Genomic DNA, 54,383 nt, shown 5'->3' on the forward strand with positions numbered 1-54,383 from the left:
TGTAGTTTTGCGTTTGGGATTTTGGACAAGGCGGGGCACCAGTTTTGTTGCCGGCAGCAAAAAGGTGTAAGGTCCCGGAATCAGGCGACGCATGAGGCGATAAGCGGAATCGCTGACATAGGCATACTGGGCAATATTGGAGAGGGAAGAGCACAAGAAGGTGACAGGTTTATCGTTGGAGAGCCGCTTGAGTTGGCGTACCCGTTGTACCGCCCCTTTGTGGTTCATGTCGCAGCCAATGGCATAGACTGTATCCGTGGGGTAGAGCATGATTGCCCCTTCTTTGAGAGCCTCCACAATTTGGGCGATCGTGGGGGGTGGGGGGTTAACAGGATGAAGTTCAAAAATCGCTGCCATTAAAAAATCCGCGAGGGCACTGCTGCCATAACGTAGTTTTAGTTTAACGGGAATAACATGGGCGAATGCACTTTATCTAATGTGTATCTAATATCTAATGTGTATCTAATGTGTGGAGCTAAGTGTCGGTTGCAGGGAGCCAATTCTGAGTCAAAACCATCTCTGGGGAATAAGGACAGGTTTCAGGAAAGGTGCTCAGTGGTAAACCCGTTTGCTCTGCTGCTTGGCGGCGAGCGCGTTCATAGCTTGTGGAAAGTTGGCTGGCTGGATAATCCCGCAAGCTAGGACTATCAGCTATGGTTAACTCAATTTGAGTGCGGGCATCCGTGATCGAATCCAACCAACTATCGGAGCGGCGTTGGGGTTGATATTGCCACTTTAAGAGGTGTAGCAGCAGACGAGTTAACTGGCTATTGATGGCACGCCGTTCACTTTTGCCCAAGTCCTCTACCTCAGCAATGAGATGGGGCAGATCCAACTCTTGCCATCGTCCTTCTCGCAATAATGCCACTGTTTCTGCAATCCACGCACTGTAATCTTGGTCGTACTGCTGCTTCATTGGTGCTAGATAAGGCGTGCCAACATTCACTCATTTTAGATTCAATTTTCAGAATAACGGAACTACAAGACGTTTCTCAGGGTCTTTAGCTCTGGTACTGTGTGGAATGCAGTACACTATACTGGGTTAAATTGGGTTGGTGGATGGTTCTCGATGAAAAACTCCTTGCGCTATCTCCTGTTTAGCTTGGGTGTGGGGCTGGCGATCGCCCTTGTGCCGCGTTTGTCCATCTTTCAATCTCCCGATATGGTCATGGCGCAGGGAACCAGTCAGACCATTTCCCCGCAACGGTTGGCAAACCACCTGAAGAAAATCAATGCCAAGATGTACGGTGCCTACTGGTGTCCCGCTTGTATGAAGCAAAAAGAACTCTTTGGCAGTGCGTTTAAGACCATCAACTATATTGAGTGCGATGCGCGTGGTACCAATGGCCAGCCAGAACTGTGCAAACAGGCCAATATCCGTGCCTACCCTACATGGGAAATCAAGGGTAAACGCTATGAGGGGGTCTATCCCCTAGAGGGCTTAGCTCAGCTTGCGGGGTATCAGGGGCGCTAATGCTCGCGAACCCTAAAGACCCTTTTGAGGAGAGAACTGAGCACCAATTTTTATCGTCGGTTCCCAATTGATTGTTCTGTTGTTTATCATCAGAAAGTAGTAGGGCGTTTGCGCTAGTCAGCGATCAAAGGTAGGGAAGTTCTTTTTGTGATTAGGATCACGCAAAAAACGTGGTTTCGATCACAAGTTGGCGATATGTGGCCTTTTATGATGTAGGTATGTTAGAAGCTCTCAGTTCAGTTGTGCCCCTGAATTCCAGCACGGTCGGTAGCAGCGTGGCTCAAGAGCGCCTCACCCCCTATGAAAACTTGGATCACAGCAAACGACTACCAGCTCATTTACGACCACTTGCTGGAATGTGTGCAGCAGGAGAGTCCGCAGCAAGTCATTGAGCGGTTTCGTGCCCTTTTTCTCATGGGCTATACCTATCCCGATCGCCAGATTCAGGAGGCCATGGATCGCATTGTGACGGGGGCACGGGCAGCAGATCATTTTCGTCCTTTCATGAACCGCTGCTGTCACATTTTGATTAACCGCTGGCAGTCACGTCCCTTGCTCCAAGGCGCTGTTTCTGAATTTTTGGCCATGCTGCAAACGCCGGTGGCGATGCCGGCGGGGGGGCTAAGCCGGGCACCGATTGTGCGCAAGCTGCGGCTGCTTGTCAAGGACTACTTAGAAAGTGAGGCTTTTCAAAAGCTCCAGCGGCTCGTTCAGTTCTTTCAAGAGGACGCTCAAGATCCTGTACAAATTCAGCAAAATGGCGATCGCCCCCTTGCAACCCTGATTCGCCGCTATCCCTACCTGTACAACCACTGCCTTGTGGGAGAGGATACGGCACCTGAAGAACTGCGCTATATTCAAGAGTTTCAGCAAAAAGCAACGCAACAATTTGAAATGAATCTGAGTCAATACCTCACCAGTGAGTTTCGCCGTGCTCAGGGGCATCACAACATCTCAGCGGTGAAAAATCCCACCTTGCTCTCTGACGAAGAAGTGAAAACCTCGATTCAACATTTTGTCGGTAAAGTGGATGGCCGCCACACCTATCGCGACTTGGCCAGTCAATTTCAGCAGCGGCTGCAACGCCTGAAATCCACCCGCGACTTTCGGGATGCCTTCTTCCACTACTTGACGGACACCACAGCGGACGTGGGGCGGGGTCGGTTTCGCCAGCGCTTTTATCAGTATTTGGAGACGCTACCCCTCTTCCAGCAGCCACAACCTCTGAATGAGTTTACCATTGTGCGCACCTGTAGCCAGACCCTCAATTACTTAGTGGTGGAGAGTGCCCAAAATCCTAATCATCTGGTTTTTGTTGACTTACTCAACAATATCGGTACGGTGGCAACAATTGGTCTATTGCTCAAGATTATTCTCCTGAGCAAGAAAGTGAAGCCCTATCTTGAAAAACGCTTTGCCATCTTGTTTAACCACTATCAATCCTTTAGTCGGGGCAAGGTGCGCTGGCTGGTAAATTGCCTAGAGCATTTCAATATCGCCCATGTCACCCACTTTGGCAAGTTGGACTTCTCCTTTTTTGCCCGCTGCTAAAGCAGTCTATTCCAAGTCTTCAGCCAAGACTTTGGCGATCGCCACCTGAGATTGCTGCCGAAATTGACTCACATCCACTTGTTTCAACAGGAAGACGGCCGCCAGCATTCCCAGGATTGGCAGACAAAAGACAAAGCCATAGGCAAGGAGCGGCACACCAAACAGTTGGCGACCAATATCGAGGGCCGTGCCGCCGACAACGGTAGCTGATCCCCGCGCAATGGCCTGCGCTAAGCCCCAAGCGCCAATAAATGTCCCTGCCGTTTCTGCCGCCGTTAAGTCCAGCATGAGACTCAGGGCACCCGTCGTCGTTACTCCAGCGGCAATACCAAAGAGAAAGAGTTGCAACTGAAAGAGCCACACCTGCTGCGTGACACCTGAAATGATCAGCAGCAAGAACATCCAGGCCACCCCCCAACAGCCGTAGATAGTGGTGCGAATCTTGCCGAGGCGCGGCACAATTAAAAATCCTGTGAAACTGAGACCCACAAGCGTACCCATGCCCCAGTAGGCATTCAAGCGCGTGGTTTCGGCGATCGTCATGCCAAACACTTCCCCACCAAAGGGTTCGAGAATGGGTTCCTGAATAAATAAACTCAAGGTCATCAGGACTAGGAAGAGAAAAAAGCGCCACGTTTGGGAGTTGGCCGTGAGAATCTTCAGGGCGCGACCAAGGGTAATGTTTTCAGGGTTGTCGCAGGCACGACTGCGCACATGGTAGCGGGAATACTTGGCCTCAACCCCCCAAGTGCTAGCGATCGCGAGGGCCAAGACCACCGTCAAAACCACTAAAAAGAGACGATTGACACTTTGTTGTAGGAGTTCAATCGGGGTGTCTAGCTCCAACTGCCGCAGCAGCACACTGCTAAGAATGGCACCGACCACAATGCCCACGGTCAACATAGACCAGACAATCCCCACCAATTTGCCTCGATCTTCCTCTTCGGAGACATCCACCAGCAGAGCCGCAAAGGGGGTGGAGCTACTACTGACACAAATGCCGTAGGCGGCAAAGAGCAATCCCAATAGGCCAATCCAGCCTTGGGTAACCAAACTCCAGCCCGCTTGATCTAAACTTTGCCCCACCTGCCAGATCACCTGCACAATGGCGTAGGTAACCAAGGTAAAGGCCAGCGCCCCACCCCAGATATAGCCTGTGCGATGATAGCCCCCAAGGGGATGGGCATCGGAGAGCTGACCAAACCACACCCGCACCGGTGAGACAAACTGATGCATGGCGATCGTCAGGGTGACCAGCGTGGCCGGTACTGCCAATTCTTTGATCAAAATACGGTTGAGCACCCCCAACACCAGAATTGACATCATCCCCAGCCCCATCTGAAAGAGACCCAAGCGAAACATGACCCACAGGGGCAGCGGCGGGGGTGCAGCGGCAGAATGACTAGCCATACCTCAGTAACTCACATCACTGATAGAGGATAATAAATGAATTTCAGGACAAATTTAGATTGCCATCAAGAAGGAAATCGTCAAGGATACAACTAGGGCAATGAATGTCAAAAAGAGCGATCGCTTCAACGATTCCATATAAGCAGACATGGGTTGCATCACCTCATCCGTAGGGTGTTTTGTGTTGTGTTCCATCAATGGAAAAAGGACTGTATTGTGTTAAATTGTAGTCTTTTATTGTACTGCCTTTTTCCGGGGGTCAAAACCCGATAGGTCAGGCATCCATTACATGGGGACGTATCAGATCAATGGGGATAAACTTGCGCTCACCATTATTCATTGTTCTGCTCACAATTGTCATCGACCGCTTGGGTGAGAGTCTCATTTTCCCCATTTTGCCCTTCTTTGTGGAGCGATTTAACTTTGATGCGTTGAGCTTAACCCTGCTATTTTCTGCCTTTGCCGCTGCCCAATTCATGGCTGCTCCCCTCCTGGGTGCCCTTTCCGATTGCTGGGGACGTCGCCCGGTGTTGCTGATTTGTATTGCCGGCACTGCGCTCTCCTACATCCTTTTTGCTGTGGCGACGGTACCTTGGCTGCTTTTTGTTTCGCGAATTATTGATGGCCTCACGGGGGGCGTGGTTTCAACGGCTCAGGCCTATATTGCCGACACCTCTGCCCCAGCTGATCGGGCCAAGAACTTTGGTTTAACGGGAGCAGCGTTTGGCATTGGCTTCATCTTTGGGCCGGCGATTGGGGGCAGCTTAGCAGCGATTGACCTCAAGTTACCAATTTGGTTTGCCGCCGCCTTGGCCCTAGCCAATGTAGTTTTGGCTTATTTCATCTTGCCGGAGTCATTGCCCGCCACCCAGCGATCGCCCCTGACCCCCAAGAGCTTTGCTTTGCAACAGCAGTGGTTGGCGCTATTCAATCAACGTACACTTCAAGCCTTGCTGATGGCCTTTTTTATCTTTAACTTTGCCTTTGCGGGGTTTACTAGTATTTTTGTCCTCTTTTTGAAGCGGCAATTGAGCTGGGGACCTGCCCAAGCGGGAATCATTTTTGTGATAATTGGCGTGGTGAGTACGATTGTGCAGGCAGGCTTGATTCGCTCGTTGATCCCTCGGTTTGGCGAGCAGCGCTTGAGCTGGGGGGGACTTCTCCTCGTGGCCTTGGCCTTGTTGGGCATTGCCGCCGTTCCCAGTGTGGGTAGCTTCAGTGTGCCGCTGCTGTATGGTTGTGTCGTCGGCTTGGCCTTTGGCGTAGGGATCATGTTGCCCTCCCTGCGGGGGGTGATCTCCAATCGCGTGCGGGATCAGGATCAGGGGAAAATTATTGGCGCTAGCCAATCGCTGCAAAGTGTGGCCGGCATTGCTGGCCCGGCATGGGCAGGATGGGTCTTTGATCGCTGGGGTGGGGTGGCGCCTGCTTGGCAAAGCAGTGTGATGATGGCGATCGCCCTTGGCTTTTTGGCGCTGGGATTGGGCAAGCCCAAGGATGCGACCCCTAGCACTCTCTAAGCAAAATATGTCAAACTGCTAAGCAAAGACCTTCATTCGCCCATTTTTCCAACCTTTGGACACTCTCGAAGCTCACCTATGATGCGGTTGTCTTTCCCTCAGCCCTCTCGACAGCCCCGTTGGCTCCATGCTTGGCGACGATCGCTCCGCTATCACTATTTGCGCCTAATGCGCTCCCACAGTAGTACCGAGAGTATTGCCCGTGGTCTCGGGGCAGGGGTCTTTGCGGGGATGCTTCCCCTCTTTGGGGGTCAGATGCTCATTGCCGTCACGGTAGCGCTCCTCGTGCGCGGAAATAAACCCTTGGCTGCCCTTGCCACTTGGGTGAGCAATCCCTTTACCTATGTGCCCCTCTATTGGTTTAACTTTCAGGTGGGCTGGTGGCTGATGGGGCAGCCGTCTCTGTCCTTTGGTGAGTGGCAATCTTGGGAAAAGCTTCTCGAACAGGGGGGGCAAATGGCCATGATTCTCATTTTTGGCAGTGTTTGGGTGGGCGTGATTGCCGGACTCCTCACTTACGCTCTGTGCTTGCGGCTGCTACCCACCCTGCGGCAACGCTTTCGGCGGCGTTCTGCTATGGCTGCTGTAAGTTTTCTAAACCGGCCACAACCTTAGCGGATTGCAGGCGATCGCCCTGCTGGATTGTGTCCACCACATCCATGCCATCGGTGACATAGCCAAAGACAGCATAATTGCCATCGAGGAAATCCAGTTGATCAAGGGCAATGTAAAACTGGGCGGAGGCCGAATCGGGGAGTTGCGATCGCGCCATGGCCACTGCACCGCGCGTATGAGTCAAGACGGGTAAGACTTTGCCTGCCTGGCTATAGGTGGGAGTATCACTACCCTGCCCCAAAATTTCTAGGGGAATGTAGCGGGGGCGATTCGTTGCTGGATCAATAAATGAACCGGTGCCGTAGCGTTGCGGTGGCACGCTGGGGTCTTTGGTTTGGGGATCCCCCCCTTGAACCACAAAGGGTCGCGGTTCACGCACCACGCGGTGAAAAATGGTGCCATCATAGACGCCGCGATTGACTAAATCCACAAAATTGCCGGCAGTAATCGGTGCTGCGTTTCCTTTTACTTGGATTGTAATGGGGCGATCGTTGACCGTCAGCACGACCGTTGCATCGCCATTCAGTCGAGGTAAATTGGCCATAGGGGTTGGGCTTTGTGCTCCTGGAATTGAACTAGTGTCAGCCACCGACGAGAGTGACGCGCAACTCACCAGCAGAAGGACACTGAGCACCATCACCAACCGTGGCAGAAACTGGGGCAATCTCGTGCCGAACTTCAGGGATTTCATTGACTAGCCACTCCAAGCTAACCTCTCTATTATGCTGTGCCCTTGCCCCTTAATTGCCGCGCGGAAGGAGTTGCTGTGTCGGTTGCTGCCGCAGTTGCACTAAGGGTTCATCGGGGTTCACCAGATCAATGAAGACGATTTGCCGAGGATCCAAGTACTGAGGCAACTGCTTGAGACTGGCCAAGGCACTAAGTTGTTTCTTGAAGGTGGCACTATTCCACTGCACTAGCCCAAAGTGAACGGGCGCAAGAGGGGTTTGGACAATTAGATTCTCTTTGTTGCGCCAATCTAAGCCCGTAATGGGTAAATCCTGCTGCTGGAGAATTTGGTGAATCTGCTGCCACTGCTGCTGGCGATCGCCATCCACGGCCAATGTCTGTGGACGCGGCGGATCCTTGACGGGGACAAAATACCCCTGTAACTGGAGGGTGGGCAGCGATTTCAGGGCACTGGCCCGATAGCTACCCAAGGGGGCAACAAAGCCGAGACTATCCACCAACCAGCGACTGGCAGGCCCTTGAAGCTGCCCCGTTGCACTCATGACCCAGCATTGATTGCAGGTGGCAACTGCCACTGGTTTGCGCTCTTGGACTTCAACAATCAGGGTCGGCGGAAAGAGTTGGCGGGCGATTGTTACCCGTTGTAGCGGCAGCGTGGTTTCTAGGGCATGAATGATCTCCTGTGGCCGCAAACGCAGCAGCGACTCCGGATACTCAAGGGGCAGTTGTGCCTGCAACGCTTCCGTCTTCAGCAGTTGATTGCCACGAATCACCACTTGATCAGGGTGGCGGATGATCCAGTCCGGCAGCGTTAGTCCCCAGACCAGCCCCCCTGTTAAAGCCAAAAGAACACTGGTACGCCAAAGCCCTGCCAGTTGCCGCCAGCGGCGCTTACTTTGCAATTGGCGGCGCCGTTCCCGAATGGCATCATGGGCAGTTGTCCCCTGAGGGGTGGGATTTACCATAGCCACAACCTCAGTGGGGAGGAAAATTGGAACTTATGATCCTGCACGGGCTGTCATTACTTGGTGGTACTTGGTGGTAAGATACGCCATGTTATTTGTCCGCTTGACTGCCTCTATCTTAGTAAAGGCTTCGCACCATGCCCCTGAATACATTTGCTCACTGGTCAAGATCATCCCTGATCCTTGGGGTATTCCTGCTGGGGGTACTCCCGCGGGCAGTGTTTGCTCAAAATCAGTCTGCTAGCCCCAATGTCCAGATTGTCAATCCCACCCCTCCACCCAGCTCTTCCATTTATACCCTTGAAGGGGGCAAGCGCTTGATGGATGAGGCTGCTGCTGCAGTTAATAGCCAAAATTATGCTGTCGCCGCTCGCAAGCTATTGGAAGCTCGTACGGTGATGAACCAACTCTCGAACTTTTACCAGTCCCTGAACTCTAGTTTTTTGGGCATTGATACTGCGGCTGCCGATAGCCACCGTCGCCGCGCCCTAGAGGCAGCACAACTGCGAGATCAAGCGACTTTTCAACTGGCCTTGGTCTATCGCGCCAATAATCAACCCGAACTGGCAGTGCCCCTTTTGGTGGAAATTATCCGCAGCCAAAACCCCACCCGTGAACTGGGGCAAAAGGCCTATCAGCAATTGCTAGAATTAGGTTTTGTGGATGTGCCCTTTCCGCGTACGGGGGCAATTCCTTCCGCAACGCCTGCACCGAGTCCACCGCCAGCCACCTCTGCCAATCCCCAACCTCGTCAGTAACTTTGTATGAATGACTCTCTCCTCAGTAATGGCCATGCGCCTCTATTGCGCCAAGCTACCGTTGATCGCCAGACCAAAGAAACCCAAGTTCACGTTGCCCTCACCCTTGACGGTTGTGGCCTAGCCGACAATCACACGGGGATTCCCTTTCTCGATCACATGCTGGATCAGCTTTGTGCCCACGGTCTTGTGGATTTGCGAGTGCAGGCCAGCGGCGATACCCATATTGACGACCACCACACCAATGAGGATGTGGGCATTACCTTGGGGATGGCCTTGGACCAGGCTTTGGGCGATCGCCGTGGGATTCATCGTTTTGGTCACTGCGTTGCACCCCTCGATGAAAGCCTTGTGGAAGTGGCCCTAGACATTTCGGGACGCTCCCACCTCAGCTATGGATTACAGATTCCCACGCAACGGGTGGGTACCTATGATACGCAACTAGTGCGGGAGTTTTTTGTTGCCCTAGTGAACCATAGCCGCATGACACTACACATTCGCCAATTGGACGGCCTTAACTCCCACCACATTATTGAGGCCACCTTCAAAGCCTTTGCCCGTGCCCTCCGCATGGCGATCACCCTTGACCCGCGCCGCAGTCAGCAGGTGCCCAGCTCCAAGGGAGTAATTCAAGCCTAGACATGGACATGGCCATCCGGCATAATGGCGCCCGTGAGGCGGGCTCCCGTCAATTTAACCAGTAGGCGATTCCCTTGGCTCATCTTGGCTCCGCGGAGATCGGCACCCCGCAGATCCGCACCACTCAAGTCAGCCCCAATCAAATTGGCCTCCTGCAGGTCAGCATAACTGAGATCTGCTTGCAGCAAATTGGCACGAAAGAGATTGGCATGGCGTAGGTTGGCACGGTGGAGAATCACCCGATGCAAAAAGGCATCACTGAGATCGGCATAGCTGAGATTGGCATGGCTGAGGTTGCGCCCTTCAAAGTCCTTTTCGCTCAGGTTGGCCCCCTGTAAATTGACCCCTGACATATCCTTATGGGGCGGCGTCGTGCGCGGTGGCTCTGGGGGCGGTGGGGCAGCCGTACGTTGGCGTTGATAGCTGCCGTAGGCGGGGTTGTGATGTTGGCCATAGGTATGCCCGCTGGTTTGCTGCTGCTCACGGGGCGCATGATAGCTGCGATAGGTATAGGAATTGGATTGATAGCGTGGGGGCGGGGGTGAGGAACGATAGGTTTGCTGCTGGCTCGTTGCCCGCTGGGAGGTTTGGCTGCCGTGTCGGGTAATATGCTGCCGCAGTTGATCCCGCGCTTCATTAAATTGCTTAATTTTCTCTTGGGCCTTCTCGATCAGCCTTGTGTTGTCTTTGGGAATGCGATCGGGATGCCAAATAAACACCAAATCCCGATAAGCGCGGTTCACTTCCTCTAGGGTGGCTCCCGGCTCCAACTCTAGTATCCGGTAGCAGGTGTCCAAATCGAGCATTTTCTGATGGCTTATCATGGATATTGACGATCTTAACCACGGGACTGCGCCCCTAGGGTTGCGAAAGAATGCGTTAGTATGAACTTATGTAAAGACTTTTCACGTTTCCTAGCGGAGGATGGCGATCGGTGAATAAACAATGGCGAAATGCAGGCTTATACGTTCTTCTAGCAATTGTGGTGCTGGCCTTGGCCACGGCCTTCTTTGATCGCCAACCCACGACGAAGCAAACCTGGCCCTACAGTGAGTTCATCCAACAGGTCGAAAGTAAGCAAATCACCAAAGTCAGTCTCACCCCAGACCGCTCGCAAGCTCAAGCCATTACCCAAGATGGCACGCGGGTACTGGTCAACCTGCCCAATGACCCTGAACTCCTCGACATTCTCATCAACAATAACGTTGACATCGCTGTTTTGCCCCAAAGCAATGATGGCTTCTGGTTCCGTGCCCTGAGCAGCCTAGTGGTTCCCATTGGTCTGTTAGTCCTACTCTTTTTCCTACTGCGGCGTGCGCAAGCGGGTCCCGGCAACCAAGCCATGAATTTCGGCAAGTCACGGGCACGGGTACAGATGGAACCCCAAACCCAAGTGACCTTTAATGATGTGGCGGGAATTGATCAGGCCAAGCTAGAGCTGGGGGAAGTGGTGGAATTCCTTAAGTATGCCGATCGCTTTACCGAAGTGGGCGCCAAAATTCCCAAGGGGGTTCTCCTTGTGGGGCCTCCCGGCACGGGTAAAACCTTGCTTGCGCGGGCCGTAGCGGGGGAAGCCGGCGTTCCCTTCTTTTCCATTTCCGGTTCCGAGTTTGTGGAGATGTTTGTGGGGGTCGGCGCTTCACGGGTGCGGGATCTCTTTGAGCAAGCCAAAGCCAATGCCCCCTGTATTGTTTTCATTGATGAGATTGACGCCGTCGGTCGCCAGCGTGGTGCCGGTCTGGGGGGTGGCAACGATGAACGGGAGCAAACCCTCAACCAACTCTTGACGGAAATGGATGGCTTTGAGGGCAATACCGGCATCATTATTATTGCCGCGACGAACCGTCCAGATGTGTTGGATGCGGCCCTGTTGCGTCCTGGCCGTTTTGACCGTCAAGTGGTGGTGGATCGCCCAGACTATAAGGGTCGCCTCGACATTCTCAAAGTCCATGCACGTGGCAAAACCCTTGCTAAGGATGTAGATCTCGATAAAATTGCACGCCGTACCCCCGGCTTTACGGGTGCGGATCTCGCGAACCTGCTCAATGAAGCGGCCATTCTCGCAGCTCGCCGCAATCTCACCGAAATCTCCATGGATGAGATTAACGATGCGATTGATCGCGTCCTCGCTGGCCCTGAGAAAAAAGACCGTGTCATGAGCGATCGCCGCAAGAAATTGGTGGCCTACCATGAGGCGGGTCATGCCCTTGTGGGTGCCCTGATGCCCGACTATGATCCCGTCCAAAAAGTGAGCATCATTCCCCGTGGACGGGCGGGTGGTCTCACGTGGTTTACCCCCAATGAAGATCAGATGGATTCGGGTCTTTATAGCCGGGCCTATCTGCAGAACCAAATGGCGGTTGCCCTTGGTGGTCGCATTGCTGAGGAACTTGTCTTTGGCGAAGATGAGGTGACCACAGGGGCTTCAAATGATCTGCAACAGGTGGCACGGGTGGCACGGCAAATGGTTACTCGCTTTGGCATGAGCGATCGCTTGGGGCCTGTGGCCTTGGGGCGGCAGACGGGCAATATCTTCCTTGGCCGCGACATTATGGCGGAGCGGGACTTTTCTGAGGAAACGGCAGCCACCATTGATGACGAAGTGCGCAATCTTGTCGAGCAAGCCTATCGCCGCGCCAAAGAGGTACTGGTGAACAACCGCCATGTCCTTGACCAAATTGCCCAAGTGCTGATTGAAAAAGAAACGATTGATGCTGAGGAACTCCAAAGCATCCTAGATCGCAATGATGTGAAGATGGCAACTCTTCCCTAAGCTTGTCCTTTGCGATCGCCCCAAGGTCGTGCTAATCTAGTAATCCTTGGGAATGCGGGCATAGTTTAATGGTAAAACCTTAGCCTTCCAAGCTAAAGTTGTCGGTTCGATTCCGACTGCCCGCTTCAAACCTAAGCCTGTTCAGGTTGCCTGTAAAGTTTCCCTGCGGCAGGTGTGTCATACTGGTTAGTCCCCCCTAGGCTGACTCTAATTTTCAAGATTGGCGCATTGATGGATGATTCTCACTAAAAATCTGAATGTCCTCTGGGCCAGTGTGCTGTTTGAAACCCTCTACCGCCTTGGGCTACGGACGGTGGTTGTCTGTCCAGGATCGCGTTCTGGACCGCTGGCGATCGCAGCGGCTGCCCATCCCCATCTTGAAGCTGTGCCGATTCTTGACGAGCGCTCGGCAGCCTTCTTTGCCCTTGGCCTTGTCCAACAACAGGGACGACCCGTTGCCCTTGTCTGTACTTCCGGCACTGCGGCTGCCAATTTCCACCCTGCCATTATTGAGGCCAGCCTCAGTCATTTGCCGTTAATTGTGCTGACTGCCGATCGCCCGCCGGAACTGCGCTTTTGCCAAGCGGGGCAGGCCATTGATCAGGTGCATCTCTATGGTCATGCGGTGCGCCAGTATCGCGAGTTAAGCCTGCCGCAACTTGCTTTGCTTCCCTACCTGCGGCAAACCCTCTGCCATAGTTGGCAAGCTTCCCTCTGGCCGGATCCGGGACCGGTGCATTTGAATCTTCCCCTGCGAGATCCCCTCGACCTGCGTTCTGAGGCAAATTTTCATGGGACACTTCCTGAAAACTTCTTTGAGCAGGTGCAGCCCTTTGTGCCGCCTCGTGGGGTTCTGCCTCTTCCTTGGCAGCAATGGCAACAAATCCAACGGGGGCTGATTATTGCAGGGCCTAGTCATGGGGTAGATGCACAGGCGGAAGCTGCTGCAATTGATCGCCTGAGTCACTTTCTGCAGTGGCCGGTGCTTGCCGATGCCCTTTCCGCGGCGCGGGGGCTGCCCAACAGTATTGCCCACTACGATCTGCTGCTGCGAGATGCCCCCCTGCAGAAATACCTGCGCCCTCAAGCCGTGATTCAACTTGGCCCCTTGCCCACAAGTAAAGCCCTGCGGGAGTGGCTAAGTGCCTGCAATCCCCTGATTTGGTGCCTTGAGCCTACGGGTGATAACAACAATCCCCTCCATGGCCGCTGTCAGACGCTGGCGATCGCCCCCCAAGCAATAGACTGCCCCGCCGACCCCCTGCCCCCCAACCCCTACCTCAAGGACTGGCAAAACTATGATCAACGGCTCCATGCGCAACTGAAGCAGACCTTTGAGACGATTGACTGGTTCTGCGAGGCGAAACTGATTTACCATCTGCCGCAGTGGCTGCCGCCGCAAACCGCGATTTTCGTGGCCAGTAGTCTGCCCGTGCGGGATGTCGAGAGTGTGTGGCACCCTAGCGATCGCCCCCATCGCTTTTACTTTAATCGCGGTGCCAACGGCATTGATGGAACCCTCTCCAGCGCCCTAGGGGTGGCGCATCGCGGTCAACCAACCCTTTTGATTACTGGCGATCTCGCCTGCTTGCACGATACCAATGGCTGGCTGATTACGCCCCAGTTCCAAGGCTGTCTTACCGTCCTGCTAATCAATAACCAGGGGGGCGGTATTTTTGAGCATTTACCGATTCGCCAGTTTGATCCTCCCTTTGAGGCCTTCTTTGCCACGCCGCAGCAGGTGGAGTTTCGTTATCTTGCCGCGGCCTACGGCATTCCCTATCACTGTTTTAAGGACTGGGCTGATGTCGAGGCACAGCTTCGCCAGACCCCTTGGCCCAAGATACGCCTTTTAGAATTTAGGAGCGATCGCCACCAAAATGCCCAATGGCGACAGCAGGTTCTTGCTCGTCTGGGAGCTAAGCTTTAGGCCTTCAGTGGCTATGGCTATGGTGGGAAAGCAACCGCTCCTCAAGGGCCGCAATCTGGTTATAGGCGGCGGTGAGCTGAGCTGTCAGCCGTTGAATTTGAATCTCTGGACTCAGGGGGCGATCGCCACTGAGGTTGCGCACCTGACTATAATCATCATCCAAAAGAATATCCTTGTGCTCTGGGGCACTCACCAAAGGACGAGGTGTTGGCAGAGGATTTTGTTCGGCAGGGGTTGCCGGCAGAGGCTTGAGCCGCCCTTCCTCCAAGGCCTTAGAAACCTTTTGGTTGAGTTGTTCAACGATCTGGTATAGGGCATCAATTTTGTTACTCAGAACCAGAATCTGCTTGTGTAATAAGTCCACGGGTTTAATCCTCTCGCGGTGAAATGCTGTAGTTGTCGACTCAACTGCCTTTGGGCAAGATAATAGTGTCAGACATTATCAACCCTCGGCACCAAAGGTACGCTTGAATAAAGTACGCACTTCCCCCAACCTTAAGCTACCCAGTTTCAAGAGCCTACACTAATGAATTCAGCTTGGCTAATTGGTTGATACCGACTCAGGAAACAGGGAGATGGCTATAACTCCAGACTAAAAAAAGTCATTGGTCAATGGCCACTTTTTCAACAAGACTTAAGCCCGAGTAAATTTTTGTAAAAGCAGAAGGCATTCTTGGAGAGAGGGCGTGGAAATTCAGCGACTGACTCTAAAAAACTTTAAGATTCATCGGGAGCGTACCTTTGAGTTTCTGCCCGGGGTCAACGTCATCTGCGGTGAAAATGGTGCTGGCAAAACTAGTATTTTTGAGGCCATTGCTTGGGTGCTTTTCGATGCCACATCGGGCTATGGCAGCGGGTTTAATAGAGCCATTATTCGCAAGGGAAGTCAGTATGCCGAAGCGAGTGTCCAGTTTATTTCGGCAATGGATGGTCGCTCCTATATAGTGCGGCGCAATACCCAAAGCGGTTACTCAATCTATGATCCCCAACTGGGTAATCTCGGTCTTTCCTTGCGGGAAGATGTTCAAGCTTGGTTACGCGAGCATCTGGGTCTGCGCAGTGCTTTGCCCCTCAAGGAGGTTTTTGAGCAAATTATCGGCATTCCCCAAGGAATGATCACGGCAGATTTTCTCAGGCCACCCGCGCAGCGGCGCCAAATCTTCGAACCAATTTTGCAGGTAAGCGATTACCGTCAAGCCTTTGACAATGCCCTGAGCTTGCTAAATTTTAGCTACGAGCAGGTGACGGCACTGGAGCAGCGGTTGGCGCTGCAAGAACAGGAACTGGCAACGCGAGTTCAGTACGCGGAACAGGCGACAGCCCTAGCAGCAGAACTAGAGCGCGATCGCCAGCAGTGTGAGGCATTACAACAACAATGTCAGGCCTTGGCCGCTGAAAAACAGCAATACGAAGCTGCCGTTGAAACACTAAACTATCTTGCGCAAACCTGCCAACGGCTTGCAGCCCAACTGCGGCAGCAGGAGGAATTGTGTCGCGATCGCCAACGCCAGTTGAGCGCTGCCCGCCAAAGTCAAGCCCAGTGTCAGCGACTACAAGCGGATTATGATGCCTACCGCCAACAGGAGGCTCGCTATCAAGACCTAGAGCAGCAACTGCGGCGCTGCAGTGCCCTTGAACAAGAAATTCAAAGACTAGAGCAGCAGCAACAGCAAATCGCCACCCAACTGGCCAGGATTGAAAGCCAACGCCAAGCGATCGCCACCATTGCCAGCCAACTCGCAGCCCTTGAACCCCAAATTGCCGCCGCTGATGCCCTCGATGCCCAAATTGCCCCCCTTGAGGCGCGCTACCAGCAAGCCCAGCAGGCGGATCAAGAACTGCGCCACCTCAAGGAACAGGCAGCAGCCCTGCAAGCCCGCTTAGAGGAAATTGCTCAACAGGTGCAAGCCCTAGAGCAACAGCGTCCCTTGGCTGCCACCTTGAGTGCCAAACAGGCAGAACGCGAGCGCCTGCAAGCCCAACTCAGCCACGCCACCGCCGCCCATGCCTTTGCCGCCACCCTTGATCCCATTCTCCACACGGCGCAAACTCAAGCGGCGGAAACCGATGCCCTCGTCACAGTGGCTCTAGCGGATCTGAGGGCTGCTCAGCAATTTTCCTTGGTGGCCATGGCGATTGAACGGGGGCTAGGGGCACTTCAGCAGTTGCAGGACAACTACCACTGGCTTTTGGACCAACTCATGGCGCTGCGCCAAACCCTTAGCGATCCTGCAGCCATTCCTGCCCTTAGTCGCACCTTGGAACAGTTAGAAGCCGATATTGCCTTAGCTGCCGCCGCAGAGCGATCCCTCTTGCAAGCTCACGCCCTTGAGAAGGAACGCGACCGTCTAGAAGTAGAGCTGAGGCAGTTGGGCGATCGCCAGCAAGCCTTAGAACCCCTCAGCCAAGAACTGACGACTCTCGAACGCCGCCTGCAAAAATTACGTCAAGAACGAGCCGACCTTGGTCAACCCCATGCCCAACGGCAACTGTTACTGGAACAGCAGGCGGCAGCCCCCCAATTGGAAGCGGACTACGCGCGCTTGTCTAGCGAACAGGCCAGCCTAGAAGCTCGCCTTACCCCTCTGTATGAACAGCGCCAACACTACACCACCCTCGAAGAACAGCGGCAACAGCTTAGCGATGAACTCGCTCGCCTACGCCCCAGCTATGACACCTATCTCCAACACCAACAGCAGGCCGCCCAAGTAGAGAGCTACGAAGCTGCCCTGCGAACGGCGACCCAAGACGCCCAAAAGTTGCAAGCTGACCTGGCCAAAGCCCAAGCAGAGTACAAAGCCCAAGAGCAGGGGGTGGATTTAGCTGCTCTGAAAGCCCTGCGCGATCGCTACGAAAGCCTAGACCGCGAGTATCAGCGACTGCTGGGGGCAATTCCCGAAAAGGAAAGGCAGTATCAACACTGCCTTGCCACCCTTCAGCGCCTTGATGAAGTGGCTGTTGAAAAGGACAAGACCCTGCAGCAGCTCAAAGCAGCTCGAAAACGCGCTTCTCTGATTGAGACTGCCCGCAACATTTTCAGAAACAGTGGTCCGCGCGTCAGTGAAGTCTATCTACACACTATTTCCGCTGAAGCCGATTGCCTGCTGCGGGAACTCCTCAACCGACCCGATGTTGCCCTGCAATGGACATCCGATTACGAGATCAAGGTGAATGAAGGCGGCTACTGGCGGCCCTTCAAAAGCCTTTCTGGCGGGGAGCAAATGTGTGCTGCCCTTGCGGTGCGCCTTGCCCTACTGCGGGTCCTCGTGAACACCGACATTGCCTTTTTTGATGAGCCGACCACCAATATGGATCAGATGCGCCGCCAACAACTGGCTGAGAGCCTGAGCAACCTCAGAAGTTTTCATCAACTCTTTGTCATTAGCCACGATGAAACCTTTGAAGCCCTCACCGAGCACACGATCCATCTGGAGCGATCGCGCCCTTAGGCGTAGGCCGTGTGAAGTGCCCACCAAATCAACGCTGCAATGAAGCCAAGAATCAAAACGGCAGAAATCGCGATCATTGCGGGGCTATCAGCATCATCAAACTTCATAATGCCGCGATTAAACTCCGTGGCCATAGGAATCAACTCCAAGCACCATTGAATCCACAGTAACCAAATTAATTTTAGGCTGCTTTTCTGGCGGCAGGGTTAAGGATAACGACTTGTTACGATTTGTAGCAGCTCCTAAAAACTAAAAAGCCCCTTAAATGTGATCAATATCACAGCAACCTCAAAGAAAACAGGCAAAGGTAGAAGTAAGCACACAACCTAGACCACTTGTTGAAGTGTCACGTTTTGTAACGTTGCTCCTGCCCTAACTCAAGATGAAGGCAGGCAGCATTCAGATTGGCAGAGGGGATGATTTCGTGAGGGCTGTTGAAACACGGGGGATAGACATAATGAATAGCCTGCAACAGGAACGTCACGTCTTGATTTTGAATACCGTTGGTGGACGGCGGGCGATCGCCCTTGAGGCAGCGGCCTATTCCCTTGGGCGCGATGAGAGTAATGCCATTGTTATTGATTTTGAAACGGTTTCCCGCCAGCACGCCATTCTCCTGCGGGTACCTGTCCCCGGCACCACCAGCTACCGCTACCGCCTTGTGGATGGCAATGCCAATGGTAAGCCCAGCACCAACGGCACCTTTGTCAATGGCAAGCGCATCAGTAGCCATGAACTGCAGCACGGCGATGTGATTCTCTTTGGTCGTAAAGCCAAGGCTTCCTACCTCATGCTCTCAATGGCGGATACCGAGTTTAGCCAATATTTACAATCCATTGCTTTCCAAAGCATCAAATCCGATCTGCGGGGTGCCAAGGAAACCCTTGTGGGCATGGAGATGAGCGGTGAACTGCGGCGAACCCCTGAGCGTGAATTGGTGGTAGCGGGCGTCACCCAGTTACACCCTGAATCCGAACCAGCAAAAGATACCTTGGCTGGTGAGCGCGACAGCAAGCCGCAGGGGAACAACAAAGAAACAGTTCATGAAAAAGAGAGCCAAGGCTCAAAACCTAGTCTCGTGGGTCTAGGGGCGATCGCCCTTGTGGTTGTTGCCATTATCGCAGGAGCCGTCTGGCGATCGGGTTTCTCCCCCAGTCAACCCCGGGGTACGCCACCTGCCACCCAAACCCGCAACTAGCTCAACCGAGATCCTTCATCGCTTTAATAAATAGTTTCAAAGTATAAACAATCCCGTATAACAGTTGCTCCCCTGCGTCCCTTTGCTAAAATAAAATCAACGATGGAATGCGTTCTACAACTGCCTGTGGCGTTGCGATCGCTCTAAAGTGATCAGTTAAGCAGACAAACATACAAGCATTTCAAAAGCAAGTTTTAGGAGAACTTGAATGACAAAGCGGGATCATAGCAAAGTTTATAATGTAACACTCGTTAACGAAGCAAAAGGGCTGAATAAAACCATTCGCGTTCATGCCGACGAGTACATTCTTGATGCTGCCGAAGCCCAAGGCATCGCTCTGCCCTATTCCTGCCGAGCGGGTGCCTGCGTCAACTGTGCCGGTCGGATCATCAAAGGCACGGTGGATCAGTCGGATCACTCCTTTTTGAAACCCAAGGAGTTGGAAGCTGGATTTGTGCTGCTGTGTGCGGCCTATCCCACATCCGATTGTGTGATCTCAACCCACGAAGAAGATAACCTACTAAATTTGACTTAATCTTTTAGTTATAGCTATTCCAATAAAGAATGAGACATTATCCAGCACAACAGTTGCGAATCACCTCATCAATCGAACTGGTTGACCCTGCATACATCCGCGCTTGCTTCAGCGCACTAAAGTCGTGCTCAATCAGATTCAAATCAGGAGAGTAACACCTCGTAACCCGCTGCTTTGACCACTGCCTGAATCGCTCCTTTCGGATGAATTGGTGCATTATCTATAATCAACAATGCACGTTTCTCTAACCCCGGCAAACAGTATTGACTCAGCCAGCGATGGATAGTGGCGCGACTGACGTGAAAGAGTTGAGTCGCTTCACTGATTTTGCCCCCTTGCCAACCCGCTCTCGTCAGTCCAATAAGAGTAAGAACATCAGGAAAAAGATGCAGAGAAACTCTGCTATCGCTGACGAATAAAAATGTCAGCTTACAGGTTTATGAGTCGCAAATCAATGAAGATGGTTCTGGGGGTTGTGGGGTTTGGCCTCCTTAGTGTCCTGCCTTTTGTGGTGCTGCCACAAGCAACTGCCGAAACTATACAGATTGCCCAGATCCAACCCCAGACTAAAAAACGAATTGCGGTGTTGGATTTTGAGTTCGCCAGTACAGGGCTGACAGGTTTGTGGCTCTATGGTGAGGCTGGCCCCGCCAAGGGAGTGAGTGAGTTGCTGACGAATCGCCTTGCTCAAACAGGAAGATTGACATTGGTCGAGCATTGGTCGAGCGCAGTCGAATCAACCAAATTCTCGCTGAGCAAAACCTTGGAGCTTCGGGACGGATTGATCCTTCAACGGCAGCACAAATTGGCCGACTGCTGGGAGCGGATGCGGTGATTATTGGCTCAATTACTCAGTTCAATTTGGAGCGATCAGGATCGGACGTCAACGTTGGCTTTTTGGCATTAGTGTTGACAATCGCCGCCAGAAAGCCAATGTACAGTTGACCGCTCGGATTGTGAACACTACCACTGGCGAAATTTTAGCGGCTACTGAAGGACGAGGAAGCGCGGAGAAGAAGATCGGTGGTGCGAGTGTTTTGGGAACGGGGGCAAGCAGTTTTGGTGAGGCGGCTGATCCACTCCTATCAGCAGCGGCTGAGCAAGCGGTGAACGAACTGGTTGAGGGAATTGTTCGGCTAGAACCTACCTTGGCTGCCCTTGCACCGGTGCTTCCCAATGTTGTGGCTGTGGTGGCCGATGTCTCCGCAGGACGAGTGATCCTGAATAAAGGGAGTAGAGATGGCTTGCGGCCGGGGATGTTCTTCTCGATTGAACGGGTGCTCAAGGAGATCAAAGCTCCAACGACTGGTAGGACGTTGCGCTTGGATACTCAGCCCATCGGTCGAGTTCAAATCACAGAAGTGGATGATGTTTCTGCGGTTGGTCGGGTCTTGAGTGGTCAAGGTCTCAAGGTGGGCGATCGCGCAAAACCTGTATCAAACTAGCTACAAACCCCGAATTAGCCCCGAGAACAGTGGGTTGCAATCCACTCAGAGAGAAACTATATGGATACTCCTCTTGCTTTAAGGAAGTAGAATTAAACAATATACAATCAAGCGAAGCGCAATCTGAGGCAGTCGGTCATGAGTCTAAACGTGGTTCATCTAGTGGGTCGTGTCGGCAGTGATCCCGAGGTGCGTTATTTTGAGTCGGGGAGTGTAAAGTGTCGGCTGACGTTGGCAGTGAATCGTCCGACTAAGGATGATCAACCCGATTGGTTTAACTTGGAAATTTGGGGCAAAACGGCTCAGGTGGCTGCTGATTATGTGCGCAAAGGGGCGCTGTTGGGTATCAAGGGCAGTCTGAAGTTTGATCGCTGGCAAGACCGCAACACGGGCGTCGATCGCTCCTCACCAGTCATTTTGGTTGAGCGCATGGATATCCTTAGTTCCAAGCGGGATACGGATCCGAGTGCCGTGCCAGCGGGCTATGTGCCAGAAATGTAGGGATACAATCTGGTTACCAGTGCGTCCAATACCATTGTCCCTATCGCTGCTGCCATGCCCAATCCTGCCCGAGATTTTTGGCAGTCTATGACTCAGACCGTCACCCAAGCGGTGCAAACGGTCCACTCCCGTTTTGATTGGCAGCAGGTTTCCCTCAAGGAAAATGCTCGCACGCCCGAACTATGGGTGGAGATCAAAGGCCAACGTCAAGTCTTTCCCTTGGTTGGCGATCGCTATATTCTTGGTCGTAGTCAGAGTCGCGCCGATATTCTTATTGACACAGAGATTGTCAGTGGCACCCACGCCCGCCTAAAACGGCTCACCCCCACAGGCGTCTTTCAAATCCAAGACTTAGACTCCACCAATGGTATCTATCGCAAGCGGCGGCGCCTCCAGACCAGTGAACTGCACCACGGCGATGTGATTACCCTTGGTCCGCCAGAGGTCAAAGGCGCCGTTACCCTCCGCTTCCACAATCCACCCCCCCCTTGGGTTCAGGCTCTCACCTACGTCCTTTGGGGGGCGATCGGCCTCAGTGGCCTTGTCATAGGATTAATTACTGCCGAAGCTAGCAAAGTGGCGGTGCGTCCCCTGCCGCCGATTGAGCAAGGGCCGATTATTCTCCTCGATCGCCAAGGGGAATTGATCAATCCAGTGGAAGATCGCCCCCACCAAGAACTGCAAAGTCTCAAGGACTTTTCCCCTTACCTAGTGCATGGGGTGGTGGCCTCTGAGGATGCGCGCTACTACTGGCACTTCGGGGTTGATCCTCTGGGCATGGTGCGAGCGGTAGTGACCAACTTACTAACCCGCCAAACACGCGAAGGGGCGAGTACCCTCTCCCAACAACTCGCACGTACCCTCTTTCGTTCCCATGTGGGGATGGATGAGAGCCTAGGCCGCAAGTGGCGCGAAATGGCGGTTGCCCTTAAGTTGGAATTTTTCTACAGCAAAGATGAGTTGCTCTTGGCCTACCTCAACCGTGTCTATTTGGGCATGGGGAATCGCGGTTTTGAGGACGCGGCTCAGTTCTACTTTGATAAACCTGCCAAAGACCTAACCCTCAATGAGGCGGCGACACTGGTGGGGATTCTGCCTGCGCCCAACCGTTTTAATCCGGTGCGCGACTACGATGCGGCGGTGGATTATCGCAATCGGGTCATTTTGCGCATGGTGCAGCAGGGCTACATCAGCAAAGAAGAGGGCGATCGCGCCCGCCGCTCCCGCATTGAAATTAGTCCCAAGGCGCGGGAATTGCTCACTTCGCAGCGCTTTTCCTACTACACAGATCATGTCTATCAAGAATTGGCTCAACTTCTCGGTGAGGGTCTTGCTCAAGAGGGCAACCTGATTGTGGAAACAGGCCTAGACCCCCGTTGGCAAGAACTGGCGGAAGCAAGCCTACGCAATTTCATCAGCAGCACCGGCAGCAGCTATGGGGTTAGTCAAGGGGCATTGATTACCCTCCAGCCCAGTAGTGGTTTGATTCTGGCCCTCGTGGGGGGGGTGGACTACCAAAAAAGCCAGTTTAATCGTGCTACCCTTGCACTCCGCCAACCGGGGTCTACCTTTAAGGTGTTTGTCTATACTGAAGCCCTCTTGAAAGGCCACACAGCCGGTGAAACCTTCTCCTGTGAACCAGTTTTCTGGCAAGGGCAACAATTCGCGGGCTGTCGTGGGGGGAGTGGTGCCATGGATTTGGCCACAGCGTTAGCCCTTTCTGAAAACCCCATTGCTTTGCGCCTCGCCCAAACCGTTGGTTTAGAAGCCACGATTCAATTGGCAAGAGCGATGGGAATTACTACCCCTCTACAAGCGGTACCCGGCCTTGTTCTCGGTCAGAGTGAGGTCACGCTCCTTGAGATGAGTGGCGCCTTTGCTGTGCTCGCCAATGAGGGGAAGCGCCTTCCTCCCCATGCCATTCTCTCTGTGCGCGATGGCGGTGATTGTAAAAGTGCAAACGACTGGCAGACCTGTCGCCTTATCTATGCAGCAAGTGAGGAAAGGCCGCAACAGGTTCTCGACCCTGCGATCGCCAATGAAATGACCCATCTCCTCACCGCTGTTGTCAGCCGGGGAACGGGTCGTGCCGCGGCTATTGGCCGTGCAGTCGCGGGTAAGACCGGCACTACAAATGATGGTCGCGATCTTTGGTTTATTGGCTATGTGCCCACTGCCGATGTCCTGACCGGTATTTGGCTTGGTAATGACGACAATAGCCCTACCCAAGGCAGTAGTGGTCTGGCTGCTGCCCTTTGGGGTGAGTATATGGGGCGTGCCCTAGATTAGTTTTCTTTTGGGAAAAAGCGCACCGCTTCAGCCGCCACCTTCACAGCAGTACCAATGGGGATATCCACCGCGAGGGGCTGACGGGCATGGAGTTCCTTGCCACAGGGCAATTGAATACAGTAGCGATACTCCCGACCGAGAAACTGGCGATCGCGAATCACAAAGCAACTGGTGGCTTCTGTGTCTGGCTGCAACTGGAGATCCTCTTCGCGGATCATTACTTCCCCTTCCCCTCTAGCTGAAGCTTCCAACAGGGGAAACGTGCCAACATCCGTGCGCACCTGAGCCCCTTCCGCACAGGCCGGCAAAAAGTTGGCTTGGGTAATAAACTCCGCCACAAATCGCGAGGCTGGCTGGCAATAAATTTCTTGGGGGGTACCCACCTGCTCAATTTTGCCTTGGCGCATGACTGCTAGGCGATCCGACAGACTTAGGGCTTCCTCCTGATCATGAGTGACAAAAATTGCTGTTGTCTGTGTACCCTTAAGAATCGTGCGTAATTCCTCCCGCAGTTGTAAGCGCACTTGGGCATCGAGATTACTCAGGGGTTCATCAAGGAGAATTACGGCGGGTTGAGGGGCGATCGCCCGTGCTAGGGCTACCCGCTGCTGCTGCCCTCCCGACAACTCATGGGGATAACGCTTTTGCATTCCCTCTAGGTGCACCAAGGCCAAAACTGCTGCCACTCGCTCCTGAATTTGCTGCTTGCTGAGGCGTTGTTGTTGCAAGCCAAAGGCAATATTCTCGGCCACTGTCAAATGGGGAAACAAAGCAAAGTCCTGAAAGACCATGCCCAAAGACCGCTGCTCAGGGGGCACAAAAACATTTGCTGCTGCCACACAGCGATCGCCGACCCTAATTTCGCCAGCATCTGGCGTGTCTAGACCCGCAATTAAGCGCAGTAATGTTGTCTTACCGCAACCCGAAGGCCCCAACAGCCCCAGAATTTCCCCCTCATGGACACAGAGGCTAACATCACGAATCGCAGCAAAGCGACCAAAGAATTTACGTAAGTGCTCAACCCGAACGGCTGTTTTGAGCGTTGGCATCAGGGAAAGTGTGGTCATGATCACCCAGAAAGCGAATCGTCTGCAATCAATAAAGCAGAGGAGCACTCACTGCATTGGGAATTATTTGCAGTAATTAGTGCTCCTCATATTCTGGCACAAAAGTTCTCGCTTGTTGCAGAGATTTTGCAATTGCTACAATCGCTTCCTAGGTTGCCCTCCTCACTTAGCTGGCATTGAGAATTCGCTGCACAATTTGCAGACCCGTCACTGCTTGCCAGCCAAAAAGGATCACCAAAAACAGATTCAGGGTCATGTGCAGGGCACGGGCGGCCTCGCTTCCCTTTTGCATAAAGGGGGTCAAGCTGGCAGAAATCGCAATTAAGGCCGTCATCGTTAGCCCAACAATCAAGTGCGGCCCGACAAAGAGCTTGCCATTATTGATGTAGGTGACCGCCATCCCGCCAATCGTACCCATGACCATCAAAGCCAATAGGATGGCGCCAACTTGGTGGTGTTTGATATTGACCTTGGATTGGATCAGTGCCTTTTTTTCCTCGCCGCTGAGGGAGCGTAGGCGACGGGTTTGAATCCCTAAATACATGGCATAGAGCGTGAGCGCAAAAAGAATCCACATCAGCACCGGGTGGGCAAAGGTGATCACCGGCTTAAGAGGCTCAGGAATTTCAATCATTGTTTTCGTGAACAGAACTCGGCAGGCAAAGCATTGATCGAAAGTTTGCTTTTCATATCGTAATACAGCCGTTTTCTAAAATATGGCCTACACCAAGGGGGCGGGAGCCTCTCGCATTTGACAGTTGCCAGCGTGTTCCATCCCTGCGAAAAGGGCTGTAGGGTTTCCCCATCTGTTCTAAAAATGACAAAACGTTAGACTGAGAGCAGGACATTTCCTTCGGTGTGTCAATCCTTGGGAACACAATTTATGATGAAAACGTTTTGGCAACGTCTCAAATCTGTTACAGCAATTGTAGCCGTGGGGGTATTGATGGCCCATCTTGTCCTTGACAGTGGCGCTGCATGGGCAGCCCGCAGTGGTGGACGTATTGGAGGTGGCTCCTTTAGTCGTCCGGCGCCCACCCGTGCCTACCCTGCCCCCCGCAGTAATTACGGCGGCTATGCTCAGCCGGTTCCCGTCTATGGGGGTGGCTTTGGCTTTCCCTTCCTCATTCCCTTCTTTGGTTTTGGCGGTGGCTTTGGTGGTCTCTTCACGATCCTGATGATCGGTGTGCTGGCCAACATTTTAATCTCCACCTTCCGCAACTTCCGCAATAGCGGCGATGACTCAGAACTTTATGACGATAACCCTGTGGTCTCGCTGCATACGCTGCAGGTGGGGCTGCTAGCTCAGGCGCGGGAACTTCAAGAGGCACTGAATCAACTGGCGCTCACCGCCGATACCCAAAGTCCCGAAGGCCTGAGTAAAGTGCTGCAAGAGGCAACCCTTGCCCTGCTGCGCCATCCCCAATACTGGGTCTATGCCCACGCCAGCAGCCAAGAAACCAAACTGCTGCAAGCGGAAACTGCCTTTAATCAACTGGCTCTTGCGGAGCGCAGCAAACTCAGCGCGGAAACCCTCTCTAACTACCGTCGTGAGATTAAACAGACGGCGATCGCCCCCCTAGTGAGCAATGAAGTGGGTGAGTACATTGTGGTCACCTTTGTGGTAGCGGCCACGGGACGCTTAAAACTGCCAGCGGTGAATAATGATTTAGAGCTGCGCCAAGCGCTACAACAGTTGGGGAGTCTTGGGAGCGATCGCCTGCTGGCGGTTGAAGTGCTCTGGCAACCTCAGGAAATTGGTGACACCCTCACTGCCGATGAGTTGCTAATGGCCTATCCCCAACTGAAGCATCTCTAACCCCCTAGACCCCCTGAGCGGCCAAATGGACGGCACCCCGCAATCCCACTTCAGGATTGGTAATCACCGCAACGTACAACTGCGCCATCAGGGGGCGAAAGCGTCCTTTATTCAAAAAGGCCTGAAGAAAGGTGCCGTCGGTCATTTTGGGTAGGATTTTGGGGGCAATCCCTCCCGCAATCAGTACCCCCCCCAAGGGCAAGCTTTTTAGAGCAAGGTTACCCGCCTCTGCCCCATAGGCCTCCACAAACATCCGCAAGGCTTCTGCACAAAGAGGATCTCCCGCCAAGCCATACTGGCTGATCACAGCGGCGCGATCCTCCTCCTTTACCATTGCTGCTGCCACGACGGCTGATTCGGGAGCAAAGTGAACACTCTTAAGATAGTCGTAAATCGCCACCAGCCCTGCACCAGAGACCACCCGCTCCACAGAGACGTGTTCGTAGGTTTGCCACAGATAGCGCAATAGACCCACTTCCTGTTCATTGCGCGCTGGAAAGTCAGTGTGGCCGCCCTCTAGGGGCATTACTTGGTAGCGATCGCCCTGCCAAATCATCAGCGCTTCTCCTAATCCAGTACCCGCTCCCAAAAGGGCAATAGGGGCTTGGGGACGCCGCGGCCGCTCCTGAAGAATCACAAAATCCGTCGGCGCTAACACCAACGCACCATAGGCCACGGCGGCAAAATCATTCAGCAGCGTCACGCAAGGGATCTGCAATGCTACCTCTAATTCGGCACCACTGACCCGCCAGCCTAAATTGGTGACCTGAGCCACCTGGTCAATCACAGGTCCTGGAATCCCCAAACAAGCCCGCTGGGGATGGGCAGAACTCTCCTTGAGGAAGGTTTGCAAAAGAGCTGTCAAGTCAGGGAAATCGCGGCTGGCGTATTTAGCCCTGTGGAGCAAATGCCAATCACTGCCCACCACATCCCACAACTCGACGAGCGTTTTTGTGCCACCCACATCGGCGCCGAGAATCACAGTCATTGCCTGCCTCTTGCTAACACTCGCTGCATCACGAGGGCATAGGCATCTTCGATGCCTCCCAAATCTTGGCGAAAACGATCTTTATCGAGAATGCGCTTCTCAGGATCACTTTCATCTTGATTCCAGAGGCGGCAACTGTCGGGGCTAATTTCATCTGCCAAGAGAATCTCCCCACTGCGACTGCGGCCAAACTCCAGCTTAAAGTCCACAAGGGTAATGCCACACTCGGCAAAAAAACGACTGAGATGGGTATTGACAGCCAAGGCCATTTCCCTGATCTTTGTGACTTCCTCATCCGTGGCAATTTGCAATAGGCGCAGGCGATCCCCTGTGAGCAGCGGATCACTAAGATCATCATTCTTGAGGTAAAACTCCACTAGGGGGGGATTAAGTTCTAATCCCAAAGGCAAGCCCGTCTGCCGACAGAGGCTTCCCGCCGCCCGATTACGCACCACCACCTCAAGGGGAATAATCTCTACTCGTCGAATGTGCATCGTGTTTGGCGCCACTTGGGCAATAAAATGGTTGGGGATGCCCTGAGCTGCCAGATACTGAAACAAATGGCTGGCGATCGCACAGTTCATCACTCCCTTGTTTTGGATCGAGCCGCGCTTTTGAGCATTAAAGGCGGTGGCATCATCCTTGAACTCCGCCAGCAAGATGTCTGGATCCGCTGTGGCATAAATAATCTTTGCCTTGCCTTCGTACAAGGGAGAAAACTGAGTCATAAAGAAAAGGTATGTCTAAAAACCAAATCTAGCCTAGCAAAGGCAGTCCCCCAATCCACAGCAGCTTGCTATAGGATAATCCCAATGGCTAAACCCTTCTTCGGCAAATTGGCACAGACGGACGGCAGGAGATAGATAGTGATGCCTCACCTCAGTGATCAACAGGCAGAAAAACTAGCAGAGATTGGTGCCTTCCTGCGCGACAAGCGACTCGAACTCGGTCTGAGTCTTGAAGAGTTAGCCGCCAAAACGTTCGTGCGCCAGTCCATCCTTGCAGCCATTGAGAACGCCAGCCTAGAGGAGTTGCCCGAACCGGTCTATACCCAAGGATTTATTCGCCGTTTTGCCGATGCCCTTGGTCTTGATGGCAAAAGTATTGCTGCCAATTTTCCCACGGTGGTTGAGCCTGCGGAGCGCCCCGATAAACCTAGTGTCTCTAGGGGCGGTATGGGTTGGCAGTTGCGTCCGGTTCACCTGTACTTGATGTACTTTGCCCTTGTCGCAGCAGCAGTGGCTGCGTTGGCCTATCTCTTTCGGCCCCAACCCCAAAGCATTACTGATTTACCCCCCGCACCTACCCCTACAGCATCCCCCAGCCCGACACCCACCCCTACCGTAGCGGCAACACCGACACCCAGTCCCACTATCCCTGAAACGGTTGAGGTCAAATTGTCCCTCTCCGATGCTGTGTGGCTAGAGGTGGAGGCCGATGGTCGAGTTGTCTATGCCGGCATTCTGGAGTCAGGGACAGAGCGCCGTTGGCAAGCTAAGGAACGCTTGATTGTCCGCACGGGCAATGCGGGCGCTGTCAAAGTGAGTGTCAATAATGGCCCGTCCCAACCCATGGGGCAACCCGGCGAAGTCACAGAAAAAGAATTTCTTGCCAGTCAGGCCACTTCCGAGACCACAAGCACGTTAACAGTCCCTGAGCGTACCGTCTCCAACTAGGTTGTCCTCAATGGATGAAGCAATCATCTATCAAGTGGGGGGCAGTTTACCCACCACATCGGCAGTCTATGTCCGACGGCAAGCGGATGCCGATCTCTTGGCTGCCCTCACTGCTGGCGAGTTTTGCTATATTCTCAATTCGCGGCAAATGGGCAAATCTAGCTTGCGGGTGCAGGTGACGCAGCAATTGATGACCATGGGGTATCGCTGTGCTGCCCTCGACATTACCAAAATTGGCAGCCAAAATATTCACCCCGAGCAGTGGTATGCCAGCTTTGTTGGTGCCCTCATTCAGGGATTTCAGTTAACTGATGTGGTCTCGTTGCGCTCTTGGTGGCGCGATCGCCAGCTGGTGTCACCCATTCAACGCCTCAGTGAATTTGTAGAAACGGTGCTCCTTGCCTACACCCGTGAACCCCTTGTGATTTTCATTGATGAAATTGATAGTTTGTTGAGTTTGCCCTTTTCCACCGACGATTTTTTTGCTTGGATCCGCGCTTGTTACAACCAACGGGCAGATCGTCCGGAATATCAGCGCTTAACCTTTGCCCTCTTTGGCGTGGCCACCCCCGATCAACTGATTCAAGATAAGCAGCGCACTCCCTTTAACATTGGTCGTGCCATTGACCTACAGGGATTTACCCTGGCGGAAGCCACCCCCCTCCTCAAGGGCATTGCCCATCTCAGCGACAACCCTAATCAACTCTTGGCGGAAATTCTCCACTGGACAGGCGGCCAACCCTTCTTGACCCAGAAACTCTGTCGCCTGCTGCAACAGCATGGGTCATTCATGCCAGCCTCAATGCTCTCCCAGCAGTTATCCCAGTTTGTCCAAGCGCATATCCTTCAAGATTGGGAACGCCAAGATGAACCCGAACACTTGAAAACCATCCGCAATCGCTTGCTGGCGGATGAACAGCGCATTGGTCGTCTCTTGGGTCTCTATCAGCGCGTTTTAGAAACGGGGGGTATTCCCCTTGATGGCAGTAGTGAGCAGCGTGCCCTCGCTTTGACGGGATTGGTGTGCCAGCGTCAAGGGAAGTTACAGGTCTTTAACCCCATCTATGCCCAAGTTTTTAATCCCCAGTGGGTTGAGCAACAGTTGGCACAACTGCGCCCTTACAGTGAAGAATTCCAAGCATGGTTACGCTCTGGGGGGAGTGATAGCTCCCGGCTCCTGCGGGGACAGGCGCTTGAGGAAGCGCTACTCTGGGCGAGTGGCAAAAGTCTCAGTGATCTGGACTACCAGTACCTCTCTGCGAGTCAAGAGGCAAACCAAAAGGCAATTCAAGATACTCTCCTCTTAGAACGCCAAGAAAAAGAAGCCATCAGCGCGGCCAATCGAATTCTGGAGGCAGCTCGTCGCAAAGCCAGTCGTCTAACTCAGCGGGCACTGATGGCACTGGGTGTTGTTTCTGTAATTTCCTTGGGGGTAGCTGCGATTTTGGCAAAGACCTATGCTGATTTGCAGGCCAGCCAAGCCAGTTTAGCCCTTGAGCAAACCAGTAATGATCTCCTAGAGCAGTTTCAAAGCCAAGAGTTGCCTGCTCTTTTGGCAGGTATTCAGGCAGGACGTGACTTAAAACGCTTGGTGGGCGATCGCCCCTTGAGTCAATACCCCACCACCCGCCCTCTCTTCGTGCTCAATTTCTTCCTCGATCACATCCAAGCCCGCAACCAATGGCAGAGTGAAAATACTCCCCTGATGGCGGCCTTTTTGAGTGCCGACGGTCAGCAACTCAGCATTAGTGAAAGCGGCCTTGTGGAGTTTTGGCAAGTGAACGGCGAGCGACTGAGTGCCCAGTCTTTGGGGATTGGCAAGGTTACGCTGGCGCGGCTCAGCCCTGCTGGCGATCGCGTGGGTTTGCTCAATGACAGAGGTGAAATTTCCCTGTGGCGTGTCGAGTCACAAAAACTTGTCCTTGAGCGGCGCTTGCCTCCCCTACCCATCAACAACTTTCGCTTTAGTCCAGAGGGGCAGGAGTTGACGGCCACCACAACGACGGGGGATATGCTGCGTTGGAGCCTTGAGGGGGAATTACTGGCCACTATTCGCACCCCCAGCCAGAGTATCAATAGCTTGAGCTATGCCATCAGGGGCGATCGCTTAGCCACTGCCGATGAAGAAGGCTGGATTCGAGTTTGGTCGCGTCAGGGGGAACTGCTCCAAGCATGGCAAGTTCAAGCCGATCTTCCCGTTCCTCAAACCAGTTTGACCTATCTCAGTAATGGCCAACTGGCCACGGTAGGCAAAGATGGTACTCTTCGCCTTTGGAACGCTAAGGGGCAGCAAATCAATCAATGGCGTGTCAGTGCTGCTCCCGTTTATTTTGTGGGTACGTCTCCTGTGGGCTATCGGCTATTGACCCTGAGCACCGATAACACTATGCGTCTGTGGCAACCAACGGGTGAGCTGATTGCTGAGTTAAGGGGTCATGAACGCCTGATCAATACAGTGAGTTTTAATGCAACGGGATCAGTGCTTCTCAGTAGCGATCGCGGGGGGCAGATGACGTTGTGGTACCTCGATCATCACCGCACAGAACACTGGCTTGCCAATCAGGAAAGTGTTTGGACAGTAGCCCTCGATCCCCAAGCTGCCACATTGGTAACAGGGGGCAAAGATGGTCGCGTCAAGCACTGGCGACGGGATGGTACGCTCTTGGCCACAACCCCAGTGCTCGATCCCCAAGGCATCAACCAAGTACTCTTTAGTCCAAGGGCTGACAGGGTGGCGATCGCCACCAAAGGGGGCAAACTCGTCCTCTGGAATCTTTGGGATCAGTCCCAACAAACATGGCAACTCCCCATTGAAGCGCCTCTATACGCCGTGGCCATGGATCCACAACAGCGGTACCTGGCCGCCGGGGATGAAAAAGGCACGATTTATCTCGTTGATCTTCAGCGACCAGAGAAAATTCAAAAACGCAAAACGGAAGGGGAAATTTGGAGCCTCAGCTTCCATCCGAAACTCCCCCTCCTCGCGAGTACGGGGTCTGCGGGCACAATTGAGGTCTGGAATTTTGAGGGCGATCGCCCTGCCTACCGCTTAAATCCAGATGCAGGATGGCTGACCAGTCTTGAATTTAGTGCCAATGGCCAATTCTTAGCGGCGGCTGGCGAAAGTGGTTCCGTCTATTTGTGGTCAATTCACAGCAAAAATGCCCCCAGTAATCCCCGTCTGTTTCGTGCTCACCAGCGGAGTATTGTCAGTCTGGGTCTTAGCCCGAATGGTGAAATGATTGCCACCGCCTCTCCCGATCGCAGTGTGCGGGTTTGGAACCAAAAAGGCCAGCTCATTACACTCATTGATCGCATTTCTGCCATTCCCTACAGCGTTGACGTGAGTGGCCAAGAGGAACTTTATGTGGCGATCGGTACCGAGGATGACGAAGTCTTGATTAGCCCGCTGGCTACCCTAGCACAGTTACTAACCAGCGCCTGTGACTGGCTCAAAGACTACCGTCAACAAAATCCCGCTGTTGCTCAAGCCTGTCCCTAAACGCTCGCAAGGGAAGCAAGCGGATTGGGAACCTCCTCGCTGGTGAATTGCCCCATTAGCACATACTCCAAGCGCAGCTTCAGCCACTGGATAAATTGCGGGTTGGTGGAGATAATGGCTGCGGCAGGCTGTGGACAACGCGCCTTCTGTTCAGCAAACTGGGGCTGCTCTAAAAAGGCAGGTTCTGGCACCAGCCAAAAATCAATCTCTTTACCTTGCTCTCGATAATGACGCTGTCGCTCGCGAAACACTTCTTCAAGGGGTTCTTCCTCAGTCAAAAACTTTTTGCTTGCGAGAATGTAATAGTACGTCGCCATAGGGATCTATGCAAAACCACAACATATTCTATACAGTCCTCAGCTTACCATAGGGGGACCCCCTGCCTCCATAACGCTCTAGTTGTAAACTACCCGACGCTGAGCTAAGCTACAGCGCGGGCTTTCAGTAGCCCTGCAGTTATCTGGCAAGACAACCAGGGACCTCTAGGACGGTTTACGCTCGCCCCCATAGCTGCAATATTTTTTGCACCGTTGAAATCCGCATCCCCCTGCCAACCCCAATGCCCGCACTTAAACTGCTTGCCGCTCCGATAGGACTGATCCGGGTCGGGGTGGATGTGCAGGCATGGGTGACAGGTCTGGCTCGTATAGGCCGGGTTCACCAAAATCACCTTCACCCTAGCCCTCAAGGCTTTGTAGCCGATAAACAGTCTCAGTTGGTAAAACGCCCAACTGTTGCTGCGTCTGCGTTCCGTTAATGACATTGAAGAACGGATTCGTCAGCTCTCTGCTGATCAAATCGAAGCGTTGGCAGAAGCACGCCTAGACTTCACTGATCTAGAGGAAGTGTCTGCGTGGCTCGATCGCTCCACCTAAGAATACTGCCTTGATCGTTGATCTATTCGGATGACATGCCCTAGCACCAAGAGGGGTAACATCCACTGTTAAAATTTGTGATGGATTATCCATACGCGCAGCATTTTTGCCCTTAGGAGAGAACTAATTTGAGCGAAGCAGCCGTTGCCATTGTCACTGGTGCCTCACGCGGGATTGGTCGGGCGATCGCCCTCGAACTGGCCAAAAAAGGAGCCACTGTGGTTGTCAACTACGCCCGTTCTGCTGAGGCTGCCCTTGAAGTGGTACAGATGATTGAACAGCAAGGGGGAACAGCGATCGCGATCGCTGCCGATGTGTCTATCCCTGAGCAGGTGGAGACCCTCGTGGCCAAAACCGTGGAAACCTATGGCCGTGTGGATGTCTTGGTCAACAATGCCGGTATTACCCGCGACACGCTGCTGCTGCGTATGAGCCTCGAGGACTGGCAAGCAGTGATTAACCTGAACCTTACCGGGGTTTTCCTGTGTACTCGGGCTGTGAGTAAACTGATGCTCAAGCAAAAACGGGGGCGGATTATTAACATTGCCTCGGTGGCCGGACAAATGGGCAACCCCGGCCAAGCCAACTATAGTGCCGCCAAAGCAGGGGTGATTGGCTTTACCAAAACGGTGGCCAAGGAACTGGCCAGTCGAGGCATTACCGTGAATGCCGTGGCTCCCGGCTTTATTGCCACTGAGATGACCGCTGGACTCAAGGCAGAGGACATTCTTAAATTCATTCCCCTAGGGCGGTATGGCGACCCCACAGAAGTGGCAGGAATGGTGCGCTTTTTGGCCTTGGATCCGGCAGCCGCCTACATTACGGGGCAAGTCTTCAATGTGGATGGTGGTATGGTGATGGCCTAGGCGCCTTGGAGTAGTACAGCAACCCATGACCGACGCGATTACGCTCCCTAGTCAATACGATCCCAAGCAAACGGAGGCCAAGTGGCAACAGCTTTGGGAAAGCAGTGGTGTCTTTCACGCTGACCCCAACCACCCCGGCAAACCCTATTGCATTGTCATTCCGCCGCCGAATGTCACCGGCAGTTTGCACATGGGGCACGCCTTTGAGCACGCCCTGATTGATGTGCTGATTCGCTATCACCGCATGATTGGCCGCAACGTTCTCTGGCTGCCGGGCACAGACCATGCCAGTATTGCCGTTAGCACGATTTTGGATCAACAGTTGCAGGCAGAGGGCACCAACCGCTTTGCCTTGGGACGAGACGCCTATCTCCAGCGGGCTTGGGCGTGGAAAGAGTCCTCGGGCAATACGATTGTTAGCCAAATTCGTCGCTTGGGACTGTCGGTGGATTGGTCGCGGGAACGCTTCACAATGGACGAGGGGCTGTCGCGGGCGGTGCTGACCGCTTTTAATCGCCTCTATGAAGCAGGGCTAATCTATCGCGGCAAGTATTTGGTGAACTGGTGCCCCGCCAGTCAATCGGCAGTCTCAGATTTGGAGGTAGAAAATCGCGAAGTGCAGGGGCATCTCTGGTATTTTCGCTATCCCCTCACGGATGGTTCAGGATATTTAGAGGTGGCCACAACTCGTCCGGAAACCATGCTGGGGGATACGGCGGTGGCAGTTCACCCTGAGGACGATCGCTATCGCCATTTCATTGGTAAAACCCTGCGCCTGCCGCTTGTGAATCGAGACATTCCAATCATCGGCGATCCACTGGTGGATCCCACCTTTGGCACTGGCTGTGTGAAAGTGACACCAGCCCACGATCCCAATGATTTTGTCATGGGGCAACGCCATCACCTGCCGATGATTAACCTGATGAATAAGGATGGCACCCTCAACGAGAATGCTGGCGAGTTTGCCGGTCTGGATCGCTTTGTGGCGCGTAAACAGGTGGTGGCTCGCCTAGAGGCAGAGGGCTTTTTGGTGCGGGTGGAGGACTATAAACACACCGTTCCCTACAGCGATCGCGGCAAAGTACCCATTGAACCCCTCCTCTCTACTCAATGGTTTGTGAAAATTCGTCCCCTCGCGGATGCCACCCTCAAGGCGCTGGATAAAAAGCATTCCCCCCGCTTTATCCCCGATCGCTGGACAAAGGTCTATCGCGATTGGCTGGTGAACTTACGGGATTGGTGTATTTCACGGCAACTGTGGTGGGGGCATCAAATTCCCGCTTGGTATGTAGTCAGTGAAACCGATGGCGAAGTGCGCGATGAAACCCCCTTTGTGGTGGCAATGAATGAAACGGAGGCGCGTGCCAAGGCGATTGCCCAATTTGGCGAGGAGATTCAACTCCAGCAGGATCAGGACGTCCTAGATACGTGGTTTTCCTCCGGCCTATGGCCTTTTTCCACACTGGGCTGGCCTGATGATACGCCAGACTATCGCCGCTATTACCCCACCACCACCCTTGTGACCGGGTTTGACATTATCTTTTTCTGGGTGGCGCGGATGACCATGCTGGGGCAGTACTTCACGGGTAAAATCCCCTTCCGCGATGTCTATATCCACGGTTTGGTGCGGGATGAAAACAACAAGAAAATGTCCAAATCCGCCAACAATGGCATTGACCCGCTGATTCTCATTGATAAATATGGCACCGATGCCCTGCGCTATAGCTTAGTCAAAGAAGTGGTGGGTGCTGGTCAGGATATTCGCTTGGCCTACAACCGCAAAACCGATGAATCAGCCACCGTCGAGGCGGCACGCAACTTTGCCAACAAGCTTTGGAATGCCTCTCGCTTTGTGCTGTTGAATCTAGAGGGACAAACCCCCGCCCAGTTGGGGGTACCGCAGCGGCGGGACTTAGCGGCCAGCGATCGCTGGATTCTCAGTCGCTACCACACTGCTGTCCAAACCACCCGCGAACGCATTGAAAGCTACGGCCTTGGGGAGGCAGCCAAGGGACTCTATGAATTTATCTGGGGGGATTTTTGCGACTGGTACATTGAACTGGTGAAGCCCCGCTTGCAAGGGGACAACGCTAAAGCTAAGCGCGTTGCGCAACAGGTGCTGGCCACGGTTCTCGATGGCATCCTGAAGCTACTTCATCCTTTCATGCCCCACATCACAGAGGAAATTTGGCACACGCTGCATCAGGTGGGAGAAAGCGAACTTTTGGCAGTGCAACCCTACCCGAAAGTCAATCGCCGTGCCATTGACCCCAACCTTGAAGCCCAATTTAGCCTTTTGATTGAAACCATCCGCACGATTCGCAATCTGCGGGCAGAGGCGGGGATTAAACCGGGGCTGTATATTACCGCCCTGATTGAGGCCAGTGCTGAGGAAGCACCGATCTTTGAAGCTGGGGCGGCGGATATTCAACACTTGGCGCGTCTTGAGTCGCTCACCATTGGCACCGGACTGCAAATTCCCCAGCAGGTCTTTAGCGGTGTGGTAGGCAAAAGTGAGGTGCTGATTCCCCTCGCGGGGGTCGTGGATGTGGCAGCCTTGGTGACGAAGCTCCAGAAGGAGGGCGATCGCCTGACCAAAGACATTCAATCTTTAACAGCTCGCCTCAGTAACCCGAACTTTGTCAACAAAGCCCAACCAGAGGTGGTGGCTACGGCTCAAGCCCAACTCACTGCTGCCCAACAGCAACTGACGATTATTGAGCGCCGACTCCAATCCCTGAGTGCCCATGCCTAAACCCAATCCTGACGAGCAGCCCAAAATCAAATAATACCCAGACAAAAAATAGGGGGGTCGTTTCCCCCCCCCTAAACTGCAATTCAACTGCAATGAACTAAGAAAATCTCAGCCCTAGTAGCGATAGCCGCTGTAGCCACTGTTGGCCTGATTGGGCTTATAGACAATAAAGCTCATCACTTGGCACTGCTTGATATTGTCAAAGGCCACCACGCGGATGAAGCAGTTGGGATATTCCGAGCGGCACTGCTGCACCTCGTTGAGCACCTCTTGGGCGTTGGTGCAATTAAACAGCGGCAGCTTCCACATGGTCCAGTAACGGACTTCCGCATCAGAGCTTTCGTTGAACTCCACGCAGGGGTGGTAGCCCTGATCAATGGCGTACTGAATCTGGCGAGCAATTTGGGCGTCACTAAGGGGAGGCAGGTAGGAGAAGGTTTCGTAACGACGCTCTTTGGGCAGTGTTTTCATAGGTTCCTCAATTGGTTCACAGTCAATAAATTAAATTATTCAGGGGTTTCGGGGTTGCTGCTCTCAACATTGGCTTCCGACACTTGGGTCATCCGCTCCAGTTGTTGACAGCGGTGGTGCAAATTGGCCTGCTGGATGCCAGCGCGGAGCATTTCCGGTAGGTAGTCCGCCACCATTTCTGCGAGATGTTCGCGTACGGTGAGAATGCGAAAACCGAGATCGGGCTGTTCGCGAAAGAGGGCTTCCAAGTACCGTTCACCATCTTGAATACTTTCTTGACTCGTGAACTGGTGTAGCCAGAGCGATCGCGGTGGATCGGTTTCAGCCAGTTGTCCAATCACGGTTCGCACCGCCTGATAGGTGAGATAACTCATCAGGGTTTTGGTGGTTTGCTTCGCAATGTGCTTGACATCCATAGACCTACGGGGAAATCGTTGCCATCGCTCCGATTGAACCCCAACTGCACCACCTAGATCGTGTCCTGCGCTTCAAACTCAAACTTGATTTCTTTCCAGAGTTCGCAGGCAGCGGCCAGTTCTGGACTCCAACGAGCCGCTTCACGGATGATGTCACCGCCTTCGCGCATGAGGTCACGACCTTCGTTGCGAGCTTGGATACAGGCTTCAAGGGCAACGCGGTTGGCCGTTGCACCCGGTGCATTCCCCCAAGGGTGACCCAAAGTACCACCACCGAATTGCAGCACGGCGTCATCCCCAAAGATGTCCACAAGGGCAGGCATGTGCCAGACGTGAATTCCACCGGAGGCCACGGCCATCACACCCGGCATCGAGGCCCAGTCTTGGGTGAAGTAAATGCCACGGGAGCGATCCTGCTCAATGTAATTTTCCCGCAGTAGATCCACAAAGCCTAGGGTAACCGCTTTATCCCCTTCGAGCTTACCGACCACGGTACCGGTGTGGATATGGTCACCACCGGACATCCGCAAGCACTTGGCTAGGACTCGGAAGTGAATCCCATGGTTCTTCTGGCGGTCAATCACTGCGTGCATGGCGCGGTGAATGTGCAGGAGCATGCCATTGTCACGGCACCATTTAGCAAGGGTGGTGTTGGCAGTGAAGCCAGCGGTGAGGAAGTCGTGCATGATGATGGGCATTTCCAGTTCTTTGGCGAACTCTGCCCGTTTCAGCATTTCTTCGCAGGTCGCAGCGGTCACGTTCAAGTAGTGGCCTTTAATTTCGCCGGTTTCTGCTTGGGCTTTGTGAACAGCATCAGCCACAAACAGGAAGCGATCGCGCCAGCGTTGGAAAGGCTGGGAGTTGATGTTTTCGTCATCCTTGGTGAAGTCCAGACCACCGCGCAAGCATTCGTAAACGGCACGGCCATAGTTTTTCGCCGACAACCCCAGTTTCGGCTTAATCGTGCAGCCCAAGAGGGGACGACCGTATTTATTCAATTTGTCGCGTTCTACTTGGATACCGTGGGGTGGCCCTTGGAAAGTTTTCAGGTAAGCCACAGGAATCCGCAGGTCTTCAAGGCGCAAAGCTTTGAGGGCTTTGAAACCAAACACGTTCCCCACAATGGAGGTGAGCATGTTAGTGACAGAGCCTTCTTCAAAGAGATCCAGCGGATAGGCAATGTAGGCAATGAACTGGTTGTCTTCACCGGGCAGCGGTTCGATATCGTAGCAGCGACCTTTGTAGCGATCCAAGTCGGTCAGCAGGTCGGTCCACACGGTGGTCCATGTCCCAGTGGAGGATTCAGCGGCAACGGCGGCAGCGGCTTCCTCAAAGGGCACCCCCGGCTGTGGCGTGACACGAAAGGCCGCTAGAATATCGGTATCTTTGGGGGTGTAATCAGGGGTGTAGTAAGTCAGGCGGTAGTCCTTTACCCCTGCCTGATACCCAACTTTCTGGGATTTTGATTGTGTATAGGCCATAGACGTTTTTCCTCTTTAACAGTTACTGTGCCGAATAGAGCAATCTCTATGGGCAACTTTTGCAATGGGTAGTGTGAACGCTACGATTCCCCAAAATGGGGCAACATTGAGCAGTGCAAAACTCAGCGAGATGATGCAACCATCCGCAAGCCTGTGATATCGTCGTAGGTCTTATGCTTAAGCATCAGCTTAGTTGATACCCAATGCAATAACTTTTGCTTTGAAGATTCTTAATTATTCTATAGGTTTGGGTTATCAATCTTTAGAGTTGTTTATAGGTTGCTAATCGGAAGTACATAACTATAGCCTTCTGTCTATTCAAATAGACTCGATGATTATCTGTAATCAATTTAACGACCCTTACGGGGGGGAGATCGCTCTATTGTTTTTGAAGAAAAGGGGGTGGAATTTCTATGAGTCCGATTATTCAATGGTATCCCGGCCACATTGCCAAGGCAGAACGCGCCCTGAAGGAACAACTGAAACAGGTGGATGTGATTTTTGAAGTGCGGGATGCGCGGATTCCCCTTGCCAGTTGCCATCCCCAAATTCGGCAGTGGGCGAGCGGCAAGCACCGCCTTTTGGTGCTCAATGGTATGGACAGAATTAGCGATCGCGATCGCCAGCAATGGCAGAGTTGGTTTGAGACCCAAGGAGAAACTGTCTTTTTCACCAATGCACAGCGGGGGGAAGGCATTCGCCGACTCCAACAGGCAGCAGTGCGGGCAGGGGCTGCCATGAATCAACGCCGTCAACAGCGGGGTATGCAAATGCGAGCCGTGCGGGCTGTGGTTCTGGGGTTTCCCAATGTGGGCAAGTCAGCACTGATTAATCGCTTGTTGCAGCAACGGGTGGTCGAGAGTGCCGCTCGGCCGGGGGTGACGCGGCAGCTGCGTTGGGTGCGTTTGTCTCCCACCTTGGAACTTTTGGATGCCCCCGGTGTCTTACCGATGAATTTCAAGAATCAAGAGGCGGCAGTAAAACTGGCCATTTGTGATGACATTGGCCAAGCGGCCTACGATCCTTGCCGGGTGGCACCGATTCTTGTTGAGCTACTGCATCAGTTAGGACACGCCGATCGCCTGAGCGATCGCTATGGTTTAGCCGTCACCGACACGGGTGAAACCTATCTTCATGATCTCGCCACTAACCGCTACCACGGCGACTTGGAACGGGCGGCACGACACCTGTTGCAGGACTACCGCCGCGGTTACTTGGGGGCGATCGCCCTTGAGCATCCTCCTCAGTAATATCCATGCACCCAACGCAAATGGAGACAACTGTGAAAACACTGATAATTACTGTACAGGTAGGCTGGCGGTGCAATGATGGTATAGTGCGCAGTTTTGGAGCAGATGGCAGTCGCAAGGAGCCACGCCCTCTGGATGAACTGGATGAGCAATTGGGCATCGAACGGGGTTTCCATGATCCTGAGGGCAAGTACCGCCACCGGGTCCGCCTACGCGTGGGGATGAGAGCGGTTGCAATCCTCAGCCTAAGCGGCAATCTCTACACCAAAGACCTCTTGGAAGACCTTGCGTACCTTGTAGCCGGAGTCAATGGACTCGAGGGGATCCTTGCGCAGTCGGTGGCGCAAACAGAGAACAATTACCCGCGCAATATCTTCAACAGTGACCTCTGTGCGTCCCTCAAAGGCAGCTAGGGCCTTGGCCGCGCGATTGGTGACAATGTCTCCCCGCAGGCCATCCACATCTAGCTCAGCACACACTTGGGAAATTTTCACCCGCAGTTCGTGGTCAATGGTGACGCTGGGCAATAGGGCTTGAGCAGCCACTAGCTTGGCTTGAAGGGCTTCCTGTTGGGCTTGGTATTTGGCCAAGAAGGCTTCGGGATTTTGATCAAATTGCGATCGCTGCTCCACAATTTCCACCCGCAGGGTTGGATCTTTGACCGTGCGAATCTCAGCGTGCATGCCAAAGCGATCCAACAGTTGCGGTCGCAGTTCGCCTTCCTCCGGATTGCCAGACCCAACCAAGACAAAGCGTGCCGGGTGCCGAATGGAAATGCCCTCGCGCTCAACGGTATTCCAGCCGGAGGCAGCGGCATCGAGGAGAACATCCACTAAGTGATCGTCGAGGAGGTTGACTTCATCCACATAGAGAATGCCGCGATTTGCCTTAGCCAAGAGTCCCGGTTCAAAGGCTTTCACTCCCTCAGCAAGGGCTTTTTCAATGTCAATCGTGCCGCACACCCGATCCTCCGTTGCCCCTAGGGGCAGATCCACCATGGGCACTTTTTTCTTGATGGTGTGAATCGGTTCACCCGCTGCTACGGCCACCTTCACAGCATCGCTCATGAGATCGGGGTCGCTGGGGTGACTATTAAAAGGATCATCGGCCACCACTTCAATTTCGGGAAGCAGATCCGCCAGGGCACGAATCGTGGTGGATTTGCCTGTGCCGCGATCGCCCATGATCATGACGCCACCAATTTTGGGGTCAATGACATTGAGCAGCAGCGACAGTTTCATTTCATCTTGACCGACAATTGCCGCAAAGGGGAAAACAGGCCGACGAGGGACAGCAGTCGCAGTCACAGGCATCCGATCGCAAACACAGCATTGATTATTGTGCCACATTGCGTTTGTGCTGCCACAGCAAAATTTTGCCGCAAAATCCTAGCCCTAGGTGGAAAAACCATGGTAACCTATGTAGAGACAATAAAGAGCATAAGTGCTCTCATTGCCTTTGCTCTGCCACATCCATTAAGGCTCTCAATTAGCAACAATCGCTGTGAACCAGCCCAATCATTTCTCATCACCAAGAACGGCAGGGGCTTTACGTGCCAGTGAGGGATGTAGGCCTCAGTTGCGAGCAGTTTTTCACGCCCGACTGTCCATTTTTGAATTGTGTTGTTTTTAAGCTGTTTAAGGGAGGTTTCCTGATGTCCGTGCGTTTATATGTGGGCAATCTGCCGCGTGAACTGAGCCGCGAGGAACTAGAAGCCCTCTTTCATCAAGAGATAGGTGAAGTAGGGACCACTAAGCTGATCACCGATCGCAAAACTGGCAAGTGCCGCGGGTTCGGCTTTGTCACTGTCGAATCTGAGGAGATAGCCGATCAGGTGATTGAGAAACTCAACGGCTACACCTTTAAGGACAATCCCCTCAAGATTGAGAAGGCCAACGACAAGCCCAAGTCTGAAGCCAAAGAAAAAGAAGCAGCAGCGGCAGAAAAACCCAATTCCAGTAACCGCAGTAACAATCGCAAAAATAACAAAAATAATAAAAACAATGGGCGGCGTACCCAAGGGAATTCTACGCCCGCCGAAGATATCTCCACGGAGATGGAAGCGGTTGAACCGGATCCCCGCTGGGCAGATGCCTTAGCACAGCTCAAGGAACGGCTCCTCGCCCAAAGCAGCAACGCTTAACGCTTTTAGGCAGTTCTATGACGGCGGATCCCTGGCCATTTGTTACTCCGGGTATCCCCGATGGTCTCTTTGAGCGATTGCCGGGAATTCCCCTGACCCAACGGGAAACGCGGTTACTGATGCTTTCATATTTGCGGCTTGAGCCAGACTCTTGCCTTTGGGATGTGGGAGCGGGCACGGGTACAATCGCGGTTGAGGCAGCGCGCTTGGCAAAGCGAGGACAGGTGATTGCCATTGAACGGGATGAGGAAGTGGTTGATCTCATCCAGCGCAACTGCGATCGCTTTGGGGTTAAGAATGTGCAGATTGTTGCCGGTTCGGCGCCAGATTGCTTTCCTCAGTTACGCGGTACACCACAGCGGATTTGCCTCGAGGGGGGGCGCCCGATTAAAGAAGTTTTACTCCGAGCTTGGGAGTATCTTGCCCCCGGTGGCCGTTTGGTGGCGATCGCCAGCAGTTTAGAAAATCTCTATGCCCTCTCTGAAGGTTTCGCAACAGTGCAAGCCCGCAGCTTAGAGGTGGTGCAATCGGTAATCAATCGTCTGGAGACACGGGGGGGACACCAAATTTTTGCAGCGGTGGAACCGATCTTTATTCTCAGTGGTGAAAAAGTTTCCTAATGGGCATCGGACAATTGTGGGTGGTGGGTACCCCCATTGGCAACCTCGAGGACATAACTGCTCGTGCCCTGCGTATTCTTAAGGAGGTCGATCTGATTGCTGCGGAGGATACGCGCCACACTGGCCGCCTATTACAGCACTTCGGCATTGTCACGCCACAGATTAGCCTCCATGAGCACAATATTCGGCAGCGCGTACCCCAACTGCTTCAGCGCCTAGAAGCAGGTCAGCAGATTGCTCTAGTCAGTGATGCAGGCTTACCGGGGGTGTCCGATCCCGGCTATGAATTAATTACCGCCTGTATTGCCGCAGCTATTCCGGTGACCCCGATTCCTGGCGCCAATGCTGCCTTAACGGCCTTGATGGCCTCCGGCTTACCCATGGATCGCTTTTGCTTTGAAGGCTTTTTGCCTCCCAAGGGGCGCGATCGCCAGCAGCGACTGGCGGCATTACAGCAGGAAACCCGCACGATTCTTCTCTACGAAGCCCCCCATCGCTTGGTACAAACGGTAACAGAGCTATGTCAGACCTTGGGGAGCGATCGCCCCCTCGTACTTGCCCGCGAACTGACAAAGCGCCATGAAGAATTTTGGCGGGGAACCCTTGGCACTGCCTGCACTTATTTACAGGAGCATCCCCCCCGTGGCGAATACACACTGGTTTTAGGCGGTGCTCCTGAACACTCGGTAGCTGTGAATCCCGATCATCTAGCTGACGAATTAGTCGTGCTCCTCAGCCAAGGCCTCTCCCTCACCCAAGCCAGCCGTCAACTAGCAGAACTTACAGGGCTTTCACGGCGCGACATCTATCAACTGGGACTCCAACTTAAACAGGCATCCCCTTAAGGGTGGTGGCAGCCAATCCACAAACTGGGGATAGACCGGCAGGCGTGGCACTAACTCCCACCCCCAAGCGCGTAATTGTTCTCTTAGGACGGCAACATCGGTATGGGGATAGTCTGGATTGACATGATCCAAGGGGACGATGCCCCCCAAGTCACGAGCACCGGCTTCTAGGCATGCCCGAAAGACCTCGGGATTTGTTACTAAGTTTGGCGGAATTTGGATCGTGATGTCTGAAGGCAGGAGCGATCGCGCTAACCGTACCACGTTCGGTAATTGCCTCAGATCAAAGGGAGGCAACGCTGCGTCCTGTTGGTGGCCGGGACTGTGGGGCTGCAGAATTACCTCCTGAATGTGTCCCCACCGCCGATGACACTCAGCAATGGCCGTGAGAGTTTCTGCCCAATCCTGCGGCTCCTCCCCAATCCCCAAGAGCAACCCCGTGGTGAAGGGAATGCCCAGTTCTCCTGCCTGTTCCAGTTGACGTAAACGCAATCGCGGATCCTTGCTGGGGGCATGGCGATGGACACTTTGCAACAACTTCGGTGTTAATTGCTCGAGCATTAGTCCCATCGAGACATTTACTTGCTTAAGGTAGGCCATTTCTGCTCCACTGAGGGGACCGGCATTAGTGTGGGGCAAAAATCCATAGTCCAACGCTAAGGCGGCTAGATTGTAGAGACGCTCTAACCATTGGGAACGCTGGGGACTGTTGGGGGCAACTTCACCACTGAGAATGAGAATTTCTCGTACCTGTTGCGGATCAAGCTCTGCCAACTGTTGAGCCGCCGCCTCTAAACTCAGCCAACCACTCGTGCCAATATCCTGACGGAAGTTGCAGTAGGTACAGCGATTAAAGCACTCGTACGTGGGCACAAGGGTAAAAGCAGAACTATAAGTGATGGTGCGATCGCTCATAGGAGACTAGCGAAAGAGTGCCCTGACCTCAGCGCCAGTGCATTCATAAAAAATAAAATGGTTAATAAATAATTTAATCGCGTATTTGATGATTACCTTCAGTTATTACAGCGATGGCCGGGGTAGCACAAGACCTTGGTTTCAGTCGGCATAACGAGCAATCGCGAACACATAAAGAGCATGGCCTGCCAACAATGTCAACCACACGAGGGTGACTGTCGGTATAAAGGGCACCGCTGTGGGTTGTACCTGATGCCAAAACCAGCCAGCGGAATTAAAAGCAGCAAAGAGGGCAACATGGACAGCAAAATTCATGCGATCGTCCAAGCGGCGGTAGTCGGGATCGCGGCGATCCGGCTTACGGGGCCAGCGGGGAGGCATACCTTAGCGTACCTAAATCACTTCCAGTTCGTCGGGGTGAAAATGGGCAATAAATTTGGGACTAAAGCGCACTTGAATTGGGTAGTTGGGACTAATGGGACGACCTTGCCAGTCGCTGAGGATGCCACAAACTTCTCCTTCCATTCCCTGAAGGTCAAAGGGTTCGTTGCGGTGATCGGGATGGTGATAGACGATGGTAGGGGTTTTGACGCGCACCCGCACACCGATACTTAAGGCTTGTTGTTCCATGACGCTCATTCGTTTCTTGTTCTCCTCGACTAGCAGGGGCTTTATTTTTATCGTCGCACACGGATCGGCAAGGGCGATCGCCCTAGGACAATTGAAAAACATTTGTTACCATTGCTAGCGCATGCCGTCAGTTGGAAGAGCCAATGATCTGATGACCGAGGGAGTTGCCATTGCCGCTTATAGTCATTACTGGCATCAGGAGTAGAGAGCGCACTTGATGGCGTTTTTCGGGGCTGAGGTATTCCTGCTGCACGCAGCGCCAAACCTGCCATTGCCGCGTCTGCTCCAGAGCAATCATTTCTGCAAGACAAGGAGAAGCTTGGCGGAGGTTAAGTCCGAGTTGGGTACGGAAAAAATCATGGAGGACAACGCCATCGTGAAGTGTTCCTAGGAGTTCTTGCAACTGAGCAAAGGCGTTGACTTGTTCGGCAAAAGCCTCCCCATAAACACTGCTAAAGAGTTCCATCTGATAGCGGACTCGCTTAGTTTGCTTGCGGAGATCGTGGAGTTCTTCACCTGCTGTTTGCAGCCACTGGGGCGGGTTACTAACCGCAAGGAAAACGGGGCGATCGCCCTGCCATTCAATGGCCACTTGCCACCCCGGATGCAGCAGCAGTTGGCACACCAGAGGCAATAAAATATCTGGGGCAATCAGTTCCGTTGGTAAGTTGGCAATCTCACGATATTGAGGCGCCGCTAGCCATTCTTCAAGCCCCTGTTGGAATTTGCGATAGCGATCGCTGCGCAGCAATTGAAGAGCTTTTTGTAGCAGTTCCGTCCGTTGTTTTTCCAGTTTCTTGATGAGTTTTGCCAGTTGGTGTTGCTCAGGGCGAGGCAGATGGGGGTAATACTGCTCCTTGAGCGCCAGCATCATGACATCTAAATCCCGCACGGGACTGAGACTGCCCGCGATCAAGCGCACCCGCTGAATTGAAACCCCCTTGGGCAAACGCACTGTGTTGCAAAACACCTCCAGAGCCGTTCGCAGGCGACGCAGACCCACCCGCATCTGGTGAATTGCCTCAACATCGCGATCGCGAATCACCCCCGGCTCATGCTTGCTAATTTTGCGGTAGTACTTTTCAAAAGCAGCGTACGCGATATGCCCTAGGGTTTCCATCAAACCCCCTCCCTGCTCAACGCCCAAGGAAAAAAGAAATACCGCTATCAAACTAACGCTTATTAACCAAGCTTACTTTCTGTCTTAATTTTAACTTAACCATATTCTACACTAGCGGCTGAATCACTGCGCAGCGACAAAAAGCCCCGCTCGCGCAGAACGGAGAGCAGGGAAATTAGTGAAGTAATTCAGCAAGAGCGGAATAAAAATTGGGAATCTTAGGCAGCCGCTAGATTTTTGGCAACAAAGTCCCAATTCACCAGTTGGTTGAGGAAGTTATCAATAAAGTCGGGACGCCGATTTTGGTAGTCGAGATAATAGGCGTGCTCCCACACATCAAGGGTCAGCAGAGGCACTTGCCCGTGAACCAGTGGATTTTCGGCATTGGGGGTTTTAGTCACTTTCAGCGTACCCGCCTCAAGCACTAGCCAAGCCCAACCACTGCCAAATTGGGTTGCTGCCGCATTTTTGAACTGGGACTTAAACTCCTCATAGCTGCCAAAGGCACTGTTAATGCGAGCCGCCACATCACCTGTCGGAGCGCCACCGCCGCCGGGCTTGAGGCTATTCCAGAAGAAGGTGTGGTTCCACACTTGCGCGGCATTGTTGAAAATACCCACCTTGGCAGCATCGCCATAGGTTATGCGAATCACATCTTCTAGGGATTTGTCAGCGAGTTCGGTATCTTGGGTTAGTTTATTGAGGTTGTCCACGTAGGCTTTGTGGTGTTTGCCGTAGTGAAATTCAAAGGTTTTCGCAGACATCCCATAGGGTTCAAGGGCACCCGGATCAAAGGGAAGGGGTTCTTGTACAAATGCCATAGTGTTCAATACCTCTCTAAAGGTGATGCAGGTCTAGGCTACTAGAGGTCAATCATTTCCGAAAGGCACTCAGCAGCAGTGCCCATCGCCTAATTAACAATTCGCAATAATTATATCATCCTCATTTCCACTTCGGAAAAGGGCTGCACAACTGCATGATATGTTCAGAGGGGTTCTTGGGTCTTGCGCTCTATGGCTGATTCTGTCCTTCGCCTAGATCAGGTTTTGATTCCTGAGGATGCCCCCATTCGTTTTGGTACGGATGGCTGGCGCGGCATCATTGGGGCTGAGTTTACCTTTAACCGTCTGTTGCGAGCCGCGAAGGCAGCGGCGGCAGTTCTCTATCAAACCTATGGCAAGGACAGAGAGCCGCGAATCATTGTGGGCTACGATCGGCGGTTTTTGGCCGAAGAATTTGCCACAGCCGTTGCCCAATTGCTCACGGGCCAAGGCTACCAGGTGTGGCTTTCAAGTTGTGCGGCACCGACCCCCGCCTTTAGTTGGGCGGTTAAGGCAGAGGCAGCCATTGGTGGGTTGGTGATCACGGCAAGTCACAATCCCAGTATCTATGCCGGGCTGAAGGTAAAAGGCGCCTTTGGCGGCTCAGTACCAACGGCGATCACCCAAGCCATTGAAGCGCAGCTCACTCAGGGAGACCCACCAGCCGTGGGGCAAGCAAAACCAGCCTATGCAACCTTTGATCCGTGGCCCAGCTATTGTGCAGCTTTGCGCACCTATGTGGATGCAGCGCCGATTCGGGAGGCGATCGCCACGGGTAAACTGCACGTCTGTGCCGATGTCATGCATGGGGTGGCCGCCGGTGGCTTAGAGCGATTGTTAGAGATTCCCATCGTGGAGTTTCGGCGCGATCGCGACCCCCTCTTTGGCGGTGGTGCCCCTGAACCCATTGGCCGTTATTTAACCGCAACCCAAGAGCAACTGCGGCAGCAACATAGTGCTACCCCAACGGTCTGCTTAGTCTTTGATGGCGATGCGGATCGCTTAGCGGTCATTGATGGCGAGGGGGTGCTGTACACTGCCCAAGAAATCATTCCCATTTTGATTGATCATCTGGCACAGCACAGTCCCTACCGCGGCGCCGTGATTAAATCCCTGAGCAGTTCGGATCTGGTGGCGCGGGTGGCCACTCACCACGGGTTGGCGGTCATTGAAACACCCATTGGCTTCAAGTACATTGGCGATCGCATGCTTGCTGGAGAAACCATCCTCTTAGGGGGGGAAGAATCCGGTGGGATTGGCTATGGCCACCATATTCCTGAACGCGATGCATTCCTTTCAGCTCTGTACCTCCTGCAAGCCTTGGTAACCTCTGGATTGAGCGTAGGGGAATACTATCAGCACTTGCAGAAAATGACGAACTTTTACAGTACCTACGATCGCGTTGATCTCACTCTCGCTTCCTCAGGCCAGCGGCAGAAACTGGAGACAACTTTAGCAGCGCACCCCTTTACCCAGATTTTGGATTTCCCCGTCAGCAATTGGCAGACCGTTGACGGCTATAAGTTTCATCTGGCCGATGACCGTTGGTTATTGATTCGCTTCAGTGGTACCGAACCTCTACTGCGCCTTTACTGCCAAGGGAAAACACCTGAAGAGGTACAGCGTATCTTAGAATGGGCAAGTCAATGGGCAGTGACAGTTGCTAGCTAATCCTTAGAAAACAATCACAATGGACAAATCATAATGCCGCCAGATTCATCCAGCCGGAATTCCAAACCGCCCCTTTCCCTATGGACAAAACTGGCCTTTGGCGCCGGTGATCTCGGAACCGCTATTACCGCCAACTTGCAGGTATTTTTCCTGATGGTGTTTCTGACCAATGTGGCCGGACTCAGTGCTGGCATGGCGGGCAGTGTGCTGATGATTAGCAAAATTTGGGATGCCATCAATGATCCGATCATCGGCTACCTCAGCGATCGCACCCCCGTGGGCAAGTGGGGACGCCGCCACATTTGGATGATCTCAGCCGCCATTCCTTTTGGCCTCTGTTTCTTTTTGCTCTGGTGGGTGCCGACCACAGATCCGTTGCTTCTCTTTGGCTACTACGTTCTCATGGGTCTTCTCTTCAACACCTTTTATACGGCCGTGAACCTGCCCTACAGTGCCCTGACACCAGAGCTGACGGAGGACTACAACGAACGCACCAGTCTCAATAGTTTTCGCTTTGCTTTTTCCATTGGCGGCAGTATTGGCTCCCTGCTGTTGGCGCAAATTCTCTTCCAAGTCATTAAGGAACCCAAAACTCAGTACATTGTTCTGGGGGGCATTGCTGCTGTATTATCTGTGCTGCCCATCTATGGTTGTGTCTGGGGCACACGGCAACGGGTACGGGAATTTGAACGGCATACCCCCAGCAGTGGCCAAAGCCATTTACCTCTGAAAACACAACTGCGCTTGGTCTTTAGCAATCGTCCCTTCCTGTTTGTCATGGGGATTTACCTTTGCTCTTGGCTAGCAGTGCAAATTACGGCCGCGCTAATTCCCTTTTTTATTGGCGATTGGTTGCAAATGTCTCCGGCTGAATATACGCAAGTGGCGCTAGCAGTTCAATCAACCGCGATGATCATGCTCTTTGTCTGGAGTGCTGTGAGTCGGCGTATTGGTAAAAAAGCGGTGTATTACATGGGCATGGCACTGTGGATGATTGCCCAAGCTGGCTTGTTTTTGTTGCAGCCAGGACAAACAACGCTGGTCTATGTCTGCGCAATTGTAGCGGGGTTTGGGGTTTCCACGGCCTACCTTGTCCCTTGGTCAATGATTCCCGATGTGATTGATCTTGACGAACTCAATAGTGGCCAGCGGCGGGAGGGGGTCTTTTATGCCTTTATGGTGCTACTGCAAAAAATTGGCCTTGCCTTGGGGCTTTTTCTAGTGGGTCAGGCCTTGCAGTGGGCAGGCTACCTCTCCAGCGTTGCCAGTGAACCACAGCCTGTTCAGCCCCCCTCAGCACTGTTGGCAATCCGCATTGCCATTGGACCGCTACCGACTTTGTTTCTCATCATTGGCATTGTTTTGGCCTATCTCTATCCGATTACGCAAGCGGTACACCAAGAGATTCTCTTAAAGCTGCACGCTAAACGGCAAGGAGAGGCTGCGGCATGAAGGGCTGGCATGTGGGCGATCGCGCCTTTGTCTGGGGAGAGCGCACCTATATCATGGGGATATTGAATATCACTCCCGATAGTTTTAGCGATGGTGGGGATTTTTTTGATCCCGCCAGTGCCATTGCCCATGCCTTAGAAATGGTGGCCGCCGGCGCTGATGTCATTGATGTGGGCGGTGAATCCACCCGTCCGGGAGCCAGTGAGGTGCCCGTTAGTGCGGAGTTGGCGCGGGTGTTGCCTGTCATTGAGGGCATTCGCCAGCAGTCGCAGATTCCCATTTCCATTGATACGACCCATGCCGTGGTTGCTCGGGCAGCAGTGGCAGCGGGAGCCAATATCGTTAACGACGTGTCAGGAGGGCAAGCGGATCCCGAAATGTTTGCCACAGTGGCCGCACTGGGGGTGCCCTATATCCTGATGCATCGGCGGGGAACGCCAGCCACCATGCAGCAGTTGACGGATTACGACGATTTGATTGGGGATTTAATTCACTATTTTCAGGAGCAGACCCAGCGGGCGATCGCCAGCGGCATTCCCCCCGAACACCTGATGATTGATCCCGGTATTGGCTTTGCCAAAACCACCCCCCAGAACCTCACACTGCTGAGGGAGCTACAGCGGTTTCGCGATCTTGGCTATCCCCTTTTAATCGGCCCGTCACGCAAACGCTTTATTGGTGACGTCCTGAACCTGCCCAATCCTAAAGACCGGGTTTGGGGTACCGCAGCGGTTTGCTGCCATGCCATTGCCCAAGGGGTCGAGATGGTGCGCGTCCATGATGTGGCCGCAATGGTGCAAGTGTGTTGCATGGCCGATGTGCTCTGGCGATCGCCCTAGGGGGACTCCAACCACTTAGGGAAGGGGCACTCGCTATTTGGGACTGGCACTGTTTGATTTCCTGGCCACCTTTGGCAAACTGTTCCCGAAATTCAGCCGCTGCTGCGGTCTTGAAGCCCTCCCCTTCTTGCCGCTCAGAAGTTACAAGCGCAGGCTTTTCTGGAGACAGTGGTGGCTGCAACCGTGGAAACCTTTAACGCTCTCGACGAAGACACCGATGTGTGGCTCAGTCACCCTAAGTTCATTGGTAGTGCCCTTGTCGCTAGGGAGCAGGTGGTGCATTTGAGCGCTTTTCCTGCTGAAATTGCTCAGTCTCAGCCCCGCCCGCGCTTTCGGGCTTAGCAGTTATCGTTTTGCGATGAAGCGCTATTGTCTTGGGAGGAGGGACTGTAGTCCTAGGAGCAATTGCTGCGCCCCGGCGCAGGCACACACAACTCCCACTCCGCATCGAAGGGTTCATAGCCGAGGGCGACACCTGCTTGTTCTGCTTGGTAGCGCACCTCCTCAAAGCAGTCAAAGCCATCGGGGCGCACAGCAATAATAATGTACTCGCGATCGCCCTGACGACGGAGGTTGGCTAGTAAAATGGCCAGTGTTGAGGTCGGCTTGTCGAGGTCTGCTTCGCGGACTAACACCTTTTGGGGATGGATGATGACCCCCTCGCGACGACACTCTAGATAGCGGGGGGTGCGCCCCTCATTTTGGGCATTTTCCCGTGCCAAAATTTGCACATTGGTGCGTTCTCGCCCAAGGCTACTGGCACTAATCACCACAACCAGCAGGATCAGCGTGCCAATGGTGCAGGCCAAGATCGAGAGAAAGGGAAAGAGATCGAGTTGCGGAGGGTGGGATTGACGCCGTCGCACAGCCTGCTGCCTTACATGATTTTGGGTACACGGAAAAAGTCATCCTCGCGATCCGGGGCGATCGCCAGTAGGTCCTCCCGATTTGGCCAAGGTTCCAACACGTCGGGACGGGTGACATTACTGACTTCAATTGCGCGCGTCGTCGGCGGAATATCGGTCACATCCAGTTCGCTCAGTTGATTTACATAGTCAAGGATACTATCTAGTTGCTGTGTCAGGGCTTCAATCTCGCTTTCATCAATAGCTAAGCGCGCTAAATGGGCGACTTTACGTACATCCTCTGCCGTAATCACTTTTGTTGCCATGCGTAATCCTTTAGAAGTACACATCCATACTGGAGCGGCCTGTGGTCTTCAGCCAGTTTTGCGCCTCGATATAGTTATTGGGCGCCAGTTGAATCGCCCGTTTCCAGTAGTCTGCGGCGCGATCAAAGAGTTCTTCAGCCTCCTCTGGGCGCTGCTGCTCCTCCGCCTGTGTCCCCAAGTAGTGGTAGATCACGGCGATATTGTTAAGGGCTTGGGGCATGCGGGGGTTGAGTTCAAGGGCTTGGTGATAGTATTCCAGCGCCTTCTGATGATCGCCATTGCTAGCGTGGATCAGGCCAATGTTGTAGAGAATGTAGCTGCGATCGGTGGGATCCTCCTCCAGTTCTAGGGCGGCTTGGTAGTTCTCCAACGCCTCAGCATATTCGCCGTCTGCTTGGGCAGACATACCATCGCGATAATAGGCAAAGGCGGTTTTTGACTGGGAACTGGTAGGCAAGACCTTGAGAATGAGGTCAGCCATGACCGTAAAGGTTTTGTCAATAAAATTGTCGTTCCGTTGCGATCGCGGCATAGAGCTTCCTTGAACGGTCTCCTGCTTAGTGTATCAAAAGCACCACCAGCGATCGCACTTCTCGTCAATGCCTAAGATTTGTAGCATCCCGCCAAGAAGCCCCTAACCCAGACCTAAGATGATCGTAGTGGCCATCCGTGCCGTGATGCTCAGCAGAACTTGGGAGTTTAAGATTTATGATTGAAAATATTCTATTGGCAGACTCTGGAACTGGACAATCCGAACAAATGCTCAAGTCGCTGATGGAGCTGCCAGCGATTCAACGGGCTGCTGTCACCGTTTTGCACGTGATTCCACCGAAAATTACTGCCGAGGAGATGGCCGAGCAACGTCAAGCGGGTGCCAAACTCCTAGCGGAAGCGGTTGCCCGATTGCACCTTGATCCTGTCATTAGCGTCAATACTATGCTGCGGGAGGGGGATCCCAAAGATACGGTGTTGCATGTGGCCGATGAAATCAATGCCGACTTGATCATTATGGGATCGCGGGGTCTGAAGCGCCTGCAATCCATTCTCGAAAACTCCGTCAGCCAGTACGTGTTTCAACTGTCGTCCCGACCCATGTTGCTGGTGCGCGATGACCTCTTTGTCAAGAAAATCAACCGCATTATGGTGGCGCTCAATCATTCGGCGGCAGCCAAAGCCTCCTTGGATTTAGCGGTGCGCCTCATCGAGGGGGTCAAAGGTGGCAAACTTATTCTTGCCCATGTCAATCCA

56 protein-coding genes, 1 tRNA gene and 2 pseudogenes (2 of these 59 cut by a window edge) are annotated in these 54,383 nt (G+C 53.4%); 32 read left to right on the forward strand and 27 right to left on the reverse strand.

Annotation, left to right across the window (positions count from 1 at the left end):
• Together ACK4HN_RS02335 and ACK4HN_RS02340 are read right to left on the reverse strand one after the other, a co-directional pair.
• A protein-coding gene (locus ACK4HN_RS02335; RefSeq protein WP_409868821.1) for an L-threonylcarbamoyladenylate synthase crosses the window boundary here: on the reverse strand, positions 1-357 show its 5' portion. It extends 285 nt beyond the left edge of the window; only the first 357 of its 642 coding nucleotides appear in the window; its start codon is at positions 355-357; its stop codon lies beyond the left edge, outside the window.
• 118 nt (positions 358-475) lie between these two features.
• Positions 476-916 carry a DUF29 domain-containing protein gene (locus ACK4HN_RS02340; RefSeq protein ID WP_409849644.1) on the reverse strand — a complete coding sequence of 147 codons (441 nt, stop codon included), beginning with the start codon at positions 914-916 and terminating at the stop codon, positions 476-478.
• Positions 917-1,069: 153 nt separating this feature from the next.
• Between ACK4HN_RS02340 and ACK4HN_RS02345 the strand changes: the two genes are divergently transcribed.
• Positions 1,070-1,474 carry a hypothetical protein gene (locus ACK4HN_RS02345; RefSeq protein WP_409877191.1) on the forward strand — a complete coding sequence of 135 codons (405 nt, stop codon included), beginning with the start codon at positions 1,070-1,072 and terminating at the stop codon, positions 1,472-1,474.
• Between the two features lie 300 nt (positions 1,475-1,774).
• Complete coding sequence (locus ACK4HN_RS02350) at positions 1,775-3,025, forward strand: hypothetical protein (RefSeq protein WP_409869406.1); 1,251 nt, start codon at positions 1,775-1,777, stop codon at positions 3,023-3,025.
• A 6-nt stretch (positions 3,026-3,031) separates the two neighbouring features.
• Here ACK4HN_RS02350 and ACK4HN_RS02355 read toward each other — a convergent pair whose 3' ends face one another.
• A complete protein-coding gene (locus tag ACK4HN_RS02355; RefSeq protein ID WP_409869405.1) occupies positions 3,032-4,435 on the reverse strand; it encodes a BCD family MFS transporter in 1,404 nt (467 codons plus the stop codon).
• Between the two features lie 308 nt (positions 4,436-4,743).
• Here ACK4HN_RS02355 and ACK4HN_RS02360 point away from each other — a divergent pair, with 308 nt between their 5' ends.
• Together ACK4HN_RS02360 and ACK4HN_RS02365 are read left to right on the forward strand one after the other, a co-directional pair.
• On the forward strand, positions 4,744-5,955 hold the full coding sequence (locus ACK4HN_RS02360; RefSeq protein ID WP_409869404.1) for an MFS transporter: 1,212 nt from the start codon (positions 4,744-4,746) through the stop codon (positions 5,953-5,955).
• Positions 5,956-6,033: 78 nt separating this feature from the next.
• The gene (locus ACK4HN_RS02365; RefSeq protein WP_409869403.1) at positions 6,034-6,570 is read left to right on the forward strand and encodes a DUF2062 domain-containing protein; all 537 of its coding nucleotides are present in this window, start codon (positions 6,034-6,036) and stop codon (positions 6,568-6,570) included.
• On the opposite strand, the gene ACK4HN_RS02370 is transcribed toward ACK4HN_RS02365, so the two are convergent.
• Complete coding sequence (locus tag ACK4HN_RS02370; protein WP_409869409.1) at positions 6,530-7,207, reverse strand: peptidylprolyl isomerase; 678 nt, start codon at positions 7,205-7,207, stop codon at positions 6,530-6,532. The two genes, ACK4HN_RS02365 and ACK4HN_RS02370, sit on opposite strands and share 41 nt — an antisense overlap.
• A gap of 103 nt (positions 7,208-7,310) precedes the next feature.
• Positions 7,311-8,225, reverse strand: coding sequence for a cell division protein FtsQ/DivIB (locus ACK4HN_RS02375; RefSeq protein WP_409869402.1), 915 nt, complete (start codon positions 8,223-8,225; stop codon positions 7,311-7,313).
• Between the two features lie 137 nt (positions 8,226-8,362).
• On the opposite strand from ACK4HN_RS02375, the gene ACK4HN_RS02380 reads away from it, so the two are divergent.
• Both ACK4HN_RS02380 and hisB read left to right on the forward strand, forming a co-directional pair.
• On the forward strand, positions 8,363-8,983 hold the full coding sequence (locus ACK4HN_RS02380) for a hypothetical protein (RefSeq protein WP_409851642.1): 621 nt from the start codon (positions 8,363-8,365) through the stop codon (positions 8,981-8,983).
• Between the two features lie 6 nt (positions 8,984-8,989).
• A complete protein-coding gene (gene hisB, locus ACK4HN_RS02385) occupies positions 8,990-9,622 on the forward strand; it encodes an imidazoleglycerol-phosphate dehydratase HisB (RefSeq protein ID WP_409869401.1) in 633 nt (210 codons plus the stop codon).
• On the opposite strand, the gene ACK4HN_RS02390 is transcribed toward hisB, so the two are convergent.
• Positions 9,619-10,446, reverse strand: a complete 828-nt coding sequence (locus ACK4HN_RS02390; protein ID WP_409877192.1) for a pentapeptide repeat-containing protein — start codon at positions 10,444-10,446, stop codon at positions 9,619-9,621. The two genes, hisB and ACK4HN_RS02390, sit on opposite strands and share 4 nt — an antisense overlap.
• Before the next feature lie 110 nt (positions 10,447-10,556).
• Here ACK4HN_RS02390 and ftsH3 point away from each other — a divergent pair, with 110 nt between their 5' ends.
• The 3 genes from ftsH3 to menD all read left to right on the forward strand — a co-directional run bounded on the left by ftsH3 (position 10,557) and on the right by menD (position 14,325).
• Entirely contained in the window at positions 10,557-12,395 is a 1,839-nt protein-coding gene (gene ftsH3 / locus ACK4HN_RS02395; RefSeq protein WP_409869399.1) for an ATP-dependent zinc metalloprotease FtsH3, read from the forward strand.
• A 54-nt stretch (positions 12,396-12,449) separates the two neighbouring features.
• Positions 12,450-12,520 (forward strand) — tRNA-Gly (locus ACK4HN_RS02400).
• A gap of 110 nt (positions 12,521-12,630) precedes the next feature.
• Complete coding sequence (gene menD, locus ACK4HN_RS02405) at positions 12,631-14,325, forward strand: 2-succinyl-5-enolpyruvyl-6-hydroxy-3-cyclohexene-1-carboxylic-acid synthase (RefSeq protein ID WP_409869398.1); 1,695 nt, start codon at positions 12,631-12,633, stop codon at positions 14,323-14,325.
• Between the two features lie 4 nt (positions 14,326-14,329).
• Here the strand turns inward: menD and ACK4HN_RS02410 are convergent, their stop codons facing one another.
• Positions 14,330-14,689 (reverse strand): hypothetical protein, encoded by a 360-nt coding sequence (locus ACK4HN_RS02410; RefSeq protein WP_409869397.1) that lies wholly within the window; start codon positions 14,687-14,689, stop codon positions 14,330-14,332.
• A gap of 322 nt (positions 14,690-15,011) precedes the next feature.
• Between ACK4HN_RS02410 and ACK4HN_RS02415 the strand changes: the two genes are divergently transcribed.
• Positions 15,012-17,774, forward strand: coding sequence for an AAA family ATPase (locus ACK4HN_RS02415; protein ID WP_409869396.1), 2,763 nt, complete (start codon positions 15,012-15,014; stop codon positions 17,772-17,774).
• Here the strand turns inward: ACK4HN_RS02415 and ACK4HN_RS02420 are convergent.
• Positions 17,771-17,908, reverse strand: a complete 138-nt coding sequence (locus tag ACK4HN_RS02420; RefSeq protein ID WP_409851666.1) for a hypothetical protein — start codon at positions 17,906-17,908, stop codon at positions 17,771-17,773. The two genes, ACK4HN_RS02415 and ACK4HN_RS02420, sit on opposite strands and share 4 nt — an antisense overlap.
• Before the next feature lie 323 nt (positions 17,909-18,231).
• Here ACK4HN_RS02420 and ACK4HN_RS02425 point away from each other — a divergent pair, with 323 nt between their 5' ends.
• Together ACK4HN_RS02425 and ACK4HN_RS02430 are read left to right on the forward strand one after the other, a co-directional pair.
• Positions 18,232-18,972 carry an FHA domain-containing protein gene (locus ACK4HN_RS02425; RefSeq protein ID WP_409869395.1) on the forward strand — a complete coding sequence of 247 codons (741 nt, stop codon included), beginning with the start codon at positions 18,232-18,234 and terminating at the stop codon, positions 18,970-18,972.
• A gap of 208 nt (positions 18,973-19,180) precedes the next feature.
• Entirely contained in the window at positions 19,181-19,507 is a 327-nt protein-coding gene (locus ACK4HN_RS02430) for a 2Fe-2S iron-sulfur cluster-binding protein (RefSeq protein ID WP_409869394.1), read from the forward strand.
• Between the two features lie 37 nt (positions 19,508-19,544).
• Here the strand turns inward: ACK4HN_RS02430 and ACK4HN_RS02435 are convergent.
• Positions 19,545-19,782, reverse strand: a pseudogene (locus tag ACK4HN_RS02435) (transposase); the annotation flags it as partial.
• A gap of 164 nt (positions 19,783-19,946) precedes the next feature.
• Between ACK4HN_RS02435 and ACK4HN_RS02440 the strand changes: the two are divergent.
• The 5 genes from ACK4HN_RS02440 to ACK4HN_RS02460 all read left to right on the forward strand — a co-directional run bounded on the left by ACK4HN_RS02440 (position 19,947) and on the right by ACK4HN_RS02460 (position 23,742).
• Positions 19,947-20,342, forward strand: coding sequence for a hypothetical protein (locus ACK4HN_RS02440; RefSeq protein ID WP_409869410.1), 396 nt, complete (start codon positions 19,947-19,949; stop codon positions 20,340-20,342).
• Positions 20,288-20,452: a CsgG/HfaB family protein gene (locus ACK4HN_RS02445; protein WP_409877206.1), complete on the forward strand. Its 165-nt coding sequence runs from the start codon at positions 20,288-20,290 to the stop codon at positions 20,450-20,452. Before ACK4HN_RS02440 ends, ACK4HN_RS02445 begins: the two co-directional genes overlap by 55 nt.
• Positions 20,449-20,952, forward strand: a complete 504-nt coding sequence (locus ACK4HN_RS02450) for a CsgG/HfaB family protein (RefSeq protein ID WP_409869393.1) — start codon at positions 20,449-20,451, stop codon at positions 20,950-20,952. Before ACK4HN_RS02445 ends, ACK4HN_RS02450 begins: the two co-directional genes overlap by 4 nt.
• A 138-nt stretch (positions 20,953-21,090) precedes the next feature.
• A complete protein-coding gene (locus tag ACK4HN_RS02455; protein WP_409869392.1) occupies positions 21,091-21,453 on the forward strand; it encodes a single-stranded DNA-binding protein in 363 nt (120 codons plus the stop codon).
• Between the two features lie 87 nt (positions 21,454-21,540).
• Complete coding sequence (locus ACK4HN_RS02460) at positions 21,541-23,742, forward strand: transglycosylase domain-containing protein (RefSeq protein WP_409869391.1); 2,202 nt, start codon at positions 21,541-21,543, stop codon at positions 23,740-23,742.
• Here ACK4HN_RS02460 and ACK4HN_RS02465 read toward each other — a convergent pair.
• Together ACK4HN_RS02465 and ACK4HN_RS02470 are read right to left on the reverse strand one after the other, a co-directional pair.
• Positions 23,739-24,809: an ABC transporter ATP-binding protein gene (locus tag ACK4HN_RS02465; protein WP_409869390.1), complete on the reverse strand. Its 1,071-nt coding sequence runs from the start codon at positions 24,807-24,809 to the stop codon at positions 23,739-23,741. The two genes, ACK4HN_RS02460 and ACK4HN_RS02465, sit on opposite strands and share 4 nt — an antisense overlap.
• 166 nt (positions 24,810-24,975) lie before the next feature.
• Complete coding sequence (locus ACK4HN_RS02470; protein WP_181495067.1) at positions 24,976-25,443, reverse strand: DUF4079 domain-containing protein; 468 nt, start codon at positions 25,441-25,443, stop codon at positions 24,976-24,978.
• A gap of 249 nt (positions 25,444-25,692) precedes the next feature.
• On the opposite strand from ACK4HN_RS02470, the gene ACK4HN_RS02475 reads away from it, so the two are divergent.
• Positions 25,693-26,628: a DUF1517 domain-containing protein gene (locus tag ACK4HN_RS02475; protein WP_409869389.1), complete on the forward strand. Its 936-nt coding sequence runs from the start codon at positions 25,693-25,695 to the stop codon at positions 26,626-26,628.
• Positions 26,629-26,632: 4 nt separating this feature from the next.
• Here the strand turns inward: ACK4HN_RS02475 and ACK4HN_RS02480 are convergent, their stop codons facing one another.
• Together ACK4HN_RS02480 and purC are read right to left on the reverse strand one after the other, a co-directional pair.
• Entirely contained in the window at positions 26,633-27,616 is a 984-nt protein-coding gene (locus ACK4HN_RS02480) for a glucokinase (RefSeq protein WP_409869388.1), read from the reverse strand.
• Positions 27,613-28,344 (reverse strand): phosphoribosylaminoimidazolesuccinocarboxamide synthase, encoded by a 732-nt coding sequence (gene purC / locus ACK4HN_RS02485; RefSeq protein ID WP_409869387.1) that lies wholly within the window; start codon positions 28,342-28,344, stop codon positions 27,613-27,615. The genes ACK4HN_RS02480 and purC overlap by 4 nt, the downstream gene beginning before the upstream one ends.
• 141 nt (positions 28,345-28,485) lie before the next feature.
• Here purC and ACK4HN_RS02490 point away from each other — a divergent pair, with 141 nt between their 5' ends.
• Together ACK4HN_RS02490 and ACK4HN_RS02495 are read left to right on the forward strand one after the other, a co-directional pair.
• A complete protein-coding gene (locus tag ACK4HN_RS02490) occupies positions 28,486-29,292 on the forward strand; it encodes a helix-turn-helix domain-containing protein (RefSeq protein WP_409869386.1) in 807 nt (268 codons plus the stop codon).
• A gap of 10 nt (positions 29,293-29,302) precedes the next feature.
• The gene (locus ACK4HN_RS02495) at positions 29,303-32,794 is read left to right on the forward strand and encodes an AAA-like domain-containing protein (protein ID WP_409869385.1); all 3,492 of its coding nucleotides are present in this window, start codon (positions 29,303-29,305) and stop codon (positions 32,792-32,794) included.
• Here the strand turns inward: ACK4HN_RS02495 and ACK4HN_RS02500 are convergent.
• The gene (locus tag ACK4HN_RS02500) at positions 32,791-33,111 is read right to left on the reverse strand and encodes an MgPME-cyclase complex family protein (RefSeq protein WP_409850763.1); all 321 of its coding nucleotides are present in this window, start codon (positions 33,109-33,111) and stop codon (positions 32,791-32,793) included. The genes ACK4HN_RS02495 and ACK4HN_RS02500 overlap by 4 nt on opposite strands.
• Before the next feature lie 104 nt (positions 33,112-33,215).
• A pseudogene (locus ACK4HN_RS02505) lies at positions 33,216-33,554 on the reverse strand (zinc ribbon domain-containing protein); the annotation flags it as partial.
• On the opposite strand from ACK4HN_RS02505, the gene ACK4HN_RS02510 reads away from it, so the two are divergent.
• The 3 genes from ACK4HN_RS02510 to ACK4HN_RS02520 all read left to right on the forward strand — a co-directional run bounded on the left by ACK4HN_RS02510 (position 33,529) and on the right by ACK4HN_RS02520 (position 37,290).
• Positions 33,529-33,669, forward strand: coding sequence for a DUF4351 domain-containing protein (locus tag ACK4HN_RS02510; RefSeq protein WP_409869489.1), 141 nt, complete (start codon positions 33,529-33,531; stop codon positions 33,667-33,669). The pseudogene ACK4HN_RS02505 and the gene ACK4HN_RS02510 sit on opposite strands and share 26 nt — an antisense overlap.
• Positions 33,670-33,797: 128 nt before the next feature.
• Complete coding sequence (fabG, locus tag ACK4HN_RS02515; protein WP_409849951.1) at positions 33,798-34,535, forward strand: 3-oxoacyl-[acyl-carrier-protein] reductase; 738 nt, start codon at positions 33,798-33,800, stop codon at positions 34,533-34,535.
• A 25-nt stretch (positions 34,536-34,560) separates the two neighbouring features.
• Positions 34,561-37,290 carry a valine--tRNA ligase gene (locus ACK4HN_RS02520; protein ID WP_409869490.1) on the forward strand — a complete coding sequence of 910 codons (2,730 nt, stop codon included), beginning with the start codon at positions 34,561-34,563 and terminating at the stop codon, positions 37,288-37,290.
• A gap of 114 nt (positions 37,291-37,404) precedes the next feature.
• On the opposite strand, the gene ACK4HN_RS02525 is transcribed toward ACK4HN_RS02520, so the two are convergent.
• The 3 genes from ACK4HN_RS02525 to ACK4HN_RS02535 are packed head-to-tail and all read right to left on the reverse strand — an operon-like array spanning position 37,405 to position 39,658.
• Positions 37,405-37,761 (reverse strand): ribulose bisphosphate carboxylase small subunit, encoded by a 357-nt coding sequence (locus tag ACK4HN_RS02525; protein WP_409849955.1) that lies wholly within the window; start codon positions 37,759-37,761, stop codon positions 37,405-37,407.
• Positions 37,762-37,796: 35 nt separating this feature from the next.
• On the reverse strand, positions 37,797-38,177 hold the full coding sequence (rcbX, locus tag ACK4HN_RS02530) for a RuBisCO chaperone RbcX (protein WP_409869491.1): 381 nt from the start codon (positions 38,175-38,177) through the stop codon (positions 37,797-37,799).
• A gap of 53 nt (positions 38,178-38,230) precedes the next feature.
• Positions 38,231-39,658 carry a form I ribulose bisphosphate carboxylase large subunit gene (locus ACK4HN_RS02535; protein ID WP_409849959.1) on the reverse strand — a complete coding sequence of 476 codons (1,428 nt, stop codon included), beginning with the start codon at positions 39,656-39,658 and terminating at the stop codon, positions 38,231-38,233.
• A 413-nt stretch (positions 39,659-40,071) separates the two neighbouring features.
• On the opposite strand from ACK4HN_RS02535, the gene ylqF reads away from it, so the two are divergent.
• The gene (gene ylqF, locus ACK4HN_RS02540; protein WP_409869492.1) at positions 40,072-40,908 is read left to right on the forward strand and encodes a ribosome biogenesis GTPase YlqF; all 837 of its coding nucleotides are present in this window, start codon (positions 40,072-40,074) and stop codon (positions 40,906-40,908) included.
• Between the two features lie 245 nt (positions 40,909-41,153).
• Here ylqF and bchI read toward each other — a convergent pair whose 3' ends face one another.
• Positions 41,154-42,221 carry a magnesium chelatase ATPase subunit I gene (bchI, locus tag ACK4HN_RS02545; protein ID WP_409877193.1) on the reverse strand — a complete coding sequence of 356 codons (1,068 nt, stop codon included), beginning with the start codon at positions 42,219-42,221 and terminating at the stop codon, positions 41,154-41,156.
• Positions 42,222-42,562: 341 nt separating this feature from the next.
• Between bchI and ACK4HN_RS02550 the strand changes: the two genes are divergently transcribed.
• From ACK4HN_RS02550 to rsmI, 3 genes are read left to right on the forward strand one after another with little or no spacing between them, the layout of a single operon-like run.
• On the forward strand, positions 42,563-43,051 hold the full coding sequence (locus tag ACK4HN_RS02550) for an RNA recognition motif domain-containing protein (protein ID WP_409869494.1): 489 nt from the start codon (positions 42,563-42,565) through the stop codon (positions 43,049-43,051).
• Positions 43,052-43,068: 17 nt separating this feature from the next.
• Positions 43,069-43,671, forward strand: coding sequence for a precorrin-6Y C5,15-methyltransferase subunit CbiT (cbiT, locus tag ACK4HN_RS02555; protein ID WP_409869495.1), 603 nt, complete (start codon positions 43,069-43,071; stop codon positions 43,669-43,671).
• The gene (gene rsmI / locus ACK4HN_RS02560) at positions 43,671-44,516 is read left to right on the forward strand and encodes a 16S rRNA (cytidine(1402)-2'-O)-methyltransferase (protein ID WP_409869496.1); all 846 of its coding nucleotides are present in this window, start codon (positions 43,671-43,673) and stop codon (positions 44,514-44,516) included. Before cbiT ends, rsmI begins: the two co-directional genes overlap by 1 nt.
• Here the strand turns inward: rsmI and cofG are convergent.
• The 5 genes from cofG to ACK4HN_RS02585 all read right to left on the reverse strand — a co-directional run bounded on the left by cofG (position 44,463) and on the right by ACK4HN_RS02585 (position 48,002).
• Positions 44,463-45,431: a 7,8-didemethyl-8-hydroxy-5-deazariboflavin synthase subunit CofG gene (gene cofG, locus ACK4HN_RS02565; protein ID WP_409869497.1), complete on the reverse strand. Its 969-nt coding sequence runs from the start codon at positions 45,429-45,431 to the stop codon at positions 44,463-44,465. The two genes, rsmI and cofG, sit on opposite strands and share 54 nt — an antisense overlap.
• A gap of 141 nt (positions 45,432-45,572) precedes the next feature.
• Positions 45,573-45,812, reverse strand: a complete 240-nt coding sequence (locus ACK4HN_RS02570; RefSeq protein ID WP_409869498.1) for a hypothetical protein — start codon at positions 45,810-45,812, stop codon at positions 45,573-45,575.
• 12 nt (positions 45,813-45,824) lie between these two features.
• Positions 45,825-46,163, reverse strand: a complete 339-nt coding sequence (locus ACK4HN_RS02575; RefSeq protein WP_409877194.1) for a ferredoxin-thioredoxin reductase variable chain — start codon at positions 46,161-46,163, stop codon at positions 45,825-45,827.
• A gap of 25 nt (positions 46,164-46,188) precedes the next feature.
• The gene (locus ACK4HN_RS02580; RefSeq protein WP_409869500.1) at positions 46,189-47,181 is read right to left on the reverse strand and encodes a CHAD domain-containing protein; all 993 of its coding nucleotides are present in this window, start codon (positions 47,179-47,181) and stop codon (positions 46,189-46,191) included.
• Between the two features lie 218 nt (positions 47,182-47,399).
• Positions 47,400-48,002 (reverse strand): superoxide dismutase, encoded by a 603-nt coding sequence (locus ACK4HN_RS02585; protein ID WP_409869501.1) that lies wholly within the window; start codon positions 48,000-48,002, stop codon positions 47,400-47,402.
• 192 nt (positions 48,003-48,194) lie between these two features.
• Here ACK4HN_RS02585 and ACK4HN_RS02590 point away from each other — a divergent pair, with 192 nt between their 5' ends.
• The 4 genes from ACK4HN_RS02590 to ACK4HN_RS02605 all read left to right on the forward strand — a co-directional run bounded on the left by ACK4HN_RS02590 (position 48,195) and on the right by ACK4HN_RS02605 (position 52,306).
• Positions 48,195-49,673, forward strand: coding sequence for a phosphoglucomutase/phosphomannomutase family protein (locus ACK4HN_RS02590; RefSeq protein ID WP_409869502.1), 1,479 nt, complete (start codon positions 48,195-48,197; stop codon positions 49,671-49,673).
• Positions 49,674-49,706: 33 nt separating this feature from the next.
• Positions 49,707-51,125, forward strand: a complete 1,419-nt coding sequence (locus ACK4HN_RS02595) for an MFS transporter (protein WP_409869503.1) — start codon at positions 49,707-49,709, stop codon at positions 51,123-51,125.
• Positions 51,122-51,964, forward strand: coding sequence for a dihydropteroate synthase (gene folP / locus ACK4HN_RS02600; protein WP_409869504.1), 843 nt, complete (start codon positions 51,122-51,124; stop codon positions 51,962-51,964). The genes ACK4HN_RS02595 and folP overlap by 4 nt, the downstream gene beginning before the upstream one ends.
• Positions 51,965-52,135: 171 nt before the next feature.
• Complete coding sequence (locus ACK4HN_RS02605) at positions 52,136-52,306, forward strand: hypothetical protein (RefSeq protein ID WP_409869505.1); 171 nt, start codon at positions 52,136-52,138, stop codon at positions 52,304-52,306.
• A 53-nt stretch (positions 52,307-52,359) separates the two neighbouring features.
• On the opposite strand, the gene ACK4HN_RS02610 is transcribed toward ACK4HN_RS02605, so the two are convergent.
• From ACK4HN_RS02610 to ACK4HN_RS02620, 3 genes are read right to left on the reverse strand one after another with little or no spacing between them, the layout of a single operon-like run.
• A complete protein-coding gene (locus ACK4HN_RS02610) occupies positions 52,360-52,830 on the reverse strand; it encodes a hypothetical protein (RefSeq protein ID WP_409849988.1) in 471 nt (156 codons plus the stop codon).
• Between the two features lie 11 nt (positions 52,831-52,841).
• Positions 52,842-53,135, reverse strand: coding sequence for an Asp-tRNA(Asn)/Glu-tRNA(Gln) amidotransferase subunit GatC (gatC, locus tag ACK4HN_RS02615; protein ID WP_181495037.1), 294 nt, complete (start codon positions 53,133-53,135; stop codon positions 52,842-52,844).
• Positions 53,136-53,145: 10 nt separating this feature from the next.
• Positions 53,146-53,667: a photosystem I assembly protein Ycf3 gene (locus tag ACK4HN_RS02620; RefSeq protein WP_409869506.1), complete on the reverse strand. Its 522-nt coding sequence runs from the start codon at positions 53,665-53,667 to the stop codon at positions 53,146-53,148.
• Positions 53,668-53,843: 176 nt separating this feature from the next.
• Here ACK4HN_RS02620 and ACK4HN_RS02625 point away from each other — a divergent pair, with 176 nt between their 5' ends.
• Positions 53,844-54,383 carry the 5' portion of a universal stress protein gene (locus ACK4HN_RS02625; protein ID WP_409869507.1) on the forward strand. It continues 315 nt past the right edge of the window, so only the first 540 of its 855 coding nucleotides appear in the window; it begins with the start codon at positions 53,844-53,846; its stop codon lies off the right edge, out of view.

This window comes from Thermosynechococcus sp. (assembly GCF_046299655.1).
Taxonomy (GTDB): domain Bacteria; phylum Cyanobacteriota; class Cyanobacteriia; order Thermosynechococcales; family Thermosynechococcaceae; genus Thermosynechococcus.

What these genes read in the sequence shown, in the direction of transcription:
- ACK4HN_RS02340 (WP_409849644.1), bottom strand. Translation starts at nt 916, where the DNA reads ATGAAGCAGCAGTACGACCAAGATTACAGTGCGTGGATTGCAGAAACA.
- ACK4HN_RS02345 (WP_409877191.1), top strand. Translation starts at nt 1,070, where the DNA reads ATGAAAAACTCCTTGCGCTATCTCCTGTTTAGCTTGGGTGTGGGGCTG.
- ACK4HN_RS02350 (WP_409869406.1), top strand. Translation starts at nt 1,775, where the DNA reads ATGAAAACTTGGATCACAGCAAACGACTACCAGCTCATTTACGACCAC.
- ACK4HN_RS02355 (WP_409869405.1), bottom strand. Translation starts at nt 4,435, where the DNA reads ATGGCTAGTCATTCTGCCGCTGCACCCCCGCCGCTGCCCCTGTGGGTC.
- ACK4HN_RS02360 (WP_409869404.1), top strand. Translation starts at nt 4,744, where the DNA reads ATGGGGATAAACTTGCGCTCACCATTATTCATTGTTCTGCTCACAATT.
- ACK4HN_RS02365 (WP_409869403.1), top strand. Translation starts at nt 6,034, where the DNA reads ATGATGCGGTTGTCTTTCCCTCAGCCCTCTCGACAGCCCCGTTGGCTC.
- ACK4HN_RS02370 (WP_409869409.1), bottom strand. Translation starts at nt 7,207, where the DNA reads ATGGTGCTCAGTGTCCTTCTGCTGGTGAGTTGCGCGTCACTCTCGTCG.
- ACK4HN_RS02375 (WP_409869402.1), bottom strand. Translation starts at nt 8,225, where the DNA reads ATGGTAAATCCCACCCCTCAGGGGACAACTGCCCATGATGCCATTCGG.
- ACK4HN_RS02380 (WP_409851642.1), top strand. Translation starts at nt 8,363, where the DNA reads ATGCCCCTGAATACATTTGCTCACTGGTCAAGATCATCCCTGATCCTT.
- hisB (WP_409869401.1), top strand. Translation starts at nt 8,990, where the DNA reads ATGAATGACTCTCTCCTCAGTAATGGCCATGCGCCTCTATTGCGCCAA.
- ACK4HN_RS02390 (WP_409877192.1), bottom strand. Translation starts at nt 10,446, where the DNA reads ATGATAAGCCATCAGAAAATGCTCGATTTGGACACCTGCTACCGGATA.
- menD (WP_409869398.1), top strand. Translation starts at nt 12,631, where the DNA reads ATGATTCTCACTAAAAATCTGAATGTCCTCTGGGCCAGTGTGCTGTTT.
- ACK4HN_RS02420 (WP_409851666.1), bottom strand. Translation starts at nt 17,908, where the DNA reads ATGGCCACGGAGTTTAATCGCGGCATTATGAAGTTTGATGATGCTGAT.
- ACK4HN_RS02425 (WP_409869395.1), top strand. Translation starts at nt 18,232, where the DNA reads ATGAATAGCCTGCAACAGGAACGTCACGTCTTGATTTTGAATACCGTT.
- ACK4HN_RS02430 (WP_409869394.1), top strand. Translation starts at nt 19,181, where the DNA reads ATGACAAAGCGGGATCATAGCAAAGTTTATAATGTAACACTCGTTAAC.
- ACK4HN_RS02440 (WP_409869410.1), top strand. Translation starts at nt 19,947, where the DNA reads ATGAGTCGCAAATCAATGAAGATGGTTCTGGGGGTTGTGGGGTTTGGC.
- ACK4HN_RS02455 (WP_409869392.1), top strand. Translation starts at nt 21,091, where the DNA reads ATGAGTCTAAACGTGGTTCATCTAGTGGGTCGTGTCGGCAGTGATCCC.
- ACK4HN_RS02460 (WP_409869391.1), top strand. Translation starts at nt 21,541, where the DNA reads ATGACTCAGACCGTCACCCAAGCGGTGCAAACGGTCCACTCCCGTTTT.
- ACK4HN_RS02465 (WP_409869390.1), bottom strand. Translation starts at nt 24,809, where the DNA reads ATGACCACACTTTCCCTGATGCCAACGCTCAAAACAGCCGTTCGGGTT.
- ACK4HN_RS02470 (WP_181495067.1), bottom strand. Translation starts at nt 25,443, where the DNA reads ATGATTGAAATTCCTGAGCCTCTTAAGCCGGTGATCACCTTTGCCCAC.
- ACK4HN_RS02475 (WP_409869389.1), top strand. Translation starts at nt 25,693, where the DNA reads ATGATGAAAACGTTTTGGCAACGTCTCAAATCTGTTACAGCAATTGTA.
- ACK4HN_RS02480 (WP_409869388.1), bottom strand. Translation starts at nt 27,616, where the DNA reads ATGACTGTGATTCTCGGCGCCGATGTGGGTGGCACAAAAACGCTCGTC.
- purC (WP_409869387.1), bottom strand. Translation starts at nt 28,344, where the DNA reads ATGACTCAGTTTTCTCCCTTGTACGAAGGCAAGGCAAAGATTATTTAT.
- ACK4HN_RS02490 (WP_409869386.1), top strand. Translation starts at nt 28,486, where the DNA reads ATGCCTCACCTCAGTGATCAACAGGCAGAAAAACTAGCAGAGATTGGT.
- ACK4HN_RS02495 (WP_409869385.1), top strand. Translation starts at nt 29,303, where the DNA reads ATGGATGAAGCAATCATCTATCAAGTGGGGGGCAGTTTACCCACCACA.
- ACK4HN_RS02500 (WP_409850763.1), bottom strand. Translation starts at nt 33,111, where the DNA reads ATGGCGACGTACTATTACATTCTCGCAAGCAAAAAGTTTTTGACTGAG.
- ACK4HN_RS02520 (WP_409869490.1), top strand. Translation starts at nt 34,561, where the DNA reads ATGACCGACGCGATTACGCTCCCTAGTCAATACGATCCCAAGCAAACG.
- ACK4HN_RS02525 (WP_409849955.1), bottom strand. Translation starts at nt 37,761, where the DNA reads ATGAAAACACTGCCCAAAGAGCGTCGTTACGAAACCTTCTCCTACCTG.
- rcbX (WP_409869491.1), bottom strand. Translation starts at nt 38,177, where the DNA reads ATGGATGTCAAGCACATTGCGAAGCAAACCACCAAAACCCTGATGAGT.
- ACK4HN_RS02535 (WP_409849959.1), bottom strand. Translation starts at nt 39,658, where the DNA reads ATGGCCTATACACAATCAAAATCCCAGAAAGTTGGGTATCAGGCAGGG.
- ylqF (WP_409869492.1), top strand. Translation starts at nt 40,072, where the DNA reads ATGAGTCCGATTATTCAATGGTATCCCGGCCACATTGCCAAGGCAGAA.
- bchI (WP_409877193.1), bottom strand. Translation starts at nt 42,221, where the DNA reads ATGCCTGTGACTGCGACTGCTGTCCCTCGTCGGCCTGTTTTCCCCTTT.
- ACK4HN_RS02550 (WP_409869494.1), top strand. Translation starts at nt 42,563, where the DNA reads ATGTCCGTGCGTTTATATGTGGGCAATCTGCCGCGTGAACTGAGCCGC.
- cbiT (WP_409869495.1), top strand. Translation starts at nt 43,069, where the DNA reads ATGACGGCGGATCCCTGGCCATTTGTTACTCCGGGTATCCCCGATGGT.
- rsmI (WP_409869496.1), top strand. Translation starts at nt 43,671, where the DNA reads ATGGGCATCGGACAATTGTGGGTGGTGGGTACCCCCATTGGCAACCTC.
- cofG (WP_409869497.1), bottom strand. Translation starts at nt 45,431, where the DNA reads ATGAGCGATCGCACCATCACTTATAGTTCTGCTTTTACCCTTGTGCCC.
- ACK4HN_RS02570 (WP_409869498.1), bottom strand. Translation starts at nt 45,812, where the DNA reads ATGCCTCCCCGCTGGCCCCGTAAGCCGGATCGCCGCGATCCCGACTAC.
- ACK4HN_RS02575 (WP_409877194.1), bottom strand. Translation starts at nt 46,163, where the DNA reads ATGTTTTTCAATTGTCCTAGGGCGATCGCCCTTGCCGATCCGTGTGCG.
- ACK4HN_RS02580 (WP_409869500.1), bottom strand. Translation starts at nt 47,181, where the DNA reads ATGGAAACCCTAGGGCATATCGCGTACGCTGCTTTTGAAAAGTACTAC.
- ACK4HN_RS02585 (WP_409869501.1), bottom strand. Translation starts at nt 48,002, where the DNA reads ATGGCATTTGTACAAGAACCCCTTCCCTTTGATCCGGGTGCCCTTGAA.
- ACK4HN_RS02590 (WP_409869502.1), top strand. Translation starts at nt 48,195, where the DNA reads ATGGCTGATTCTGTCCTTCGCCTAGATCAGGTTTTGATTCCTGAGGAT.
- ACK4HN_RS02595 (WP_409869503.1), top strand. Translation starts at nt 49,707, where the DNA reads ATGCCGCCAGATTCATCCAGCCGGAATTCCAAACCGCCCCTTTCCCTA.
- folP (WP_409869504.1), top strand. Translation starts at nt 51,122, where the DNA reads ATGAAGGGCTGGCATGTGGGCGATCGCGCCTTTGTCTGGGGAGAGCGC.
- gatC (WP_181495037.1), bottom strand. Translation starts at nt 53,135, where the DNA reads ATGGCAACAAAAGTGATTACGGCAGAGGATGTACGTAAAGTCGCCCAT.
- ACK4HN_RS02620 (WP_409869506.1), bottom strand. Translation starts at nt 53,667, where the DNA reads ATGCCGCGATCGCAACGGAACGACAATTTTATTGACAAAACCTTTACG.